General features: G+C 70.6%; 50 protein-coding genes, 1 tRNA gene, 1 other RNA gene, 3 pseudogenes and 1 CRISPR repeat array (1 of these 56 cut by a window edge). Of the genes and pseudogenes, 27 read left to right on the plus strand and 28 right to left on the minus strand.

Annotation, left to right across the window (positions count from 1 at the left end; genetic code table 11):
- Positions 1–263 (minus strand): annotated as a pseudogene (locus ASG59_RS06150) (sugar transporter); the annotation flags it as partial.
- Positions 264–772: 509 nt separating this feature from the next.
- Here ASG59_RS06150 and ASG59_RS06155 point away from each other — a divergent pair.
- Entirely contained in the window at positions 773–2,155 is a 1,383-nt protein-coding gene (locus ASG59_RS06155; RefSeq protein WP_082528651.1) for a capsular biosynthesis protein, read from the plus strand.
- A 58-nt stretch (positions 2,156–2,213) separates the two neighbouring features.
- Here ASG59_RS06155 and ASG59_RS06160 read toward each other — a convergent pair whose 3' ends face one another.
- Positions 2,214–4,211: a capsular polysaccharide biosynthesis protein gene (locus tag ASG59_RS06160; RefSeq protein WP_056407545.1), complete on the minus strand. Its 1,998-nt coding sequence runs from the start codon at positions 4,209–4,211 to the stop codon at positions 2,214–2,216.
- 249 nt (positions 4,212–4,460) lie between these two features.
- Between ASG59_RS06160 and ASG59_RS06165 the strand changes: the two genes are divergently transcribed.
- The gene (locus ASG59_RS06165) at positions 4,461–5,255 is read left to right on the plus strand and encodes an SDR family NAD(P)-dependent oxidoreductase (protein WP_055881345.1); all 795 of its coding nucleotides are present in this window, start codon (positions 4,461–4,463) and stop codon (positions 5,253–5,255) included.
- A complete protein-coding gene (locus tag ASG59_RS06170; protein ID WP_055881349.1) occupies positions 5,252–6,109 on the plus strand; it encodes a formyltransferase family protein in 858 nt (285 codons plus the stop codon). The genes ASG59_RS06165 and ASG59_RS06170 overlap by 4 nt, the downstream gene beginning before the upstream one ends.
- A 21-nt stretch (positions 6,110–6,130) precedes the next feature.
- On the opposite strand, the gene ASG59_RS06175 is transcribed toward ASG59_RS06170, so the two are convergent.
- Positions 6,131–6,676 (minus strand): adenine phosphoribosyltransferase, encoded by a 546-nt coding sequence (locus ASG59_RS06175; protein ID WP_055881352.1) that lies wholly within the window; start codon positions 6,674–6,676, stop codon positions 6,131–6,133.
- A gap of 179 nt (positions 6,677–6,855) precedes the next feature.
- Between ASG59_RS06175 and ASG59_RS06180 the strand changes: the two genes are divergently transcribed.
- Positions 6,856–7,104, plus strand: coding sequence for a hypothetical protein (locus tag ASG59_RS06180; RefSeq protein WP_056282609.1), 249 nt, complete (start codon positions 6,856–6,858; stop codon positions 7,102–7,104).
- Complete coding sequence (locus tag ASG59_RS06185; RefSeq protein WP_056407547.1) at positions 7,101–7,688, plus strand: hypothetical protein; 588 nt, start codon at positions 7,101–7,103, stop codon at positions 7,686–7,688. The genes ASG59_RS06180 and ASG59_RS06185 overlap by 4 nt, the downstream gene beginning before the upstream one ends.
- An 11-nt stretch (positions 7,689–7,699) precedes the next feature.
- Here ASG59_RS06185 and ASG59_RS06190 read toward each other — a convergent pair whose 3' ends face one another.
- From ASG59_RS06190 to gap, 7 genes are all read right to left on the minus strand, one after another.
- The gene (locus ASG59_RS06190; protein ID WP_056282618.1) at positions 7,700–8,500 is read right to left on the minus strand and encodes an inositol monophosphatase family protein; all 801 of its coding nucleotides are present in this window, start codon (positions 8,498–8,500) and stop codon (positions 7,700–7,702) included.
- Positions 8,501–8,717: 217 nt separating this feature from the next.
- Complete coding sequence (locus tag ASG59_RS06195) at positions 8,718–9,761, minus strand: tetratricopeptide repeat protein (RefSeq protein ID WP_347379671.1); 1,044 nt, start codon at positions 9,759–9,761, stop codon at positions 8,718–8,720.
- Positions 9,758–10,429 (minus strand): thiamine phosphate synthase, encoded by a 672-nt coding sequence (locus ASG59_RS06200; RefSeq protein ID WP_056407549.1) that lies wholly within the window; start codon positions 10,427–10,429, stop codon positions 9,758–9,760. Before ASG59_RS06200 ends, ASG59_RS06195 begins: the two co-directional genes overlap by 4 nt.
- Before the next feature lie 33 nt (positions 10,430–10,462).
- Positions 10,463–11,527, minus strand: coding sequence for a class II fructose-bisphosphate aldolase (fba, locus tag ASG59_RS06205; protein ID WP_055881364.1), 1,065 nt, complete (start codon positions 11,525–11,527; stop codon positions 10,463–10,465).
- Positions 11,528–11,714: 187 nt separating this feature from the next.
- Positions 11,715–12,917 carry a phosphoglycerate kinase gene (locus ASG59_RS06210; RefSeq protein WP_056407551.1) on the minus strand — a complete coding sequence of 401 codons (1,203 nt, stop codon included), beginning with the start codon at positions 12,915–12,917 and terminating at the stop codon, positions 11,715–11,717.
- A 43-nt stretch (positions 12,918–12,960) separates the two neighbouring features.
- Positions 12,961–13,488: a hypothetical protein gene (locus ASG59_RS06215; protein ID WP_056407553.1), complete on the minus strand. Its 528-nt coding sequence runs from the start codon at positions 13,486–13,488 to the stop codon at positions 12,961–12,963.
- Positions 13,489–13,609: 121 nt separating this feature from the next.
- Positions 13,610–14,617: a type I glyceraldehyde-3-phosphate dehydrogenase gene (gap, locus tag ASG59_RS06220; protein WP_055881373.1), complete on the minus strand. Its 1,008-nt coding sequence runs from the start codon at positions 14,615–14,617 to the stop codon at positions 13,610–13,612.
- A 430-nt stretch (positions 14,618–15,047) separates the two neighbouring features.
- Between gap and ASG59_RS06225 the strand changes: the two genes are divergently transcribed.
- The 9 genes and pseudogenes from ASG59_RS06225 to ASG59_RS06260 all read left to right on the plus strand — a co-directional run bounded on the left by ASG59_RS06225 (position 15,048) and on the right by ASG59_RS06260 (position 21,035).
- The gene (locus tag ASG59_RS06225) at positions 15,048–15,335 is read left to right on the plus strand and encodes a DUF4164 domain-containing protein (RefSeq protein ID WP_244475647.1); all 288 of its coding nucleotides are present in this window, start codon (positions 15,048–15,050) and stop codon (positions 15,333–15,335) included.
- Positions 15,336–15,350: 15 nt separating this feature from the next.
- On the plus strand, positions 15,351–15,710 hold the full coding sequence (locus ASG59_RS06230; RefSeq protein WP_055881380.1) for a cell division protein ZapA: 360 nt from the start codon (positions 15,351–15,353) through the stop codon (positions 15,708–15,710).
- A gap of 44 nt (positions 15,711–15,754) precedes the next feature.
- Positions 15,755–15,911: non-coding RNA, 6S RNA (gene ssrS, locus ASG59_RS19780), on the plus strand.
- Positions 15,901–16,494: a 5-formyltetrahydrofolate cyclo-ligase gene (locus tag ASG59_RS06235; protein ID WP_056407554.1), complete on the plus strand. Its 594-nt coding sequence runs from the start codon at positions 15,901–15,903 to the stop codon at positions 16,492–16,494. The genes ssrS and ASG59_RS06235 overlap by 11 nt, the downstream gene beginning before the upstream one ends.
- Before the next feature lie 13 nt (positions 16,495–16,507).
- Positions 16,508–17,329: a TIGR00282 family metallophosphoesterase gene (locus ASG59_RS06240; RefSeq protein WP_055881390.1), complete on the plus strand. Its 822-nt coding sequence runs from the start codon at positions 16,508–16,510 to the stop codon at positions 17,327–17,329.
- A 227-nt stretch (positions 17,330–17,556) separates the two neighbouring features.
- Positions 17,557–18,480, plus strand: a pseudogene (locus ASG59_RS21200) (C1 family peptidase).
- Between the two features lie 47 nt (positions 18,481–18,527).
- Positions 18,528–18,830, plus strand: a complete 303-nt coding sequence (locus ASG59_RS19790) for a protease inhibitor I42 family protein (protein ID WP_082528653.1) — start codon at positions 18,528–18,530, stop codon at positions 18,828–18,830.
- 226 nt (positions 18,831–19,056) lie between these two features.
- Positions 19,057–20,022 (plus strand): MotA/TolQ/ExbB proton channel family protein, encoded by a 966-nt coding sequence (locus tag ASG59_RS06255; RefSeq protein ID WP_056407560.1) that lies wholly within the window; start codon positions 19,057–19,059, stop codon positions 20,020–20,022.
- The gene (locus ASG59_RS06260; protein WP_055881399.1) at positions 20,022–21,035 is read left to right on the plus strand and encodes a peptidoglycan -binding protein; all 1,014 of its coding nucleotides are present in this window, start codon (positions 20,022–20,024) and stop codon (positions 21,033–21,035) included. Before ASG59_RS06255 ends, ASG59_RS06260 begins: the two co-directional genes overlap by 1 nt.
- Here ASG59_RS06260 and ASG59_RS06265 read toward each other — a convergent pair.
- The 5 genes from ASG59_RS06265 to ASG59_RS06285 all read right to left on the minus strand — a co-directional run bounded on the left by ASG59_RS06265 (position 21,016) and on the right by ASG59_RS06285 (position 25,854).
- Positions 21,016–21,720, minus strand: coding sequence for a gamma-glutamylcyclotransferase (locus tag ASG59_RS06265; protein ID WP_056407561.1), 705 nt, complete (start codon positions 21,718–21,720; stop codon positions 21,016–21,018). The two genes, ASG59_RS06260 and ASG59_RS06265, sit on opposite strands and share 20 nt — an antisense overlap.
- Positions 21,721–21,827: 107 nt before the next feature.
- A complete protein-coding gene (locus tag ASG59_RS06270; RefSeq protein ID WP_055881406.1) occupies positions 21,828–22,259 on the minus strand; it encodes an FKBP-type peptidyl-prolyl cis-trans isomerase in 432 nt (143 codons plus the stop codon).
- Between the two features lie 74 nt (positions 22,260–22,333).
- Positions 22,334–23,722: a lipopolysaccharide biosynthesis protein gene (locus tag ASG59_RS06275; protein WP_156399136.1), complete on the minus strand. Its 1,389-nt coding sequence runs from the start codon at positions 23,720–23,722 to the stop codon at positions 22,334–22,336.
- A 99-nt stretch (positions 23,723–23,821) separates the two neighbouring features.
- The gene (locus ASG59_RS06280; protein WP_244475648.1) at positions 23,822–24,667 is read right to left on the minus strand and encodes a GDSL-type esterase/lipase family protein; all 846 of its coding nucleotides are present in this window, start codon (positions 24,665–24,667) and stop codon (positions 23,822–23,824) included.
- An 83-nt stretch (positions 24,668–24,750) separates the two neighbouring features.
- The gene (locus ASG59_RS06285) at positions 24,751–25,854 is read right to left on the minus strand and encodes an OpgC domain-containing protein (RefSeq protein ID WP_056407564.1); all 1,104 of its coding nucleotides are present in this window, start codon (positions 25,852–25,854) and stop codon (positions 24,751–24,753) included.
- 162 nt (positions 25,855–26,016) lie between these two features.
- Between ASG59_RS06285 and ASG59_RS06290 the strand changes: the two genes are divergently transcribed.
- The 4 genes from ASG59_RS06290 to ASG59_RS06305 all read left to right on the plus strand — a co-directional run bounded on the left by ASG59_RS06290 (position 26,017) and on the right by ASG59_RS06305 (position 30,768).
- Positions 26,017–27,072: an SDR family oxidoreductase gene (locus ASG59_RS06290; protein WP_244475649.1), complete on the plus strand. Its 1,056-nt coding sequence runs from the start codon at positions 26,017–26,019 to the stop codon at positions 27,070–27,072.
- Positions 27,073–27,123: 51 nt separating this feature from the next.
- The gene (locus ASG59_RS06295) at positions 27,124–28,041 is read left to right on the plus strand and encodes an alpha/beta hydrolase (protein ID WP_055881411.1); all 918 of its coding nucleotides are present in this window, start codon (positions 27,124–27,126) and stop codon (positions 28,039–28,041) included.
- A gap of 191 nt (positions 28,042–28,232) precedes the next feature.
- Entirely contained in the window at positions 28,233–29,741 is a 1,509-nt protein-coding gene (locus ASG59_RS06300; protein ID WP_055881414.1) for an ATPase domain-containing protein, read from the plus strand.
- Positions 29,728–30,768 carry a sensor histidine kinase gene (locus ASG59_RS06305; RefSeq protein WP_055881419.1) on the plus strand — a complete coding sequence of 347 codons (1,041 nt, stop codon included), beginning with the start codon at positions 29,728–29,730 and terminating at the stop codon, positions 30,766–30,768. Before ASG59_RS06300 ends, ASG59_RS06305 begins: the two co-directional genes overlap by 14 nt.
- Before the next feature lie 127 nt (positions 30,769–30,895).
- Here ASG59_RS06305 and ASG59_RS06310 read toward each other — a convergent pair whose 3' ends face one another.
- The 3 genes from ASG59_RS06310 to thiE form a co-directional block, all read right to left on the minus strand.
- Positions 30,896–31,522, minus strand: a complete 627-nt coding sequence (locus ASG59_RS06310) for an XRE family transcriptional regulator (protein WP_055881422.1) — start codon at positions 31,520–31,522, stop codon at positions 30,896–30,898.
- 117 nt (positions 31,523–31,639) lie between these two features.
- Complete coding sequence (thiD, locus tag ASG59_RS06315) at positions 31,640–32,446, minus strand: bifunctional hydroxymethylpyrimidine kinase/phosphomethylpyrimidine kinase (protein ID WP_056407566.1); 807 nt, start codon at positions 32,444–32,446, stop codon at positions 31,640–31,642.
- 40 nt (positions 32,447–32,486) lie between these two features.
- Positions 32,487–33,197 (minus strand): thiamine phosphate synthase, encoded by a 711-nt coding sequence (gene thiE / locus ASG59_RS06320; protein WP_055881781.1) that lies wholly within the window; start codon positions 33,195–33,197, stop codon positions 32,487–32,489.
- Between the two features lie 143 nt (positions 33,198–33,340).
- Between thiE and ASG59_RS06325 the strand changes: the two genes are divergently transcribed.
- From ASG59_RS06325 to ASG59_RS06350, 6 genes are all read left to right on the plus strand, one after another.
- The gene (locus ASG59_RS06325; RefSeq protein ID WP_056407605.1) at positions 33,341–33,904 is read left to right on the plus strand and encodes a sugar O-acetyltransferase; all 564 of its coding nucleotides are present in this window, start codon (positions 33,341–33,343) and stop codon (positions 33,902–33,904) included.
- 51 nt (positions 33,905–33,955) lie between these two features.
- Entirely contained in the window at positions 33,956–34,978 is a 1,023-nt protein-coding gene (locus ASG59_RS06330; protein ID WP_082494440.1) for a hypothetical protein, read from the plus strand.
- Positions 34,979–35,120: 142 nt separating this feature from the next.
- Positions 35,121–36,137, plus strand: a complete 1,017-nt coding sequence (gene nadA / locus ASG59_RS06335) for a quinolinate synthase NadA (RefSeq protein ID WP_056282665.1) — start codon at positions 35,121–35,123, stop codon at positions 36,135–36,137.
- Entirely contained in the window at positions 36,134–37,663 is a 1,530-nt protein-coding gene (locus tag ASG59_RS06340) for an L-aspartate oxidase (protein WP_056407567.1), read from the plus strand. Before nadA ends, ASG59_RS06340 begins: the two co-directional genes overlap by 4 nt.
- Before the next feature lie 101 nt (positions 37,664–37,764).
- On the plus strand, positions 37,765–38,622 hold the full coding sequence (gene nadC / locus ASG59_RS06345; protein WP_056407570.1) for a carboxylating nicotinate-nucleotide diphosphorylase: 858 nt from the start codon (positions 37,765–37,767) through the stop codon (positions 38,620–38,622).
- 194 nt (positions 38,623–38,816) lie between these two features.
- The gene (locus ASG59_RS06350) at positions 38,817–39,482 is read left to right on the plus strand and encodes a L,D-transpeptidase (RefSeq protein ID WP_055881437.1); all 666 of its coding nucleotides are present in this window, start codon (positions 38,817–38,819) and stop codon (positions 39,480–39,482) included.
- A gap of 125 nt (positions 39,483–39,607) precedes the next feature.
- On the opposite strand, the gene ASG59_RS06355 is transcribed toward ASG59_RS06350, so the two are convergent.
- Entirely contained in the window at positions 39,608–40,093 is a 486-nt protein-coding gene (locus ASG59_RS06355) for an SRPBCC family protein (protein WP_056407572.1), read from the minus strand.
- 527 nt (positions 40,094–40,620) lie between these two features.
- Here ASG59_RS06355 and ASG59_RS06360 point away from each other — a divergent pair.
- Together ASG59_RS06360 and ASG59_RS06365 are read left to right on the plus strand one after the other, a co-directional pair.
- On the plus strand, positions 40,621–42,180 hold the full coding sequence (locus ASG59_RS06360) for a 2-isopropylmalate synthase (protein WP_056407574.1): 1,560 nt from the start codon (positions 40,621–40,623) through the stop codon (positions 42,178–42,180).
- A 114-nt stretch (positions 42,181–42,294) separates the two neighbouring features.
- A tRNA-Lys gene (locus ASG59_RS06365) sits at positions 42,295–42,370 on the plus strand.
- Between the two features lie 194 nt (positions 42,371–42,564).
- A CRISPR array of direct repeats spans positions 42,565–43,705; the repeat unit is 31 nt; unit sequence GTTTCGATCCACGTCCCCGTGAGGGAGCGAC.
- 192 nt (positions 43,706–43,897) lie between these two features.
- Here the strand turns inward: ASG59_RS06365 and cas2 are convergent.
- The 9 genes and pseudogenes from cas2 to ASG59_RS21205 all read right to left on the minus strand — a co-directional run.
- Positions 43,898–44,188, minus strand: a complete 291-nt coding sequence (gene cas2 / locus ASG59_RS06370; protein ID WP_056407577.1) for a CRISPR-associated endonuclease Cas2 — start codon at positions 44,186–44,188, stop codon at positions 43,898–43,900.
- Between the two features lie 7 nt (positions 44,189–44,195).
- Entirely contained in the window at positions 44,196–45,227 is a 1,032-nt protein-coding gene (gene cas1c, locus ASG59_RS06375; RefSeq protein ID WP_347379672.1) for a type I-C CRISPR-associated endonuclease Cas1c, read from the minus strand.
- Positions 45,228–45,245: 18 nt separating this feature from the next.
- Complete coding sequence (cas4, locus tag ASG59_RS06380) at positions 45,246–45,986, minus strand: CRISPR-associated protein Cas4 (protein ID WP_244475650.1); 741 nt, start codon at positions 45,984–45,986, stop codon at positions 45,246–45,248.
- Positions 45,987–46,318: 332 nt separating this feature from the next.
- Complete coding sequence (cas7c, locus tag ASG59_RS06385) at positions 46,319–47,200, minus strand: type I-C CRISPR-associated protein Cas7/Csd2 (protein WP_056407582.1); 882 nt, start codon at positions 47,198–47,200, stop codon at positions 46,319–46,321.
- A gap of 5 nt (positions 47,201–47,205) precedes the next feature.
- Positions 47,206–49,077: a type I-C CRISPR-associated protein Cas8c/Csd1 gene (gene cas8c / locus ASG59_RS06390; protein WP_056407584.1), complete on the minus strand. Its 1,872-nt coding sequence runs from the start codon at positions 49,075–49,077 to the stop codon at positions 47,206–47,208.
- Positions 49,074–49,745 carry a type I-C CRISPR-associated protein Cas5c gene (gene cas5c / locus ASG59_RS06395; protein WP_056407586.1) on the minus strand — a complete coding sequence of 224 codons (672 nt, stop codon included), beginning with the start codon at positions 49,743–49,745 and terminating at the stop codon, positions 49,074–49,076. The genes cas8c and cas5c overlap by 4 nt, the downstream gene beginning before the upstream one ends.
- A gap of 170 nt (positions 49,746–49,915) precedes the next feature.
- Positions 49,916–52,198 carry a CRISPR-associated endonuclease Cas3'' gene (locus ASG59_RS06400; RefSeq protein WP_056407588.1) on the minus strand — a complete coding sequence of 761 codons (2,283 nt, stop codon included), beginning with the start codon at positions 52,196–52,198 and terminating at the stop codon, positions 49,916–49,918.
- Between the two features lie 258 nt (positions 52,199–52,456).
- Positions 52,457–54,628 (minus strand): M10 family metallopeptidase C-terminal domain-containing protein, encoded by a 2,172-nt coding sequence (locus ASG59_RS06405; RefSeq protein ID WP_056407590.1) that lies wholly within the window; start codon positions 54,626–54,628, stop codon positions 52,457–52,459.
- Positions 54,629–55,022: 394 nt separating this feature from the next.
- A pseudogene (locus ASG59_RS21205) lies at positions 55,023–55,154 on the minus strand (IS5/IS1182 family transposase); the annotation flags it as partial.
- Between the two features lie 252 nt (positions 55,155–55,406).
- Here ASG59_RS21205 and ASG59_RS06410 point away from each other — a divergent pair.
- Positions 55,407–55,768: the 5' portion of a TadE/TadG family type IV pilus assembly protein gene (locus tag ASG59_RS06410; RefSeq protein WP_056281919.1), read on the plus strand. It continues 238 nt past the right edge of the window; the window shows 362 of its 600 coding nt (coding positions 1–362); it begins with the start codon at positions 55,407–55,409; its stop codon lies beyond the right edge, outside the window.

Consider the following 55,768-nt stretch of genomic DNA (forward strand, 5'->3'; position numbering starts at 1 on the left):
TCGCCGACCCCGATCACCGGTTCGAGCGCGGGCCGCCGGTCCCCGAACGAGGCCAGCAGGCTGTCGAGCGCCCGGCCCCGCATCGCCTCGATCACGGCTGCGTCGAGGTCGACGATCTCGTAGCGCGCGAACGTCCCCTGCGCCGTCGTCACGTCCGCCCCCTCCAGAACGGCGCTCGTCGTCGGACCCGCCGCAGGCAGGATCGACGAGCAGCCCGAGAGCAGGATCGTCGCCAGGGTCGCCGCCGCGGCGCTGGCTCTCAGCAAGACCGGAACGGAGGGAACGCGCAGCATATGTGTCCTTGCCGTCCCGGCGCGGGCCTGTCGCCCGGCCCGCAGGATCGATCGGTGATGGAGCGCAGCCAAACCCTGCGATCGGCTTAAGGGCCGCCGCATCGGGCCTGACGCCTCAGGTCCGGGTGCTCGTCGAACTTTGCGGTCGCACTGTGGCACGGCCAAGTTTCGGGCACGGCCAAGTTTCGGGCACACCCGAGTTTCGGGCCACGCCAGGCTTTGCCGCCGTGGATGGGGCGGCGGCGTCCTTGATGCTGCCAAGATCTCGGTTCTAAACCGGGCCGTCGCGGCGCCGGGCAATGATTCCAGCGGCCGACGCCGCGAAGAGACTGCGATCCGGACCTCGTCCGCGGTCGAAGATCGTCGGGAAATCAGGTGAGTTTTCCCGGCTGTTGCATCGAAGACATAGCCGCGCCCGATCGCGCGGCTCATCTTCCGGACCGAATGGACGAGCCGTTCCGCTTCGCCGGAGTGGCGTCATGTGGGGTGAGCACGTGGGATCGAGCCTGACTTCGAGCATCGACCAGTCTCCCCGGGCTTCCGGCCCCCGCCCGTCGCCGGCCCGGCAGGTCTTCCTGTTCCTACAGGGGCCGATCACGCCCTTCTTCGCCGAGATCGCCACCGCCCTCGAAGGGCGCGGCCACCGTTGCCTGCGGGTCAACCTGTGCTTCGGCGACCGCCTGTTCTGGCGCCGCCCCGGCGCGGTGAACTTCACCGGCAAGCGCGACGCCTGGCCCGCCTTCATCGCCGACCTGATCGACCGCGAGGGCGTCACCGACATCGTCCTGCTCGGCGAGCAGCGGTTCTACCACAAGGTGGCGATCACGGCCGCCAAGGCCCGCGGCGTGAAGATCACGGTGACCGATTTCGGATACCTGCGCCCGGACTGGATCACCCTCGAGCGCAACGGCATGTCCGGCGAGAGCTGCTTCCCGCGCGATCCCGACGCCATCATGGAATTGGCCCGCCAGGCCCCCGAGCTCGACCTGAAGCCCCGCTTCAAGGACGACTTCAAGACCCAGGTCATGTGGGACATGGCCTACCATTTCTTCAGCAACTGGCTGTGGTTCCTGCACCCGGGCTACCGCTCGCACCAGGTCCACCATCCGGCGATGGTCTACATCGGCACCGGACTGCACATCCTGCTGGCGCGGCGCGACGGCATCAAGGCGAACGCGCGCATCGCCGAGGTCCAGGCCTCCGGCGTGCCCTATTACGTGCTGCCCCTGCAGATGGAGAACGACTTCCAGCTGCGGGCCTATTCCCCGTATTTCGACCTGAAGACCCCGATCCACGAGGTCATCAATTCCTTCGCCCAGAACGCCCCGGCCGATGCCCGGCTGATGGTCAAGGTCCACCCCCTCGATCCGGGCGTGCGCAACTGGCGCCGCATCGTCGCGCGCTCGGCCCAGAAATGGGGCGTCGCCGACCGGGTCGACTACCTCGACGGCGGCGACCTGCCGAAGCTCCTCGAGAAGTCGAAGGGCGTCGTCACTGTCAACAGCACGGTCGGCCTGTGGGCGATGCGGGCCCAGACTCCGGTCATGACCCTCGGGCAGGCGGTCTACGACATCGACGGCCTGACCTTCCAGGGCAAGCTCGACGACTTCTGGACCGGCGGGACCACGCCGCGCCAGGACCTGTGGAACGCCTTCCTCAAGGCGATCGTCGCCCACATCCAGATCCGCGGCGTCTACTACAAGCGCGAAGGGCTGGATGCCGCCGTGCAGGCGGCGGCCGCCAAGCTCGATCTCGCCGACGGTGCCTGGCTCGAAGCGCGGGCGCGGGCCGCCCGCGGCGCGCGCGACACCCGCTGGACCGGCGAGCAGGCCTTCGGCATCGAGCGACTGCAGAACGCCTGAAGATCTTCGATCGCGGTCGGCGCGGCCTGCGGGGCGAGAAGCCCCGCAGCGGTGCGCTTCAGCCGTTCCGGTGCAGCAGGCGCCGGAAGGCCAGCGACCAGACGTGCTTGAGCGCCGCCTCCAGGGTCGGCGCGCGGCGCGCCAGTCCCGGGTCGCCGTCGGCCAGGCGCCGCACCACCACCTCCGGCGGGCAGGCGAGTCCCGTGCGCGGATCGAGATAGCGCGTGTAGCGGATCAGCGCCCCGGCCACGAGTTCGTCGAGGGTGAGCCTGCGCGTGCGGCGCGGGCACTCCGGGCTCCGGGTCAGGCCCCAGCCCGCGTAGAACGGCAGACCGTGGGTGGTCACCGGCTTGCCGCGCAACAGCGCCTCGAACCCGATCAGCGAGGTGATGACCTCGACCGAATCGGCCGCCTCGATGGCATCGGGGGCCGAGACGTCGCGCAGGACCACGTCGGCGAGGCGCTCCAACTCCGCCGGCGCGATGCGTCCGGGCCGCAGGCCCGCCTCCACGTCGGGATGCGGCTTGAAGGCGATGACCGCGCCGGGGTTGCGCTCGCGGGCGATGCGCAGGAGTGCAGCATTGGTGCGGATCTCGGTCGCCCCGAGCCGGATCGAGGCGTCGTCCTCCACCTGGCCCGCCACGAGGACCACGGGCCGGCCCTTCGGCAGCGCCGGCATCGCCCCGCTGCCGACGTTGTACTTGCTGATGCGCGCCTCGACGATGGCGGCCCGCAGGCGGACCGCCCGCTCGAGCACGGCCGCGTCGAAGTCCTCCGCCTCGAGGAGCCGTTCGAGGTCGCTCGGCGCCGTGGCGTCGTAGTAGATCCCGGTGCCGTCGAGGACGTAGGAGGCCCCCGGCCTCAGGGCGACCCCGAGGCCGATGGAGCGCAGGAAGCCGTCCTCCATCCGCACCAGCGGCACGCCGGCCGCGCCGCAGGCGGCCTGCGTCTCGGCGGGGGCCCGGCTCGACCAGGCGACGACGCGGCCGTAGCCGGAGAGGTCGCCCGCCGCCACCGCCGCTCCCTTGCGGGCGATGACCGGGGCGTTGCCGACCGAGGACAGGGTCTTGCGCAGCCACGGATGCTTCCAGGCCGGAAACCCGAGGCAGAGGGTACGCACGGCGTTCTCGCGGTCCCGCACCACCGAGAGGCCGAGGATGGCGACCGCTTCCTCGAAGCTGCAGGGCTCGCCGCCGTAGGGCTCGAAGTAGCGCGACGACACCAGGTAGCTCGCCGCGAACACCTCCTCGGCCGTGCGTTCGCGGGTGCGCCGGGCGAGGTCGAGGCGGTCGTCGGTGAAACCCCAGCCGGCATAGAAGGGCATCCCGAAGCAGGCCACCGCCCGCCCCGCCGTGGCCGCCTCGAAGCCGACGTGGCTGGTGACGACGTAGACGACCGCCCCCGCCTCCACCACCGACCAGGCCGCCACGGGATCGCGCATCAGCCGCGCTCCCTTCTCCGAGGCGATCCCGTCGAGGTGCCCCGGGCCCGACTGGTAGGGAGCGGCGGGGTCCATCACCACCACCACCTGCGCGCCCGGGTTCTCGGCGATGGCGGCGTCGAGCATGGCGGTGAAGCGCCCCTCCCCGGCCAGACCGAACCCGATCGAGGGATCGCCGCGGGGCTGATCGACCACCACGACGACGGGCTTGCCGGAGGCGTCGCCCTGGCGGGCGAGGGCGGCGCCGAGGTCGAGCCGGCGCGGGTCGTTGTCGACGGAGATCGCCAGCCGGCGCAGTTCGGCCAGGCCGGCCCCGGCGCGCGCGAGCAGGGCCGGGTCCTCCCAGCCGCCCATTTCGAGCATGACCTCGAGCTCGCTCGGCGCGGTGGCGTCGTAATAGACCCCGAGGCCGTCGACGATGTAGCTGAGCGAGCGGTCCCTGGGTCTTGCGGGCAGGCGCAGGAACCCCTCCTGCCAGCGGTCGGTGAGACGCACGCGGCGGGAGACCGGCTCGCTGGCGAGGCGCGGCACGCCGCGCTGCCCGCGCTGGCCGGGCGGCGCCGCCTCGGCCGAGAGCGTCCGCGGCCACAGGCGCTTGACCTTGCCCTGATCCATTCGGGTTCCCGTCTCCAGGGTCGATCGCGACGGCCGGTCCGGCGATACCGGAGGTCGCCCCTCGCTCCCCGCGCGCGGGCCGCCCGTTCGCCGACGGGCCGGGAGCGGGCCCGGTCCGTGCCGGGATCGACGACATGAGTGGCCCTTGCCGTACCGACACACCGCGCCGGACGTCAAGGCGGAGCCGGTTTGCCGCTGCCCGCGGGACTGGGCTATGCCTCGCAAGCCCCAATCCCCAACGGTCGGTCCATGCCCGTCATCCTGATCACCGGCGCGTCGAGCGGCATCGGCGCGGCCCTCGCCCTCCACTATGCGGCGGCCGGCACCACCCTCGTCCTCAACGCCAGGGGCCTCGCCAGGCTGGAGGGCGTCGCCGAGGCCTGCCGGGCCAAGGGCGCCACGGTGCTCACCGAATCCCTCGACGTGCGCGACCGGGCGGCGGTCGGCGCCTGGCTGGCGCGGATCGACGCCGCGCACGGGCTCGACCTCGTCATCGCCAACGCGGGCATCAACGGCGGCGACCCGTCCGGCGGCGTCGAGACCGAGGCCGCCGCCTTCGAGACCGTGGACGTGAACCTCAACGGCGCCCTCAACGTCGCCCTGCCCGGCGTCACCCTGATGCTGGCGCGCGGGCGCGGCCAGATCGCGTTGATCTCCTCCCTCGCGGCCTTCGCGCCGCTGCCGGACGCGCCCGCCTACAGCGGGACCAAGGCGGCCCTCCTCGCCCATGGCCTCGCCCTGCGGGCCAAGCTGAAACCCCAAGGCGTGCGCATCAACGTGGTGACGCCGGGCTACGTGAAGACCGCCATGGGTGGCGACTACGAGGGCTGGCGCCCGATGGAGATGAGCGCAGAGGAGGCCGCCCGGCGGATCGCCAGGGGCCTGGCGCGGGACGACGAGATCGTCGCCTTCCCGCAGCCGCTGGCGGCGCTCGCCCGGCTGTCCGCCCTGCTGCCGGAGCGCCTGCGCCGCCTCGGCATGCGCGATTTTGCGTTCAAGGTCGGCAAGGCGAGCCGCACGCCGCAGGACGGGCCGAGCCGATGAGCCGCCCGCGCATCGCGCTGTTCGTGCTGGAGGCCCTGCCCAACGCCCGGGCCGTGCGCCGCTTCGTCGCCGAGCATGCCGCCGACATCGCCTTCGTCGGGCTCTCCAACGCGGAGCGCCCGAGTACGGGCGGCCTCGTCGGCCAGGTCCGGCGCCATCTCGCCCGCTCGGGGCCGGGATTCCTGCCCTACCTCGCCGTGAACTTCGGCCTGCCCGACCTGCTGGCGCCGGCCGCCGGCCTGATCCAGCGCCTCGCCGGCACCACCGGCCGGGCGGGGGCGACCCCGCTCAGGGCCCTGTGCCGGGACCTCGACATCCCGACCCTGCGGGTGGACGACGTCAACGGCACCGAGGTCGCCGCGACGATCGGCCGGCACCAGCCGGACCTGATCGTCGCCTTCCACTTCGACCAGATCTTCTCGGGGCCGACCCTGGCGCGGGTGCGGCTGGGCGGGCTCAACGTCCACCCCGGCCTGCTGCCGCGCCATCGCGGGCCGGTGCCGACCATCCACGCCCTCGCCGAAGAGCCGCCGGCCTTCGGCGTCACCGTCCACCACCTCGCGGTGACCATCGACGCCGGCGCGATCCTCGCCCAGGAGGCGGTGGCCCTGCCGCCGGGCACCACGGCCACCCGCGCCTCCGTCCTCCTGCACGAGCACGGACGCATCCTGCTCGACCGGGTCCTGGCGCGGATCGACCTGTCGGGCGCCATCCCGGAGGGAGAGACGGCGGCGGTGCTGCCCTATTGCCCGTTTCCCGACCGCAGTCTTTTGGCCGACCTGAAGCGCCGTGGCCGCAAGCTGACCGACCGGGCCGACCTGGCCGACGCGCTGGCGCTCCATACCCGCGGCTGAGGGGCGGGGGGAGCCCGTCGCTCAGTGCCCGTCGAACTCCATCAGGGTCCGCACCGGAACGTCGAGGTCGCGCAGCTTCTGGGCGCCGCCGATCTCCGGCAGGTCGATGACGAAACAGGCCGCCACCACCTCGGCCCCGATCTGGCGCAACAGGTTCACCGCCGCGCAGGCGGTGCCGCCGGTGGCGATGAGGTCGTCGACCAGGAGCACCTTGTCGCCCGGCTTGATGGCGTCGACGTGGATCTCCATCTCGTCGGTGCCGTATTCCAGCGCGTAGGCGATCGAGACGGTGGCGTGGGGCAGCTTGCCCTTCTTGCGGATCGGCACGAAGCCCGACGAGAGCTGGTGGGCCACGGCCCCGCCGAGGATGAAGCCGCGTGCTTCGATCCCCGCCACCTGGTCGATCCGGCCGCCGGCATAGGGATGCACCAGCGAATCCACCGCGCGTCGGAACGCCCGCGGGTCGCTGAGCAGGGTGGTGATGTCACGGAAAATGATCCCCGGCTTCGGGTAATCGGGAATCGAGCGGATCGACTCCTTGAGGGCGTTGTGGCGGCGGGCTTCCATGCGGGCGGCTTTCTGTCTCGATCTGAGCGGGCGGGTTAGAGCAGATGCCGGATGGCGGGGCCAGAGGGCGGACGGATCGCGCTGGAAAGATCGCGACAGGGGGCCAATGTCCGGCTCGTGCTATAAGGAGCGACACCGCATTCCGGGCCGGCTCTCGCCCGGGGCGTGAGGAGCCGACCATGGACGACGCCACGCGCCAGCAAAAGGCCTTCACAACCGGCCGGGAGACACTAATCCGGGACTATGCCGCCGGGGACGTGAGCTGGAAGGCGCTGCGCGAAGCTGGCTTCGAGGACTACGTGACGGTGCTGGCCCACCTCGGCGAACTCGGGTTGCGACCACCGGTGGCCCCCATGGACGGCCCGAACGTCGAGAGTCGCGGTCGCGGTCGTGCCATCCTGCGCGAGGCCCTGCGGGCCCGGACATGACTGCGCCCCTCCGCCTCATCGTCACCGACACCTCGCCGCTACTGACGTTGGTGCTTGCCGACTCGCTCGACGTGCTGCTGCGGCCCGGGCTGCCGATCCGTATTCCGGATGCCGTCTATATCGAAGCGACGCGGGTTCGTGGCGCGCCCGGTGCCGAGCAAATCGTGGAATGGATCAACGCTAACCTGGACGCAGTCCAGATCGTACCCACCGATATCGGCATCGATCAGCAACGGCGTCTGGCGGAAGGACGGTCTATTCGGGGACTCGGCGAGCAGGCCGCCCTCGAAACGCTCGATCGCCTCCTGAAAAGCGATCCCACGGCCCAGGCGCTGCTGCTGTTCGAGGACAGTGACGTGCGCAAGCGCCGTGCCGTGGTCGAGGAGCGGGTCAGCCTCATCAGTACGGGGGACTTCCTGCGCGAACTCGAGGCCGCCCGGTTGATCCAGTCCGTCGACTTCATCTTGGACCAGGCGGCGGCCCGTGGCCGCAACGTCGAAAGGCAGCGGCGTGGCGCCGCCGACGGCGATGCACGTGAAGGACTCCGTGAGCAGATTGCTCGACGCACGGGCTCGTCCTTCTGAAAGAGCGGACGTCACGCCGCGGCGTGCGCCTTGCGCAGCAGCTTCACGAGCTCCCCGTGGAGCACCTCGTTGCCGCTGGCCACCGACTTGGCCAGGAGCGGTTCTGCGCCGCCGTCGGCGCTGGTGACGAAGCCACCGGCCTCGCGCACCAGGATGATGCCGGCCGCGATGTCCCAGGTCTGCAGGTCGCGCTCCCAGTACAGGTCGGAGCGGCCGCAGGCGACGTAGGCGAGGTCCAGCGCCGCCGAGCCGAAGCGGCGGGCGCCGCCGGTCACGGCCATCACCGCCGCGACCTCGCGCAGGAGCTTGGGGTGGTCGCCGCGCCCGAGGTAGGGCGAGCCGTAGGCCACCAGCGCATCGGGCATCTCGTTGCGGCCCGATACGCGCAGGCGGCGGTTGTTGAGGTAGGCGCCCTTGCCGCGCTCGGCCACGAACAGCTCGTCCTTGATCGGATCGTAGATCACGCCGGCCACGATCTGGCCCTCGCGCTCGAGACCCACCGAGATCGCGAAATGCGGGATGCCGTGCAGGAAGTTGGTGGTGCCGTCCAGGGGGTCGACGTGCCAGGTGTGGCTCTTGTCCTGGCCCTCGACGTTGCCGGATTCCTCCAGGATCAGCCCGTAGCCGGGCCGCGCCTTCATGAGGGCGTCGCGAAGCACCTCCTCGGCCTTGCGGTCGGCGGCGGAGACGAAGTTGCCGGGCCCCTTGCGCGAGACCTGAAGGTTCTCGATCTCGCCGAAATCGCGCTTGAGGCCACGGGCGGCCTTGCGCACGGCATCGACCATCACGGTCATGAGGGGTGAGCTGATCATCGTCGCTTCGAGTCCGGGTCGTTGACGGGCAGGAGGGCTGACCGGCCCGGCACGGGCCACGGCCTGGCCCACCCTTCGTCGGGAGGCCGGTCCGCCCGATCCGGGTTTTCCTGGCTGGGGGTTCCCTAGCAGATCGCGTCGCGACAGGACACGCCCGAGCGTCCCCGTGGACGCGGGCCTGAGGCGCACGGCCCAGGGGGCTTTCGTGAGACGGGCGTCAGTTGCCGCCGGCGCGATCGGCCGCGAGCTTTTCGGCCCTGGAGCGCTCCTCGGCGCTCAGGCCGGTCAGGGTCTGGTCGAGCCAGGCGTCGGTGAGGCCCTGGGCCGAGGCCGCGAGGTTCCAGGCCGCCGCCTCCACGAGGTTCTTCTGCACGCCGCGCCCCACCGCGAACAGCCGCGACAGGCGGTTCTGCGCGATGGCATTTCCGCGGGAGGCGGCGTGCGTGAAGTAGCGTGCGGCGCGGACCTCGTCCTTGGGCAGGCCGGTGCCGTTGAACAGGAGGATGGCGAACTCGACCTCGCCGGCGAGATCGCCGTTGTCGGCCGCCCGCCGGAACCAGTCGGCGGCCTTGGACGCGTCCTTGGGGACGCCGCGGCCCTGGAGATAGAGCACGCCGATGTTGTGCTGGGCGGCGCCGATCTCGCCCTGTGCCGCCTTCTCGAACAGGCTGGCGGCCCGCGCCAGGTCGGCCGGGGCGCCGGTGCCCAGGAGCAGCAGGCCGAGGTTGTAGGAGGCGGTGACGTCGCCCTTGGCGGCGGCCTGTTCGAGCCAGGCGCGTCCGGCCTTGGGGTCCTTGGGGCCGCCGCGGCCGTCGATCGCCATGAGGCCGAGGGCCGCCATGGCGTGCGCGTCGCCCTGGGCGGCGGCCAGCCGGTACCATTCGGCCGCCTTGACCGGGTCCTGCCGCACCCCGAGGCCCTGGTTGTAGAGTTCGCCCACCAGCGTCATGCCGGCGGCGTCCTTGGGGTCCGCCTCAATGCGCTTCGTCGCCTCGCGGAAGGCGGTGGCGTATTGCCCGCGCTGGTAGGCGCCGAAGGCCACGTCCGGCGTCTTGCTCGACGGGCCCGGCACCGCCCCGATCGCGCCCGGCGTATAGGGGGTCGGCAGGTCCTTGAGCGGGGCGACCTTGATCGTGCGCGGGGTGGCGGGCACCACGTCCTTGGGCACCCCGTCTCCGGGCGTCTCGGCCGACGCCGTGGACATCGCCCCGAGCAGCGCCAGCAGGGCTAGGGCCAGGGCCAGGGACGGACGCGTTCTCACGAGGCGGCGTCCCGCAGGGCCGCCTGCTCGGCCAGCACCGCCATGATCGCGCCGAGATCGGCGGAGGCGTCGAGCCACAGCCCGCCCTCGATGCCGACGAACTCGGTTCCGGTGGCGGCCAGCGCCGCGACCTGCCCGATCTCCTGCGCCACGGCGATGCAGGGCGTCTCGAAGATCTCGGTCCACCACTGCGTGCGCGCCAGCACGAGCTCCGCGTCGGGTGCGACGCCGTCGGGGTAGAGCCCGCCGAACATCACGTAGTCGACCCCCGCCTCCCCCGCCTCCATGGCGGCGTGCTTCGACTCGCCGCCCCCCGCGCCGAGGATGCGGCCGTCGGCGAGGCGCCCGCGCAGGTCGCGCAGGTCGCCCTCGCCGGGCTTGTCGAGATGGACGCCGTCGGCGCCGCCCCGCGCCGCCACGCTCACGAGGTCGCCGTCATAGCCCGCACAGGCGACGAGGACGGCCGCCCCGGTCTCCTGCACGCCCGGCGCCACCCGCTTGACGAGGTTGACGAGGCTGCGCTCGTCGGCCGGCGCCAGCCGCAGCACCACCGCCGCCACGTCGGCGGCCGCGGTGGCCCTGCGGATCGCCGCGACGAGGCCATCGACGTGGGAGGCCTCGACCCGGTGCGGGGTGAGCAGGGCGAGGCGGGTGCGCGGCGCGGTCATGGGGTCCTGGCGTTGACGTCGTGTCCGGTCCGTCTACCCGATCCGGGGGTCGAGCGAACCGTCGGCATAGCGTTTGGCCATGGCCGAGACCGAGACCGGACGGATCTTCGAACCCTGGCCGGCGGTGCCGAACTCCTCGAACCGCTGCTTGCACAGCTTCTGCATCGCGTCCATGGCCGGCTTCAAGTACTTGCGCGGGTCGAACTCGGCCTTGTTCTCGGCCAGCACCTTCCGGATCTGGCCGGTCATCGCCATGCGGTTGTCGGTGTCGATGTTGATCTTGCGCACGCCGTGCTTGATGCCGCGCTGGATCTCCTCCACCGGCACGCCCCAGGTCGGCTTCATCTCACCGCCGTACTGGTTGATGATGTCCTGCAGGTCCTGCGGCACCGAGGACGAGCCGTGCATGACGAGGTGGGTCGTCGGCAGGCGGCGGTGGATCTCCTCGATGACGTTCATGGCGAGCACGTCGCCATCGGGCTGGCGGGTGAACTTGTAGGCGCCGTGGCTGGTGCCCATCGCCACCGCCAGGGCATCCACCTTGGTGGCCTGCACGAACTTCACCGCCTCGTCCGGGTCGGTGAGGAGCTGGTCGTGGCTGAGCACGCCTTCCGCGCCGTGGCCGTCCTCGGCCTCGCCCTCGCCGCTCTCCAGCGAGCCGAGCACGCCGAGTTCGCCCTCCACCGAGACGCCGGCCCAATGCGCCATCTCGGTGACCTTGCGGGTGATCTCGACGTTGTAGGCGTAGTCTGCCGGGGTCTTGCCGTCGGCTTTCAGCGAGCCGTCCATCATCACGGAGGTGAAGCCGTACTGGATCGCGGTGGCGCAGGTGGCTTCGTTGTTGCCGTGGTCGAGGTGCATGCAGACCGGGATGTGGGGGTAGATCTCCACGAGACCGTCGATCAGCTTGGCCAGCACCACGTCGTTGGCATAGGCGCGCGCGCCCTTGCTCGCCTGGAGGATCACCGGCGAATCGGTGGCGTCGGCCGCCGCCATGATGGCGAGCCCCTGCTCCATGTTGTTCATGTTGAAGGCGGGCACGCCGTAGCCGAACTCGGCGGCGTGGTCGAGGAGTTGCCTGAGGGTGATGCGTGCCATGATCCGGTTTCCCAATCATCTGCGGTCGGCACAGCAAGGCCGATCCTAATCCATCACCTCGTCCTGAGGTGCCGTAGCGAAGCGGAGGCCTCGAAGGAGCCCTCCCGTTCTCGATGTGATCCCCGGACCCTCCCTCGAGGCCCGCTGCCGCGTGCCCCTCCGAATGAGGTCGAGGGAGGGACGACGCTTATTCCTTCACCCGCAACGCCTCGACGCCCGGGAGCACCTTGCCCTCCAGCCATTCGAGAAAGGCGCCGCCGGCGGTGGAGACGTAGGAGAAATCCTGCGCCACGCCGGCATGGTTGAGGGCGGCCACCGTGTCGCCGCCGCCGGCCACGGAGACCAGCTTGCCGGCGCGGGTGCGCTCGGCCGCATGCCGGGCCGCGGCCACCGTCGCGGCGTCGAAGGGCGTCAGCTCGAAGGCGCCCAGCGGTCCGTTCCAGACCAGGGTCGCCGCCTCGTCGATGGCGCCCTCGATCTCGGCGACGGAGGCCGGGCCGGCATCGAGGATCATGCCGGTCTCGGAGACCGCGGCGACCGGGACGGTCTCGTGGGGGGCGTTTGCCTTGAACTCGGTCGCCACCACTGCGTCCACCGGCAGGATGATCCGGCACCCGGCCGCCTTTGCCGCGGCGAGGATGCGCAGGGCGGTCTCGGCGAGATCCTTCTCGCACAGGGACTTGCCGACGCCCGAGCCTTGCGCGTGCAGGAAGGTGTTGGCCATGCCGCCGCCGATCACCAAGCTGTCGACCTTGGTGACCAGGTTTTCCAGGAGGTCGATCTTGGAGGAGACCTTGGCGCCGCCCACCAGCGCGATCACCGGCCGGGTCGGCGCCTCGAGTCCCTTGGTGAGGGCGTCGAGCTCGGCCTGCATCAGGCGGCCGGCGAAGGCCGGCAGGAGGTGGGCGAGGCCTTCCGTCGAGGCGTGGGCCCGGTGGGCGGCCGAGAAGGCCTCGTTGACGTAGACGTCGCCGTTGGCGGCCAGCGCGGCCGTAAAGGCGGGGTCGTTCGTTTCCTCGCCGGCATGGAAACGGGTGTTTTCCAGGAGCAGCACCTCGCCGTCGCCCAGGGCGGAGACGGCGGCGGCGGCGGCCTCGCCGATGCAATCGTCGGCGAAGGCGACCGGGCGTCCGAGCATCTCCGACAGGGTCGCGACCACGGGCCGGAGCGAGTCGCGCGGCTCGGGCTTGCCCTTCGGGCGCCCGAAGTGGGCGAGCAGCACCACGCGTCCACCCTGGTCGGCGATCTCTTCGATGGTCGGTACGATCCGCTCGATCCGGGTCGCGTCGGTGACGCGCCCGGCCTCCATCGGCACGTTGAGATCGACGCGCAGCAACACCCGCTTGCCCGAGAGCGAGCCGGCGTCGTCGAGGGTACGGAACGCGGTCATGCTGGCCTTTTCACGCTGGAATCCTGTCGGCGGCTCGCCCGGCTCAGACCGGGATGAGCGCCTGGAGGTTGAGCCGCTGGACGGCGATGGTCAGGACGACGGTGAGCACCGCGGTGATGACGGCGGTGAGCACGAGGGCCCCGGCACCCGGCAGGCGCTTGGTGCGGTCCGCGATCGCCCGCACTTCGCTGCGCAGGGCGGTGAGGTCGGACTGGCGCGCCGCCTCGTTCATGCGCTGGGCCGCGCCCTCGACCTTGTCCTCGACCTTGGACAGCAGCGCCTCGGAGCGGGCGTACTTGTCCTCGATCCGGGCGCATTTGTCCTCGATCCGGGCGAGCTGGTCGCCCGTGGCGGAGGCCGATGTCGTCCTGACCGCGGTCACCGGCTCCGGTGCGGCTGCGGCCACCGGCGTCGCCGCCGCGACGACGGCCGCGGTCGGCTGTGGCGAGGAGGAAATCGGGGACGAGGGGGTCGGCGATGAGCCGCCGGGAATGAAGTCGCTGCCGGCCGTGGTCGTCGTCGAGGCCTTCGTCGTCGGGGAGGCCGTGGTCGTCGGCGAAGTCTCGGTCATCTCGGGCACACCTGGTCGCGGGCGGGGAGGATGCGGGGCGCGTCGGTCGTCGATCCGACCGCTCCGGGCGGCCTGGCGTCAAAGACGCCGTCCGCCCGGAGCGGCTGGTCCGATCCCGAGCCTAGAGCAGCTTGCCCATGGCCACGGCGGTGTCCGCCATGCGGTTCGAGAAGCCCCACTCGTTGTCGTACCAGGCGAGGATGCGCACGAAGGTGCCGTCCATCACCTTGGTCTGGTCCATGTGGAACGTCGAGGAATGGGGGTCGTGGTTGAAGTCGATCGAGACGTTGGGCGCGTCGGTATAGGCGAGCACGCCCTTCAGCGGGCCGTCGGCCGCCGCGCGGATCGCGGCGTTGATCTCCTCGACGGAGGTCGCGCGCTTGGCCGTGAAGACGAGGTCCACCGCCGAAACGTTGGGGGTCGGCACGCGGATCGAGGTGCCGTCGAGCTTGCCCTTCAGTTCCGGCAGGACGAGCCCAACGGCCTTGGCCGCGCCGGTGGAGGTTGGGATCATCGACAGGGCGGCGGCACGGGCCCGGTAGAGGTCCTTGTGCATCTGGTCGAGCGAGGGCTGGTCGTTGGTGTAGGAGTGGATCGTGGTCATGAAGCCGCGCTCGATCCCCACGAGGTCGTGGAGCACCTTGGCCACCGGCACCAGGCAGTTGGTGGTGCAGGAGGCGTTCGAGATCACCACGTGGTCGGCGGTGAGGGCGTCGTGGTTGATGCCGTAGACCACGGTGAGGTCGGCGCCGTCGGCGGGGGCGGACACGATCACGCGCTTGGCGCCGGCGTCGAGATGGGCCTTGGCCTTGTCGCGGCTCGTGAAGATGCCGGTGCATTCCAGCGCGATGTCCACCCCGAGCTCGCGGTGCGGCAGCTCGGCCGGGTTGCGCACGGCGGTGACCTTGATGCGCCGGCCGTCGACGACGATGAACTCGCCGTCGACCTCGACCTTCGCGTTAAAGCGGCCGTGGATCGAATCGAACCGCAGGAGATGGGCGTTCGTCTCGACGGGGCCGAGATCGTTGATCGCCACGACCTCGATGTCCGTGCGTCCGGCTTCGTGGATGGCGCGCAGCACGTTGCGGCCGATGCGTCCGAACCCGTTGATGGCAACCTTGACCGTCACGGCCTGATATCCTTCTTCTGTCGAGGGGCCGGGCGTCCGGCGCCCCCGTGAGGCCCACATCGGCACGCCGGGGCCGCCGGGCAAGAACACTCTCGCGCGAGATCGCTCCCGCGAACGACACCGCGTGGCCCGGATGCCGGCGTTTCGCGCCGCGCCCGTTCCTGAGCGGTGCCACGTTTGAACCTGAGATGAACCGGCCGGCCCCCGCGCTGGCGCGGGGTCGGACCGTTCGCGGCCCCGCGGGGCCTGTCGTCAGGCGGACGAGGGCTGACTATCATGGCCGTTCGGGCTGGCAAAGGTTGCCGGGTGACGATCGGACGCGAAAGTCAGGTTGATTTCCCGACCCGGCCGGCTCGACAATGCGGGCCGTCAGAACGCGCCTTGGCGATGATGTCCCGATCGTAAGGCCCCGCACCGTGAGATCCCGATCGTGAGCCACGCCGCCGGCCCCGGCATCCTGCGCCTCGAAGCCGCCCTGACCCGGCTCGAGGAGGCCGTCGCCCAGCGCTTCGAGGCGGTGCGCGCACCGGGCGAGACCGAGATCGAGCTCGCGATCATGGGCGAGGACAGGGCGCGGCTCGCCGCCGAGCTCGATGCGGCCAGCGCCCGGCTCGCCGCGGTGGAGGCCACCACCGACGACGTCGGGCATCGCCTCGGGCGCGCCATCGCCACCGTCGAGGGCGTCCTGCTGCGGCCCCGCCGCCATCCCGACCTCTGAGCGGACGGCGCGCCCATGCCCCAGATCAACGTCACCATCGACGGCAAGAGCTACCGGATGGCCTGCGCCGAGGGCGAGGAGCCGCACTTGGCCGCCCTCGCCGCGAGCTTCGGCGCCAAGGTCGCCGAGATGCGCCAGGCCTTCGGCGAGATCGGCGACATGCGCCTCCAGGTGATGGCGGCGCTGACCCAGGCCGACGAACTGCTGGAGGTCCGGCGCCGTCTCGCCGACCTCGAGGCCGAGACCGGGGCCATCCGCGAGCGCCTCGCCTCCCTCGACGCCGAGCGGGCGGTGGACGAGGCGCAGCTGGAGGACGGGCTCAACCGGGCGGCCGAACGGATCGAGCGACTGGCCCACAGGCTGGCGACGGGGTGAGGTTCCCCCTGGCGCCGCGCCCCCGCCGACGCTACATACTGCTGGCGGGGCTGCAGAGTCCGTCAGGAGCACTTTCCCCGGGGCCTTATCGACTCCCCCGGGAGCTGTCCCTGGCCTCGTCCCTGGACTTGGTCAACACGGCGCCCACCTACACTGTAGGTTTCCCGGGATCGATCCTCCAACGGCTCACGTGGCTCCGCACTCCTCCTCCCCCACCTCCGGCCTCAAGGCCATCCTTCGCGATGCCGTCCTCGCCCGGCGCGACGGGCTCGCGCCCGAGTCCCGCCGCGACGGGTCCGTGGCCGTCGCCGATGCGGTCATGGCCATCGACGCCCTCGCCGGGGCGCAGATCGTCGGGGCGTTCTGGCCGATCCGCAGCGAGGTCGATCCGCGCCCGCTCATCGACCGGCTGTTCGCCCGCGGCCAGCGCGTCGCCCTGCCGAAGGTGACGCCCGAGGGCCTCGTGTTCCGCGAGTGGAAGGCCGGCGAGGCCCTGGTCGCGGGCCGCTTCGGCCTGAGCGAGCCGCGCGACGACCTCCCTCCCCTCGATCCCACCGCCCTGATCGTGCCGCTGGCGGCCTTCGACCGCCGCGGCCATCGCATCGGCTACGGGCGCGGCTACTACGACCGGGCGATCGCGCGCCTTAGCGGCAACGGCCCGGTCCTCACCATCGGGATCGCCTTCGCGGTCCAGGAGATCGAGGCGGTCCCGGCCGAGCCGCACGACCGGCCCCTCGACCATCTCGTGACCGAGGCCGGCCCCGTCTCCCTCCTCCGGACCTGAAGGCCCGCCGCCGATGCGCCTCCTCTTCCTCGGTGACGTCGTCGGGCGTCCCGGCCGCTCCGCCGTGACCGGCCGCCTGCCGGCCCTGCGCGAACGCTGGCGCCTCGATTGCGTGGTGATCAACGGCGAGAACGCCGCCGGCGGCTTCGGTATCACCGAGGCGATCTGCGACGAGCTCCTCCAGGCCGGGGCCGACGCGGTGACGCTGGGCAACCACTCCTTCGACCAGCGCGAGGCCCTGGTCTTCATCGCCCGCCAGACCCGCCTCGTGCGCCCGGCCAACTACCCGCCGGGCACGCCCGGGCGCGGCGCCACGGTGGTGGAGACCCGCGCCGGAGCGCGTGTCCTCGTCCTCAACGTGATGGGGCGGATCTACCTCGACGCCCTCGACGATCCCTTCGCGGCGGCCGAGCGCGAACTCACGGCCTGCCCGCTCGGCGAGGTCGCGGACGCGGTGATCGTGGACGTCCATGCCGAGGCGACCAGCGAAAAGCAGGCCTTCGGGTACTTCCTCGACGGCCGCGCCAGCCTGGTGGTGGGCACCCACACCCACACCCCCACCTCGGACCACCGCATCCTGCCCGGCGGCACCGCCTACCTCTCCGACGCCGGCATGTGCGGCGACTACGATTCGATTCTCGGCATGCAGAAGGACGAGCCCCTGCGCCGCTTCCTGCAGAAGACCCCCGGCGCCCGCCTCGAGGCGGCGCAGGGGACCGGCACCCTGTGCGGCATCGCGGTGGAGACGGACGACGCCACCGGCCTCGCCACGCGGGTGGCGCCGGTGCGCCTCGGGCCGCACCTGGAGGAGACCTGGCCGCGGGAGTGGGATTGAGGCGGTCCCAAGGGATAGCGGTGCCGCGACGCACGAGGCCGGTCGGTCTGCAGACTCCGATTGAACGATAGGACGGGCCCTTTGACGACTGCATCCATGGGCGCCTGTCAGCATTTTGACTTGAGGAACATTGCTTTCGCCGCAAGCGCCGGTTGACGGACGTGCGATTTCCGAACACAACTTGAGGGTGTCTTATGCGGCACTGAAGTTGTGGGAAGGACGTCCTCGTGGGTCAGCCGGATTTCGAGCGGATCAATGCCGCGATTCATCGAGCGGGCGCGCGATGGGACGCCGGTCCGACGTCCATCAGCGAATTCTACGATGTCGAAGCATCGCCGACTGGGCGGTTCGGCCTTTCCATTGACCCGGAGCGGGCCAAGAAGGAGGTCGTCAAGGCGCGAAATGCCGAATCGGCGCTATTCAAGGTTGTCGCACCGCCGCCGCCGAAACTCGACTGGCGTAATAGCGGCGGTCAGAACTTCGTGACACCAGTCAAGGATCAATCGAGCTGCGGCTCCTGCGTCGCATTTGCGACATGCGCCGCCGTGGAAAGCCGGATTCTCATCGGTACCGGCAATCCCGGCGGGTCGATCGACCTCTCGGAGGCCCATCTCTTCTACTGCGGCGCGCCGAACTCTTGCGACCAGGGGTGGTTCTACACGAAGGCGCTTGACTACGCGAAAAAGCACGGCATCGGCCAGGAGTCGGATTTCCCCTACACGCCCGGCAATCAGGCGTGCCAGCCGATTCCGCCCATCGTCAGCGTGCCTCGCTACCAGACCGCGGTATCCTAGATGGCCCGCAAGCAGGCTCTCCAGAAGGGGCCGGTGATCGGCGGATTTCGCGTGTTCCAGGATTTCTATGCTTACCGAAAAGGCATCTACACTCATGTGGCGGGTGAGTTTCTCGGATGGCATGCCGTTGCCGTGATCGGCTATGACGACGCCGAGCAATGCTGGATCGCCAAGAACAGTTGGGGATCGAGATGGGGCGAGAAGGGCCATTTTCGCATCGGATATGGTGAATGCGGAATCGATTCCGAGGTGTTGTTCTACGATCCCGAGATTGCACTGGCGAGCACGACCGTGGTCGCTCGACAGCTGTCGCCCCGCCGTACGAAAGCCGCGAAGCTCACTGAAAAGCTTGCTTGAATCGCGTTGCGGGCGCGATATGAACGGGCCTTTCGGAGGACGTCGTGATGGATCTTGAGCGGCGTGGTCCCATCGACGCCCGCCCCGGCGAGACGATCGAGATCGCGGCGCCGGGAGAAGGAATCGGAGGGTTCCTCTGGCATGCGGAAGTGCCTCACCATGCGGCGACGATCGTTGGTGAGACGCTCGGCCCATCGCCCGATGGGGTTGGGGCCGGAACGGCAAAGGTCTTTCGCGTGCGCCTCGAAGGGCCGGGTGACACGACGCTGCGCCTCGTTCAGACACGGTCCTGGGATTCGGTGCCCGGGCGTGTCATCGAGGTGCCGATCCGGTGCGTCTCAGGACGTTAGCCAGCCACGCGTCTCGTGTCTGTGTTCGTGATGGAGGTCGTCTTGCCATCAGTCGTCTTGCCATCAATTGCGTGCAAAGCTGGCGCGGCCGTCATTTCGAGGCCCCCGACGACTTGATCGTGGCCAGACCTGCGGCCAGTGTGCGCTCGGTCCCGCCGCGATGCGCGCGCGTCTCGACGTGTCGTGAACGCTAGCAACTCAGCGTCGAAGAGTTTCCCATCAGCCCATGGCGACCCCTCCCGCGAATCCCGACGCACCGCTGGTCAAGCCGGGCATCTACCTGATCCGGATGCTGGTCTTCCTGACCCTGGTCGGGTTCCTCGCCTTCGTCCTGTTCAAGCAGATCACGCCGGCCTTCCTCGCCAATCCCGGCCTCAACGGGCTGATCCTCGGCGTGCTGCTGCTGGCGGTCCTGCTCGCCTTCGGGCAGGTGCTGCGCCTCAACCGCGAGACCGCCTACGTCAATGCGGTGGCGATGGGGCAGGAGCCGGCCAAGGGGCCCGCGCTCCTGGCGCCGCTGGCACCGGCGATCGCGGCGCGGCGCGAGGGGCGCAGCCTGCCGGCCACCCGCGCCTTCCTCGACAGCACCGCCGCCCGCCTCGACGAGGGTCGCGAGATCCTGCGCTACGTCGCCGGCCTCCTCATCCTGCTCGGCCTGCTCGGCACCTTCTGGGGCCTCATCGACACCCTGAGCGCGGTCGGCTCGGTGATCCGCACCATGCGCGGCGGCGGCGAGGCCGGCGCGATGTTCGACGAACTGAAGAACGGCCTGGCCGTTCCCTTGAGCGGCATCGGCCTGGCCTTCTCGGCATCGCTGTTCGGTCTGGCCAGCTCCCTCGTCATCGGCTTCCTCGACCTGCAGGCCGGCCAGGCCCACGCCCGCTTCCACAACGACCTCGAGGACTGGCTGACCTCGGGCGAGACGCAGGAGGCCGCGACGGCGCTCCCCGCCGTGCCGGCCTCGGCCAAGGAGCTGACGGAGGCGGTGGAGCGCCTGACCACCGTGGTCGCCGAGGGCGCCAACGGCCGGGTCGCGACCCAGGCGATGACCAACCTCGCCGAGGGCATCCAGGGCCTCGTCCAGCACATGCGCGCCGAGCAGCAGATGATCCGCGACTGGGTCGAGGCCCAGGCCAGCCGCGAGCGCGAGCTGAAGCAGGCGCTGGACCGCCTCGGCCGCGAGCGGGCCTGATGGCCTCGCTGCGCACGCGGCGCGACCGGAGCCTCAACGTCTGGCCGGGCTATGTCGACGCCCTGGCCACGCTGCTGCTGGCGGTGGTCTTCCTGCTGACGATCTTCGTGGTGGGGCAGTTCTTCCTGTCCCAGGAGATCACCGGCCGCGACACGGTCCTCAACCGCCTCACCCGCCAGATCGCCGACCTCACGGACCTGCTGGCCCTCGAACGCTCCAACAAGCGGGCGCAGGAGGAGAGCGCCGCCAACCTGCGCAGCACGCTCACGGCGACCGAGGCCGACCGCGACCGGCTCCAGGTCCTGGCCGAGGGGGCGCAGGGCAGCGGTTCGCGCGTCGAAGAGCGCGACAAGCAGATCGCGGTGGAGCGGGCCAACACCAACCGCGCCCTGTCGCAGGTCGACCTCCTCAACGAGCAGATCGCCGCCATGCGCCGCCAGCTCGCCGCCCTCGAGGACGCGCTCTCGGCCTCCGAGAACCGCGACAAGGAGAGCCAGGCCCGCATCGCCGACCTCGGCAGCCGCCTCAATGTCGCCCTGGCGCAGCGGGTGCAGGAGCTGGCGCGCTATCGCTCCGACTTCTTCGGGCGCCTGCGCCAGATCCTCGGCAACCGCCCCGACATCCGCATCGTCGGCGACCGCTTCGTGCTGCAATCGGAGGTGCTGTTCCCCGTCGGTTCGGCGAGCCTGAAGGCGGAGGCCGGCCCCGAACTCGACCGCATCGCCACGGCGATCATCGACCTCGCCCGGCAGATCCCCGCCGACATTCCCTGGGTGCTGCGCATCGACGGCCACACCGACGCGCGCCCGATCGCCAGTTCGCAGTTTCCCTCGAACTGGGCGCTCTCGGCCGCCCGCGCCATCGCGGTGGTGCAATACATGGCGGGCAAGGGCATCCCGCCCCAGCGCCTCCTGGCGGCGGCCTTCGGCGAGTTCCAGCCCCTGGAGGCCGGCACCACCGAGGAGGCCTACGGCCGCAACCGCCGGATCGAGCTCAAGCTGACCGAGCGATGAGGGGAGTGGCCTGCAGCCGCTCGGCGACCAGGGCCTGGAGCGACCACAGGTGGCGGTCGCGGATGCCGAGTTCGGCACAGGCCAGCGCGGTGCGGCGCAGGTATTCGGCGCTGGGGCCGAGGCCGCCGTCGGCCCGGGCGATGAGGTCGGCGATATCGGCCTCGCCGAGGCGGCCGGTGTAGCGGTCGCAGGCCGGGTTCGCCACGAAGGTCAGGGCCTCGACCACGCCCTCGCGCGTGGCCACGGGCACCCAGCGGGCGCGGTAGCCGTTGCCGCGCATCTCGCGGCGCCACACAGGCATCAGCACCTCGCGCCAGTCTCCCTCGGGCAGGCGGAAGGCGACACCGTCGCAGACGCCGCCGGCCACCAGCGCCAGGACGAGGCCGGGGTAGTCGGTCGAGCCGCGAAACCGCCGCTGCAGCAGGCAGAAGCGCCGGTGCCAGCCGCGCACGCGGCCCAGGCGCTGCTCCGCGATCGCGAATTCCGGCTGCCAGATCAGCGAGCCGTAGCCGAACACCCACGGCCCCCCGCCGGCCGGGGCCGGGCGTGCGTCGAGTTCGCTGTGGAGGGCGGCCTCGACGTCCGCGTCGGTCATGAGCGGCATCGCGGCGGTATCGTCGGCCGGCCGCCGGGGATGGGCGGCGGCGATCAGTTCGGCGGTGAGGGTCAGGTCGCGCTGCGGCATCGCGGGTTCCACGGGCACGAGGGCTCGGTCTCGCGCGTCTGCGGCACAGGCAATATTCGGGCAGATCGGATGCGGGCGACCGGTTCCCCGGCCGCCCGACGGGAGCGTCAGCGGACGCCGAGCAGTTCCACGTCGAAGATCAGGGTGGCGCCGGGCGGGATGACGCCACCGGCGCCACGCGAGCCGTAGCCCTGGTCCGGCGGGATCACGAGGCGGCGCTTGCCGCCGACCTTCATGGTGGCGACGCCCGTATCCCAGCCGGCGATGACCTGGCCGGCGCCCAGCGTGAAGCTGAAGGGCTGGCCGCGATCGACGGAGGAATCGAATTTCTTGCCCGGCTTGCCGCCTTCGTCGAGCCAGCCGGTGTAGTGGACGTTGACCTTCTGGCCGGCCTTGGGCTCGGGGCCGGTGCCCACCACCTCGTCCTGGTATTTCAGGCCCGACGGGGTCGTCACGTACTCGGCTGAGGCGGATGCGGTCATGGCGATCAACGAGGCTCCGGCGATGAGGGAGAGGAAGCGGGGAAGGAGTCTGGGCATGCGGCGGGGATGTCCTGTCTGACGTGCCGAGGCGGTGGGTTAGCACAGGCGAGGGGCCGCTGCCGAGGGGGCGATCAGCGGCGCGACGAGCCCGGCAGGGCAAGCACGGGCGTGGCGATGCCGTGCAGGGCATTCGCGGCGATCGCCATGGCCAGCGCCCGCGCGTTCACGGCGAGCGCCATGGCCGTGGCGGCACCGGTCACGCCGATCCAGGCGAACAGGAGCCCGGTCAGGAGCGCGGCCAGGACCAGCGCCGACAGGGTGATGCCGGCCGCCAGACGCTCGCCCCCGAGCATCGCCAGGATGTGTTCGCCCGGCCCGAACAGGCTGGCACCGAGGCTGCCCCCCACAAGGATCGCCAGGATGGGAAGACCGTCGCGAAACCCGGGCCCGAACAGGTCGAGGAGCCAGGGCGCCACGGCGAGGAGCCCGCTGCCGACGAGGGCGGTGCCCAGGGCGGTGAGCCGGGCCTGATGCCGCACGAGGTCCTGGAGGGCCCCGCGCTCGCCGGTGGCGGCCAGGGCGGCGAAGCGATGCGCGGTGGCGGCGGTGGCGGCATAGGCCACGAAGGCGACGAACTGCTGGATGCGGGTGGCGGCGAAATACAGGCCCACCGTCTGGGGCGATGCCACGAGGCTCAGGACGACGACGTCGGCGACGCCGAGGCCGGCGCCGGCGAGGTCTCCGGCCGCGATCGGAACGCAGGCGCCGAGCCACGTCCGCCACGCGTACCGGCGGGGCCCGTTCGGGATCGACCGGCCGAGGAGCCGGCGCAGGGCCAGGGCCTGGACCGACAGGGCGACGGCGGTGGCGACGAGCAGGCAGGCGAGCGCGGTCGCGGCTTCCGGCGGCAGGCCGAGGCCGATCGCGGCCAGGAGCGCTGCCATCATGACGCCCTGGCGCAGGAGGTAGGGCGGGGCGATGGCGAGCACCGCCCGGTTCTGGCTGCGCGCGAGGCCCTCGCAGTAATCCTGCAGGGCGAACAGGGGCAGGATCAGGGCCGCGACCAGGATCGGCCCCGCGAAGGGCCCGCCCGGCAGGGAACCCTCGATCCAGACGAGGCCGAGGCCGAACCCGGCGAGCGCGATGCCGCCGGTCAGCGAAAGGCATGTACCGGCGCGCAGGAACCCGCGCACCGCGTCGAGGTCGCCGTTCGCCCGATGGACCGGGAGGAAGCGGCAGGCGCCCTGCGAAAAACCCAGGCTCGCGGCATGGCCCAGGATGGCGATCCAGACCGAGACCGCCGCGACGATGCCGAATTCGGCAGCACCGAGCAGGCGCGCCATCAGGACCTGGGCGCCATAGGCGAAGCCGGCGGCCGCGATCCGGATGCCGAACACGGTCGCCGCCGCGCGGGAGGCGGTGCGCACCGACCGGCCGGCCGGCACGGACGCCGGGCCGGAGCGCCGGATGCCGACGAAGGCATCGGCCGGGATGGATCGCGTCGCCGCCGGAACCGTCACGGAGCCTCCGGCCGCCTGCCCTCGGACGCCGATGCTCCCCTCGAGACCGGCCTCCCGGGCGGGAAGCCTAAGGCTCCCGCGTTTCGGTCCGGTAAACCGTTACTGGCCGCTGCCGCCGGCCGGGCCGGGGGCCGCCGCCCTCGGGCCGTCCTTGGGCGGCGTCACGGCGGTGCCGGTGACGGTGGCGAGATCGGGCTGGAGCAGCGACAGCGAGATCGCGCGGGTCACGTGCTCGGCCATGCAGCGCAGGCCGAGGTCGTTGAGGCGGAACTGCTTGCCGAGGAAATGGCCCTCGCCCTTGTCGCCGTTGCCGGCGAGGTAGCGCATCGCCTCGTAGCGCTGCACCAACGGCACGCCCTCGCTCGCGGCCACGTCCTTCACCGCCTTGACGATGCTCGTGTAATAAGCGTCCTCGGCCAGGCTCGCCGTATAGAGCGGGTCGACCAGCACGATGTCGATCTCGTGGGATTTGACCCATTGCACCGCCTCGCGCAGGGCGTTGGCGAAATCGCCGACATCGACGCGGGCGAGCGCGTCGTGGGTGCCCACCTGCCAGATCACCAAGTCGGGCTCCGATTCCGCGACCATGGTCCGCAGCCGCTCGGCGGCGCCGGAGGCGACCTCGCCGGACAGGCCGCGGCTCTCGATCTCGACGTCGACGTTGGGGATCGACCGCTCCAGGGCCGATTCGAGCTTGACGGGATAGGAGGTGGAGGCGCCCGCGCTGGCGGCCGGTGCGCCGATGGCCAGGACGCGCACCGGGCGCTTTTCCTTCAGCGCCGCCTTGACCGCGGCGAGCCGATTGAGGGTGTAGAGCCGCGAGCCGGGCACCCTGCACTCGGGCGACAGGGTGGCGTCGAGGGCCTCGCCGCCCTCCGCGGTCGCGGTCGAGCGCGGCGGGGACACGACCATCGCCGGCGGCGCCTGCATGGCCGGCGCTTGCATGACAGGCGCCGCTGGCATGGCCGGTGCTTGGGTAGCCGGCGATTGCGGGGTCGCCTGGGCGCGCGCCGAGGGGGCGACGAGCCCTAGCGTGAGGCCGAGGACGAGGGCCGTGGCCTTCGGGAGCGCCATTCGACGAACCATGCTGTGACACCCAGAGCGATCAATCCCGATCCTACGACGACACAGTCGACGAATACACCGCCGCCGGTCTGGAATCTGACGAATTGGGCCCCGAGGCTGAGGAGGGAGCCGATGGAGAAGACCGCCAGCGAATTCCGGCCCAATCCTGCGAGATAGCGCGCCACCGGGCCGATCCGCGGAGCGACGAGGCGGTAGACGGCCTGGAAGGCCAGCAGCACGCCCACGAAGTGGACGAGGCGGGCCGGCGACAGGTAGGTCTTGTCGAAGGTGAACAGCAGGCGCGGGTCCGGCACCAGCAGAGGATCGGGCCGGATCTCCCAGACCGAGAGCACGATGCCGGCCGCGACGATGACGACGCCGAGCGGCACCAGGCGCGCCGTCCACAGCCGCAGCCAGGCGTGCTCCCGGTGCCAGCCCTGCATGACGATGCCGAGCACCAGGAGCAGCTGCCAGCACAGGGGGTTGAAGAACCAGTCCCCCTCCCCCGGCCACGCGGGCAGGTTCCATTCGAACACGAGGCTGGCGCCGTAGATGGCCACCGAGAGGGCGAGCGCCAGGGCGCGGCTCCGGCGCGCCAGGAGGACGAAGGCCGGGGCGATCCCGATCAGCACCACGTAGAGCGGCAGGATGTTGAAGAACCCGAGCTGATGGGTGAGCAGCACGAACCCGACCATGGTCTGGATCGGGTCGGCGAAGAAGCCGCCCGCATTGTGCCACTCGAGGATGAGGGGGTTGTCGAGGGCCAGCGCCGTGCCGGCGATCATCGCCAGCGCCAATGCCATCGTGGTGATCTGGGCCCGGTACACCTCCACCGTGCGCGACAGCAGCCGCAGCACGCTGGTGAGGGCCGGTTCGGGCGTGCCGTCCTTGCCGTGGGTGGCGATCCCGATCGACCAGCCGGCCAGGAACACGAACAGCTCGGCCGCGTCCGAGATGCCGTACTGCGAGTAGGTGTACCGCTCGAAGGTGTTGCCGGGGATGTGGTTGATGAAGATCGTCACCAGGGCCAGGCCGCGCCAGAAATCGATCGCGTTCGGGTCGCGCATCCGCAGGGTGGCTCCGGTGTCGGCTCGGCGAGGGGCCGGTCCTGATAAGGCCGTGACCTCCCAACTGCAAAGGCCGATCCACCTGTCGTTGCGCATCTCTGACGCCCGCGGCCCGCCCGGCGGTCGTGGTGCACCGAACAAGCGGTACGATCGCGAGTTGGCATGGAGTATGGTCCCGACCTCAACACCGAGCGCCCCACCATGAATGCTCTCAAGCCATTGTGCGATCAGGTGATCGTCATCACCGGCGCCTCGAGCGGCATCGGCCTCGTCACCGCACGGCTGGCGGCCGCGCGCGGCGCGCGGGTGGTGCTGGTCGCCCGCAACGCCGAGGCCCTCGACATCCTGCGCAACGAGATCCTCGACGCCGGCGGCCAGGCGATCGCGGTGCCGGCCGACGTCGGGGTCCGCGAGGAGGTCGAGGTGGTCGCCGAATGCGCCATCGAGGCTTACGGCCGGATCGACACCTGGGTGAACAACGCCGGCCTGACGATCTACGGCCGGCTCTGGCAGGTGAGCGACGCCGACCACGAGCGCCTGCTCCGGACCAACCTGTGGGGAACGGTGCTGGGCTCCCTGATCGCGGTGGAGCACCTGAGGAGGGCCGGCGGCGCCCTCATCAACGTCGGGAGCCTCGGCTCGGACCTCGCCTTCCCGCTGCAGGGGATGTACGGCGCCAGCAAGCACGCCGTGAAGGGCTTCACCGACAGCCTGCGGATGGAGCTCATCGAGGACGGCGCCCCGATCTCCGTCACCCTGATCAAGCCGGCCTCGATCGATACCCCCCTGCCCCAGCACGCCCGCAACTACATGGACCGCGAGCCGAAGCTCCCGCCGCCGGTCTATCCCCCCGAGGAGGTGGCCGAGGCGATCCTGCATGCCGCGGTCCATCCGCGGCGGGACGTCTTCGTCGGCGGTGCGGCCAAGGCGTTGGCGAGCTTCAAGACCTTCGCGCCGGGCGCCTACGACGCGCTGTCGCCGGCCGTGAGCGCCCTGCAGCGGCGCAAGGAGGCGCCGCGCGATCCGGCGGGATCCCTCCATGCCGCGGGCACCGACGGCCGGGCGCGGGGCGACCACCCCGGTTACGTCATGCGCACGAGCGCCTATACCCGCGTCGAGCGGAACCTGGTGCCGGCGCTCGGCCTCGCTGGGGTGCTGGCGGTGGTGGCGCTGCTCGCCACGCGGTCGGGGCGGCCCGCGACGGGGCGGCGGTCCTGAGCGGGAGGGGCGGGGGATTGCGATCCGGTTCGAGCGGGACGAAGGGCTGACATGGAGCAGGCTGTGGACAGGACATCGGGGCGCGACGACACCGTCGTGGCCCTTTCCGAACGCCGGGGCCGCACCGTCTCCCTCGATCGCCGCATCCTGCGGTCCTCCGGCGGACGCGGGATCGCCTACGTCGAGGCGGGCTCGGGTCCCGACCTCGTCCTGATCCACGGCGCTCTCACCACCCTGGACGACATGTGGCTCGGCCCGATGACGGCCCTGAGCCGGCACTTCCGCGTCATCGCCGTCGACCGGCCCGGCCACGGCGCCAGCGACCGCATCCGCTTCCGCGACGGCTCGCCCTGGGCCCAGGCCGCGATCGTCCGCGAGGCGCTGCGGGCGCTGGGTCTTCACCGGCCGGTGATCGTCGGCCATTCCTTCGGCGGGGCGGTGGCGCTGTCCTACGCCATGAGCTTTCCCGACGAGATCGCCGGCGTCGTGGCGCTGGCGCCCATCTGCTTTCCCGAGCTGCGCCTCGAGCAGCTTCTGTTCGGCCCGCGCGCGGTCCCGGTCCTCGGCGACGCCCTCGCCTTCACGGGCGGGGCCGCCTTCGACACGGCGATGCTGCCGATGCTGTGGCGGACGATGTTCCTGCCCCAGGCGATGCCGCCGCGGTTTGCCGCCGAGTTCCCCTTCGCCTGGGCACGCCGCCCCGCGCCGATGATCGCCAACGGCGAGGACGCCGCCGCCCTATGGCCGGCGCTCACCCGCCTCGCCATGGCCTACGGCCGGTGCCGCGTGCCCGTGCACATCCTGGGCGGCGACGCCGACCTCGTCGTCGGCAACCTGATCCACGGCTGGAACGCATCGCGTCTCATCCCGGGCGCGCGCTTCGACCTCATCGCCGGGGCCGGGCACATGCTGCACCACTTCCACGCCGATGCGATCACGGCGGCGGCGATGGAAATGGGCCGGGCCTGAGGGCTTTCGCACGAAGGCGGACACGCTTGCATGCCGGGTGATGGATCGGGCGGCCCCGTCGAGGGTTGTATGCCGACAACACCCGCGGACGAACCCCTCCGGGTGGCGGCTTTTCCGGCCGTTCCACTTGTGCTTGCGGGTCGACCCGTCCCTACAGCTGTCCGAGCCTTCGCGATGTGCCGAGTTCACCGATGACGTCACCCTCCTTCGACGCCGCACCCGTTCCCAGCGGCGTCCCCGGGCTCGATCAGGTCCTGTCCGGCGGCTACGCCGGACAACGCGCCCATCTCATCGAAGGCCGGCCGGGCTGCGGCAAGACCACCCTCGGAATGCAGTTCCTGATGGACGGCGTCGCACGCGGCGAGCGCGGCCTCTACATCACCCTGTCGGAAAGCCGGCGCGAGCTGATGTCGGTGGCCGAGCGCCACGGCTGGTCGCTGGACGGCATCGACATCTACGAGCTGGTGCCGCCGGAGCTGAGCCTCGATTCGGAGAAGCAGCAGAGCCTCGTCCATTCCTCGGACCTGGAGCTCGGCGAGACCGTGCAGATGGCGCTCGCCGAGATCGAACGCGTCAAGCCGGTTCGCGTGGTGTTCGACAGCCTGTCGGAGATCCGGCTGCTGTCACAGGGGTCGCTGCGCTACCGGCGCCAGGTGCTGGCGCTCAAGAGCTATTTCCTCCTGAACAACGCCACCGTCCTGATGCTCGACGACCTCAGCTCGGACGACGACGACCTCAACCTGCATTCGATCAGTCACGCGGTCATCCGCCTGGAGCAGATTACGCCGGCCTACGGCACCTCGCGGCGGCGCCTCAACGTCATCAAGATGCGGGGCGCCCGCTATCAGGCCGGGTACCACGACTTCCTGATCCAGGAGGGCGGCGTGCGGGTCTTCCCCCGCCTGATCCCGGCCGACCACCACCGCGCCTTCGTCCCCGGCTCGGCCGAGAGCGGCATCCCGGAGCTCGACGGCATCCTCGGGGGCGGGGTGGATCGCGGCACCAGCACCCTCATCATCGGGCCGTCGGGCGCCGGCAAGTCGACCCTGGCCCTGTGCTACCTCCTGGCGGCGTTGAAGCGCGGCGAGCGCGCCTTCGTCGTCAGCTTCGACGAGACCGCCGGCATCCTGCTGCAGCGAGCGGCGGGCATCGGCATGGACCTGGCGCCCTACCTGCGCTCGGGCCTCCTGCGCATCGAACAGGTCGATCCCGCCGACGTCACGCCGGGCGAGCTCGCCGGCCGGATGCGCGACGCCGTCGAGAAGGACGGCGTGGGGGTCGTCCTGATCGACAGCCTCACCGGCTACATGAGCGCGATGCCGGACCAGCCCTACCTCGTGCTGCAGATGCACGAGATGCTGACCTTCCTCAACCAGCTCGGCGTCGTGACCATCCTGATCCTGGCCCAGCACGGCATGATCGGCCGCGCGGATTCGCCCGTGGACCTCACCTACGTCAGCGACACCGTGGTGATGCTGCGCTTCTTCGAGGCGGCCGGACGGGTGCGGCGGGCGATCTCGGTGCTCAAGAAGCGCACCGGCCCGCACGAGGACGCCATCCGCGAGTTCAAGATCGACACCGGCGGCATCAGGGTCGGCCTGCCCCTCACGGACTTCCGTGGCGTCCTGACCGGCGTGCCCATCTTCGAGGGCGAACGCGGCACCCTGCTGCGGGACCGGGACACCGATGCCCCAGCGTGATCGCCTCGCCTTCGTCCTCGCCCCCGCCGGCCGCGATGCGCAGGTCGCCGCCGCCATCCTCGACGAAGTCGGCATCGCCTCCGAGGTGAAGGCGAACCTCGACGACCTCGTCGCCGAGATCGATCGGGCCGCCTGCGCGGTGGTGACCGAAGAGGCGCTGCTGCGGTGGGACCGCCGCGCCATCGCCGAATGGGTGGACCGGCAGCCGCCCTGGTCGGACTTCCCCTTCGTTCTCCTCAGCCTGCGCGGCTCGACGCCGGATCGTCGCCTCACCGACCTTCTCGGCAACGTCACCGTGCTCGAGCGGCCGTTCCATCCGGCGGTGCTCGCCAATGCCGTGCGCTCGGCGCTACGGGCGCGGCGGCGCCAGCGCGAGGTCGAGGCCGCCCTCCAGGAGCGCGAGCGCACGCACGAGCGCCAGGCGTTGCTGATCCGCGAACTGCACCATCGCGTGAAGAACACGCTGGCCACCGTGCAGGGGCTGCTCGGTGCGACCGCGCGCTCGACGCGCGACGTCGAGACCTTCTATCACTCGTTCTCGGACCGGATCGTCTCGCTGGGCAAGACCCACAACCTCCTCACCGAGGACTACTGGCAGACCGCGCCCCTCGAGAACCTGCTGCGCAACGAGCTCGATCCCTACAATTCCACCGGCGGGGCCCGCATCCGGCTCGACGGCCCGGCCGTGGAACTGGCCGCCGATCTGGCGGTGCCCACCGGCATGGCGATCCACGAGCTGACCACCAACGCCGCCAAGCACGGCGCCCTGGCGAGGCCCGACGGGCGCATCGACATCACCTGGACGCTTCACCAGGACGATGCCAAGCGGACCCTCGACCTGTCCTGGGTCGAATCCGGCGGACCGGCGGTGACTCCGCCCACGCGAAAGGGCTTCGGCTCGATCCTGCTGCAGCGGGTGCTGGCCCAGCAATGCAACGCCGAGGTCAGCATCGACTACGCCGCGACCGGACTCGTCTTCCGCATGCGTGTGCCGCTCACCGAGGAGCGGCTGGTGCCGACCTACTGACGAGTGGCGCGACGGAGCCGGATCATCTCATTTCCGGTTGATCACTTTGTGATGCGGACATGGGCTTCGCTCGGGCGCCGCGCGGGCTCGGCGATACGGTTCCCGCTCGATTCAAGCGGACACCGTGTCACTCCATCACCGCCGCCTTCATGATCACCACCATGATCGCCCGCGACGGTCCCTCGCCGATGCAGCGCAGGGTATGGGGCCGGTCGCAGCGATAGCGCAGGGTCTCGCCGGCGCGGGCGCGGTGATGGGTGCCGGCGACGTCGACCTCGAACACGCCCTCCGTCACCGTCAGCGATTCGACCGATCCGCGCTGGTGCGGGTCGGAATCGAGGATGCCGCCGGGCTCGGCGGTCACCTCGTACCACTGCAGCCACTCCACCGTCTTGATCCAGCCGATGATCGACAGGCGGACCCGCCCGTCCTCGGAGACCAGGTTCGGGGTGTCGGCCCGGGAGATCTTCTCGATGAAGGGTTCTTCGTCGTTGGTGGCGAGAACCCGCTCGATCGACACGTCGAGGGCCTGGCTGAGGCGCCAGATCGTGGCCAGCGTCGGGTTGGTCTCGTTGCGCTCGATCTGGCTGATGATCGATTTCGCCACACCCGACTGCTCGGCGAGTTCCGACAGCGACAGGTTGTAGGCCTTGCGAAGGCGCTGGATCGTCTTGCCGAGCTGGCCCGACAGAACCTGCGCCCCGGTCAGCACCTCGCGCGGACGCCCCCGCTCCGTCGTCACCTCGTCCTGCATCTCGCCAAACCCGTGCCTCGTTCCGTTAACCGGACGATCGTGCGCTACTACAAACGGATTCTCGCGTCCGGCGCAAGGTGGAGGAGGGCTTCGGGACCGCCGGCCTGGACCCATCCGTCATCGCCAGAGGGCGTGGAAGTGGTGGATCGGCCCGTGCCCCTTGCCCACCGGCAGGCTATCGGAGGCGGCGATGGCGGCGGTGACGTAGCGCTTGGCCTGGGCCACCGCCTCCGCCAGGGGGACGCCGCGCGCGAGGCCGGCCGCCACGGCCGAGGACAGGGTGCAGCCGGTGCCGTGGCTGTTGCGCGTGGCGATGCGGGGTGCCGAGAAGCGCCGCATGGTGCCGTCGGCCCCCATCAGGTGGTCGATGCTCTCGGTCCCCTCGGCGTGGCCGCCCTTGACCAGCGCGGCGCGGGCGCCGAGGGAGAGGAGCTTGCGCCCCTGCGCCACGGCGGCGTTCTCGGTGGCGGCGGCCGGCTCGCCGATGAGGCACCCGAGCTCGGGCAGGTTCGGGGTCACGATCTCGGCCATCGGCAGCAGGTGCCGGCGCAGGGCCTCCACCGCCTCGTCGGTGATGAGCCGGTCGCCGCTGGTGGCCACCATGACGGGGTCGAGGACGATGGGGATGCGACCGGCGTACCGTCCCAGCCCCTCGGCCACCGCGACGATGGTCTCCACCTGCGACAGCATCCCGATCTTCACCGCCGTCACCGCGAGATCGGAGAACACGCTCTCGATCTGGGCGAGCACGAAGGCGGCCGGCACGTCGTGGATGCCCTGGACGCCGAGGGTGTTCTGGGCGGTGAGCGCCGTGATCACGCTGGCGCCGTAGACGCGCAGGGCCGCGAAGGTCTTGAGATCCGCCTGGATCCCGGCGCCGCCGCTGGAATCGGACCCGGCAATGGTGACGGCGATCGGTGTCATGGCTTTCCCGTCGGATGGTGATGTTCCGTTGCCGGCGAGCTTACGTGCGCGCGCCCCGTGCCGCGAGGGCCGAATCGACCCTGTGGCGCAGATCGGCGGCGCGGCCCTCGACGGAATCGCCGGTGAACAGCGCCGAGATGACCGCGACGCCGTCCGCGCCCGCCGCGATCACCGCGGCGCAGTTGCTGGCGTCGATGCCGGCGATGGCGCCGAGGGGAAAGTTGGTGCCGCGGGCCAGCCGCGCCCGGAACGCCACCCGGCCGAAGCCGTCGAGGCCCACCGGCGGATCGGGGTTGTCCTTGCTCGCGGTGGCGAAGACCCCGCCGATGCAGCCGTAGTCCACCGGCAGGCGGTAGAGTTCGTCCGCCTGCCCCCCGGTCTTGAGGGTGAGCCCGATGATCGCGTGGCGCCCCAGCAGGCGGCGGGCGTCGGACGGATGCAGGTCGCCCTGTCCCAGATGCACGCCCTCGGCGCCGGCCGCCAGCGCGAGGTCGACCCGGTCGTTGACGAGGAGGGGCACCTGCCGGCTGGCCAGCGCCGCATGGATCGCCCGGATGCGCGCCAGCGCGGCCCTGGCGTCTGCGATGTCCTTTTCGCGGTACTGGATCAGCGTCGCGCCGCCGGCCGCGGCCTGTGCCGCCATGGCCGCGAGCCTGGCGCCGTCGCCGCCGCAGACGCCGACGTCGAGGATGCCGTAGAGGCGCAGATCCACCGGCACGGCCGGCCCCGCCGCCTGTCCCTGTCCGATCACCGTGACGGTCTCCCCGCGGTCCGTTTCGTCCTCCATAAGGCCAAGGCCGGCCCGCAGGAACCCGTCGCCGCCGCCCTTCCGGTGGCGAGGCGCGCGCGAAGCCCCCATGTCGACGGTCGGCCCGGACCCTGGAGGAGATGCCCGTGGACAAGACCCAGAAGCAGCGGATGCTGGCCGGCGAACTCTACTACCCCGGCGACGACGAGATCAGGGCCGATTCCCGGCGCTGCATGGAGTGGCTCGCCCGCTACAACGCCACCCTGGCGATGCCTGCGCGCGACCGCATCGCGCTCCTGCGCGAGATCTTCGCTGGCGCCGGCGACGGCGCGGTGGTGCGCCCGCCGTTCCATTGCGACTGCGGCTACAACATCACGCTGGGCACCGACACCTTCCTGAACTTCGGCTGCTTCATCCTCGATATCGTGCCCGTCACCATCGGCGACCGCACCCAGATCGGCCCCGGCGTGCAACTCCTCACCGCCGATCATCCGCGCGAGGCCGCCGCGCGCGAGTCCGGCCTGGAGTTCGCGCGGCCGATCACCATCGGCACCAACGTCTGGATCGGCGGCGGCGCCCTGGTCCTGCCGGGCGTCAGCATCGGCGACCACGCCATCGTCGGTGCCGGCGCCGTGGTGACGCGGGACGTGGCGGCGGGAGCGACCGTCGCCGGCAACCCCGCGCGACCGCTCGCGACATCGCCGCGTTGACCCCGGACCGCAATATGCCAAGACCACCGGTGCGGTAGCGATGCGGGAATCATGTCGAGCCTGACGACGGCCAAGGACCCGCCCGACCACGCGCTCGGGACCGGGACGAGCGATGCCCTGTCCCATCCCTCCGCCGTGGGGCTGGTGGCGGTGATCGTCGCCGCCACCGACGGGGAGCCGCGCGCGCTCACCGTGCAGGTGCCCGGGCAGGCGCCCGGCCGCCAGGACGGCCTGCCGTTCGGGCCGCTCGTGCCCGAGCATCCGACCCTGGAACGGGGCCTGCGCGCCTGGGTCGAGCGCCAGACCCACCAGCGCCTCGGCTACGTCGAGCAGCTCTACACCTTCGGCGACCGAGACCGGCAGGGCGACGAGGCGGCGGGGCTGCATTCGCTCTCCGTGGCCTATCTCGCCCTGGTGCGCGAGATGCGCCCGGCCGGCCTCGCCGAGGCCTCCTGGCGCAACTGGTATCGCTACCTGCCCTGGGAGGACTGGCGGGCGGGGCGCCCGGAGTCGCTGGGCGCGATCGAGCCACGCCTCATGGCCTGGGCCGGCGAGGTCGCCGACCCGAAGCTGCGGCGCCGGCGCGAGGACCGGCTCGGCCTCACCTTCGGCCTCTGCGGCGGTGCCTGGAACGAGGAGCGGGTGCTGGAGCGCTACGAGCTCCTGTTCGAGGCGGGCCTGATCCCCGAGGCGCAGGGGCAGGCGGGGAAAGGCGCCTGCGCCGAGGCCGCCGTCACCGGCCACCCCATGGCCTTCGACCATCGCCGTGTGCTCGCCACGGCGATCGGGCGGCTGCGCGGCAAGATCAAGTATCGCCCGGTGGTGTTCGAACTGATGCCCCCGACCTTCACCCTGTTCCAGCTGCAGCGGACGGTGGAAGCCCTGTCGGGCGCCGAACTCCACAAGCAGAACTTCCGCAGGCTGGTGGCGCAGCAGGGGCTCGTGGAGGAGACCGACGACCTCACCAGCGGCACCGCTGGCCGCCCGGCCCGCCTCGTGCGCTTCCGCCGCGAGGTGCTGCTGGAGCGCCCGGCGCCGGGGTTTCGCCTGACCCCCGCCCGCCGTCCGGGCTGATCGCACCGCACGCGGTCCGACGCGACGGTTCATTGCACCGCGAAATTGTTATGCTCAACTCCAGCATATCTGGACAACCGCGATTCCGGGCCCTACGTTAGTCGGCGCAATGCTCAATTTGAGCATAAGTGAGGAGGCGTCCATGGCGGCCACCACGCACCCGGCGAGCCAGTCCCCGACGGCGGCTTTCCCGCTGCCGCAGATCTACGAGCGCGTCAGTCGGCACGTCCCGGCCATCGAATGGCCGGCGCTCGCCGACGACGTCGCCGCGATCCTGGAGCTGAAGAAGACCCGCAACGCGGTCATCCTCGCGCACAACTACCAGGCGCCGGAGATCTTCCACACGGTGGCCGACATCGTCGGCGACAGCCTGGCGCTGGCCCGCGAGGCGGTGACGGTGGATGCCGACGTGATCGTGCTGGCCGGCGTCCACTTCATGGCCGAGACGGCCAAGCTCCTGAATCCCGGCAAGACGGTGCTGATCCCGGACCTGCGCGCCGGCTGCTCGCTGGCCGATTCGATCACCGCCGCCGACGTCAGGGGCTTGCGCGCAAAGCACCCCGGCGTGCCGATCGTGACCTACGTCAACACGTCGGCCGCCGTGAAGGCGGAGTCGGACGTGTGCTGCACCTCCGGGAACGCGGTGGAGGTGGTGCGTTCGCTCAACGCGCGCCAGGTGCTGATGATTCCCGACGAGTTCCTGGCCCAGAACGTCCAGGCCCTGGTGCCCGAGGTCGAGATCCTGACCTGGGCCGGCCATTGCGAGGTCCACGAGCGCTTCACGCCCGCCGACATCCGCGAGGTTCGCGAGAGCTATCCCGGCGTCACGGTGATCGCGCACCCCGAATGCCCGCCCGACGTGGTGGCCGAGGCCGATTTCTCGGGCTCCACCGCGATGATGATGAACTTCGTGACGCAGAAGCGCCCGGCGCAGGTGGTGCTCGTCACCGAATGCTCGATGGGCGACAACATCGCCGCGGCCAACCCCGACATCGAGTTCATCAAGCCCTGCAACCTGTGCCCGCACATGAAGCGGATCACGCTCGGCACCATCCGCCGTGCCCTCGAGACGATGACCCACGAGGTCACGGTGGAGCCCGAACTCGCCGAGCGGGCGCGGGCGGCGGTGGAGCGCATGCTCGCGGTGCGGGCCCGATGAACGCGCCCGCCCGCTTCCCCTTCCGGCCGCTCGCGGCCGACCGCGTCGTGGTGGTGGGGGCCGGCGTGGCCGGCCTCGCCACGGCGCTGCGCCTGGCGCCGCTGCCGGTGACCGTGGTGACGGCCGCGCCCCTGGGCTTCGGCACCGCCACCGGCTGGGCCCAGGGCGGCATCGCCGCCGCCATGGGCGAGGACGACGAACCCGCGCTTCACGCCCTGGACACGCAGGCCGCCGGCGCGGGGTTGACCGATCCGGCGGTGGCCGAGGCGGTCGCGAAGGCCGGCCCCGGCCTGATCGACTGGCTGGTCGGCCTGGGTGCGCCTTTCGACCGAGACGAGGCCGGCGCCCTGGCGCTCGGTCTCGAGGCCGCCCATTGCCGCCGCCGTATCGTGCGGGCCGGCGGCGATTCCACCGGCCGCGCCGTCCTCGAGACCCTGGTGCGGGCGGCCGCCGCCTGCCCGTCCATCGAGGTGCTCGTCGCCCGCGCCCGCGACCTCATCCGCGACGACGCGGGCGGCGTCGCCGGCCTGGTGTGCGAGCGCGACGGGGTCTCGTTCCCGCTGCCGGCCCGGGCCGTGGTGCTCGCCACCGGCGGTCTGGGTGCGCTCTACGCCTCCACCACCAACCCCACCGGCGCCACCGGCCGTGGCCTCGCCATGGCCGCGCGGGCGGGGGCCGTGTTGCGCGACATGGAGTTCGTGCAGTTCCACCCCACCGCCATCGCCACCGGCGCCGACCCGATGCCTTTGGCCACCGAGGCCCTGCGCGGCGAGGGCGCGCGCCTGATCGACCGGGACGGCGCGCCGGTCATGGCCGGCATCGCCGGGGGCGACCTCGCCCCGCGCGACGTCGTCGCCCGGGCGATCTTCCAGGCGCGCGGCCGTGGCACCGAGGTGTTCCTCGATTGCCGCGGTGCGCTCGGCCTGCGCATGGCGAGCCGCTTTCCCACCGTGGCGGGTCTTTGCGCCGCGGCCGGGATCGATCCGCAGCGCCAGCCGATCCCGGTGCGCCCGGCCGCCCATTACCACATGGGCGGGATCGCGGTGGATCAGGACGGTGCCGCCTCGGTCGCCGGCCTCTACGCCTGCGGCGAGGTCGCCTCCTCCGGCCTGCACGGGGCCAACCGCCTCGCCAGCAACTCGCTGCTGGAGGCGCTGGCCTTCGCCCCGCGCATCGCTGCCGCGATCGCCGCCGCGGCGCCGGCCGGGGCCTGTGCCGCGCCCTGGGAGACCCGGCCGGAGGCGGGCGACCTCGCCGACCTGCGCGCCACCATGGAGCGCCGTGTCGGGGTCGTGCGCGAGGAGGCGGGCCTGCGTGCGGCCGTGGCGCGCCTGACGCCCGCCGCCCGGCATTGCGATGCGGCCCTGACCGGCCTGATCGTGGCTGTCTCGGCCCTGTCCCGCACCGAGAGCCGCGGCGCGCACTGGCGCTCCGACCACCCCGAGCAGCTGCCCGCCCGCCAGACCGAGGTGACGCTGGCGCAGGTCTGGCGGATGGCGGACGCCGCGGTGCCGGTGGGCGCCTGAGCCCCCGGGAGGCTCGCTCGATCTCTCTCCCTCCGGGAAGGGCCGGTCCCGTCCCGGAGGGGCGCGGCCACCCTCCGACAGTTCTTGCCACGAGTGACCCGATGCGCGACGATCTCCTCCCCCTCCCCCGCCTCCTCGTCGAGCCCATCGTCCGGGCGGCGTTGCTCGAAGACCTCGGGCGGGCGGGCGACATCACCACCGACGCCATCGTACCCGCGAGCGCCCGCCTCGAAGGCGTCATCGCCGCCCGCCAGCACGGGGTCGTCTCCGGTGTCGATGCGGCGGTGATCGCCTTCGCCCTGATCGATCCCGCCGTCGCGGTGGCGGTGGAGCGGGGCGACGGCGTCCTCGTCGCCCCCGGCGACGTGGTGCTGCGCCTGTCCGGCCCGGCCCGCGCCATCCTCACCGCCGAGCGCGTCGCCCTCAACCTGCTGTGCCGGATGTCGGGGGTGGCCACCGCCACGCACGGCCTCGTCGAGGCGGCGCGCCCGCACGGCAAGGCCAGCATCGTCTGCACTCGCAAGACCACGCCGGGCCTGCGCGCGCTGGAAAAGCACGCCGTGCGGGCCGGGGGCGGCTCGAACCACCGCTTCGGCCTCGACGACGCCGTGCTAATCAAGGACAACCACGTCGCCGTGGCCGGCGGCATCGTGCCCGCCATCACCCGTGCCCGCGCCCGCGCCGGGCACCTCGTGAAGATCGAGGTCGAGGTCGATACCCTCGACCAGCTCGAAGAAGCCCTCTCGGTGGGGGCCGATGCGGTCCTCCTCGACAACATGAGCCCGGAGCAGCTCGCCCGCGCCGTGGCGATGATCGCCGGGCGGGCCCTGGCCGAGGCCTCCGGCCGGATCACCCGCGAGACCGTCGGTGCGGTCGCCGCCTCGGGCGTCGATCTCATCTCCTGCGGCTGGATCACCCACAGCGCGCCGATCGTCGACCTGGGGCTCGACGCCGCCTGAATCGCAGCCCGTTACGGCCAAGCCGCCACACTGTTGCCACGGAGTCACGACGCCGGGGCAAGTTTTGCCGCAGTGCGATTTGACCTTGGCTTTGGGCGGGGCGCGTTTACGTCTTGGCGATGCTCGTCGCGTTACGGTGCGCCGCTGTAGCCCCCGCGTTCTCCCAAGATTTTGCCTGTATTCGAGAGGCCTTGATGCGTCGTTTCGCTCCCGCCCTGACCGGGCTCGCCTGCATGACGGGGGCTTGGGCGACGCCCGCCGCCGCCTACGAGATCGATCCCCTCACCCGCCAGCCGCTCGACAACGCCCTCATGGTCCGGGTGCGGCCGCAGAGCGAGCCGATCGCCACGCCGATCCCCACCGCCAACGCCTCCCTCAACCCGTCCGACCCGCTGGCGGCGGCCGTGCCGCAGATGTCGGCGATCCAGCGCGAGACGGTGGCCTACAACGGCCCCTACGGCGCCGGTACCATCGTCGTCTCCACCACCGAGCGCCGGCTGTACTACGTGATGGGCAACGGCCAGGCCCTTCGCTACGGCGTCGGCGTCGGCCGTCCCGGCTTCACCTGGGGCGGCGTGCAGAGCATCACCATGAAGCGCGAGTGGCCCGATTGGCGTCCCCCGGCGCAGATGCTGCGTCGCCGGCCCGACCTGCCTCGCTTCATGAAGGGCGGCCTCGAGAACCCGCTGGGCGCCCGCGCGATGTACCTCGGCAATTCGATCTACCGCATCCACGGCTCCAACGAGCCGGAGACGATCGGCGGCGCCGTCTCGTCGGGCTGCATCCGCATGACCAACGACGACGTCGCGGACCTCTACACCCGCACCAAGGTCGGCACGAAGGTCGTCGTCCTGCGCTGAGCCGGGCGCGTGCGATGAAGAGAGGGGCCGGCGGTGACGCCGGCCCTTTTTTCTGACGCCGACGGAGCGCCGGCGTGCCGAAGACCCGACTGGCCTCGTCGGAACCTACTTGGCTATGTCGGAACCTATTTGGCCTTGTCGGCGATGGCGGCCAGGCCCGAGGTGTAGATCCCCTCGATAGCGTCCTTGGCCACCGTGTCCGGCGCGCCCTTGGCCTTGAAGCTTCCGGTCCAGGTCACCTTCGAGCCGGAGCCCGAGGGGGCCACCGCGATGGTCGAGGAGTAGTCGGACACCGGCAGCGGGCTCTCGACGATGGCGTAGGTGTAGGTCATGGCCTTGTCGTCGCGGGAGGTCTGCGACTCGACGATGGTGCCGCCGCCCTTCAGGCTCAGGGTCCGCAGGCTGGTGCCGCCCTTGGTCGAGAGCTCGCACTTGGCGATCGCCGGGTGCCAGGACCCGATCCCGCAGAAGTCGCCGATGGTCGACCAGACCTTGGCCGGCGGAGCGGACACATCCACGGACTTCATGACGTCGAGGGCGAGGCCCGGCGCCGTTCCGGCGATCAGGGCGAGGGCCGGCAAGGCGCAGAAGCGCAGGGCGTTACGCAGCATCGTGGGTGTTTCCTTCGATTTTTTTGATCGTGCACGGGATGATTCCCGGTCCGGGCCCGTGGGCCTGCGGTAGAGCTAGACAGGATCGGATCCACGGCAAGTGCCGCCGGAGGACAAGGCCCGCCCTGGGAGATGCGAGGCTTGTCAACGTCCGGTCCGCCGGCTAGGGTTTTCGCTCGCATCACGCTCGAGCCAACGATGGGCATCGCGTGATCATCGGGAGAGACGAGCCTTGGCCAGCGCCGGCTCCACGCATGGGATCGCAGGAGCCGCTGTCGCGGCGCCGCACTCCTGTGCGCTTTCCGGCTTTCCCAAGTCTTCGGGCTTTCCCAAGTCTTCGGGTCTTCTCGAGCTCCTGCTTACACGCCCCTGAGGGCCGTCCGGGCGCTTGGCGCCTGGGCTCTCAGGGGAGCGTCGTCCGGCACCGCACCGCTCGCCGTGAGCGCCCGTGCCGACCTTCGATCGCCGTCTTCGAAACCTTCAGGCGCGACCGCGAGCCCGGCGCGCCGCCACGGGACCTCCCAGCCATGACCACCCTGACCCCGGCGCGCGACCGCGTCCTCATCTTCGACACCACCCTGCGCGACGGCGAGCAATGCCCCGGCGCCACCATGACGCTGGACGAGAAGCTCGCGGTGGCCGAACTCCTCGACGCCATGGGCGTCGACATCATCGAGGCGGGCTTCCCCATCGCCTCCAACGGCGATTTCGAGGCGGTGGCGGCCATCGCGCGCCGGGCCAAGCGCGCCACCGTCGCGGGGCTCGCCCGCGCCATCCCCGCCGACATCGCGCGGGCCGGCGAGGCGGTGCGCCAGGCCCGGCGCGGGCGCATCCACACCTTCGTCTCGACCTCGCCGATCCACCTCGCCCACCAGATGCGCAAGTCGCAGGACGAGGTCGTCGAGATCATCCTCAAGACCGTGGCCCAGGCCCGCGACCTCGTCGAGGACGTGGAATGGTCGGCCATGGACGCCACCCGCACGCCCATCGACTACCTCTGCCGCTGCGTCGAGGCGGCGATCGGGGCGGGGGCCACCACCATCAACCTGCCCGACACCGTCGGCTACGCCACGCCGTCCGAGTACCGCGCCATGTTCGAGGCGGTGCGGGCGCGGGTGCCCAATTCCGACAGGGCGGTGTTCTCGGTGCATTGCCACGACGACCTCGGCCTCGCCATCGCCAATTCCCTGGCCGGCATCGAGGGCGGGGCGCGCCAGGTGGAATGCACGATCAACGGCATCGGCGAGCGCGCCGGCAACGCCGCCCTGGAGGAGATCGTCATGGCGATCCGCACCCGGGCCGACGTGATGCCATACGAGACCGGCATCGAGTCGACGATGCTCACCCGCGCTTCCAAGCTCGTGAGCCACGCGACCAACTTCCCCGTCCAGTACAACAAGGCCATCGTCGGCCGGAACGCCTTCGCCCACGAGAGCGGTATCCACCAGGACGGGATGCTCAAGCACACCGAGACCTACGAGATCATGACCCCGGCTTCCGTGGGCGTGGCCAAGACCGCCCTGGTGATGGGCAAGCACTCGGGCCGGGCCGCCTTCCGCGCCAAGCTCGAGGAACTCGGGCTCAGCCTCTCCGACAACCAGCTGCAGGACGCCTTCGAGCGGTTCAAGGCGCTGGCCGACCGCAAGAAGCACGTCTACGACGAGGACATCGAGGCCCTGGTCGACGAGAACCTCGCCACCGCCCACGACCGCATTCGGCTGGTCTCCCTCTCGGTGATCGCCGGCACCCGCGGGCCGCAGCGCGCCACCCTCGAACTCGCCATGGACGGCCGGGTCGTCAGCGAGGAGGCCGAGGGCAACGGGCCGGTGGACGCGGTCTTCAACGCGATCAAGGCGCTGGTGCCGCACGAGGCTGAACTCGAACTCTACCAGGTCCATGCGGTCACCGAGGGCACCGACGCCCAGGCCGAGGTCTCGGTGCGCCTGAAGACGCCCGAGCGCAGCGTCACCGCCCGCGGCGCCGACCCCGACACCCTGGTCGCCTCCGCCCGCGCCTATCTCTCCGCGCTCAACAAGCTCTCGGCCACCGCCGTGCGCCTGCACGCCCAGCACGCCGCGGCGCAGTGATCGCCCACGCGTCAAGAAAATCGCCGTCCGGGGGTGGACACCCCCGGACGGCCTTGCTATCAGCCGCCTCCTGACGGGGCGGCTTGGTGGTCCCCCCGGTTGCCGCAAGGCAATGGGTGCATAGCTCAGTTGGTAGAGCAGCTGACTCTTAATCAGCGGGTCCAAGGTTCGAACCCTTGTGCACCCACCAAACAACTTCAATGCATGGGCAGTTTGCCTGCGAGCCGATCAGGCTCCTGGCCTTCGTGGATCGCGTTTGTCGGCCCAGCAGATTCGGTCCCTTGGAGCCGATCCCTCCGGCCCGTGCGTCGCTGGACCCAGTCTTCATTCGTCATGACCCCGCGATGTCGTCTCGCGTCGTTCGGTGCTGACCTCTGCCACGTGTCTTGCTTCACGCTCCCTGCGAGGGAGCGGCATCCACGCGGTGCAGCCGGCCCCGGCGACCCGGTCGTTTCGATCCACGCCCCCGCGAGGGAGCGACGTTTCGACTTGCCGTTGACCCCGAGCCCATAGTGGTTTCGATCCACGCCCCCGTGAGGGAGCGACGCCGCAAACGGAACCTGCCGGTCATCCTCGAACTGTTTCGATCCACGCCCCCGTGAGGGAGCGACCCGCAAGCGCCTGTTCCTCGTCGCCCGGCGCGACGGGTTTCGATCCACGCCCCCGTGAGGGAGCGACCGATCGTGCTGATGCCGATGAGGGTCTGACGATGTTTCGATCCACGCCCCCGTGAGGGAGCGACCATCGGGCTCAACCCGTCGACAGCCGATCACAGGTTTCGATCCACGCCCCCGTGAGGGAGCGACCGGCCGGCTTCGAGGCCGGGGCCTTTGACGACGCTGTTTCGATCCACGCCCCCGTGAGGGAGCGACACCGCAACCGGCGATGGAAATCTTGACGGGGTGAAGTTTCGATCCACGCCCCCGTGAGGGAGCGACGTAGACCGAGTCCTCGTCGTGCGGCGTCCCGAGGTTTCGATCCACGTCCCCGTGAGGGAGCGACCCGAGCCCGGTGACGAAGCTGGCCAGGCGGTCGAGGTTTCGATCCACGTCCCCGTGAGGGAGCGACCTCGGCGCCGATGGTGCGCGCCCTGCTCGACGGCCGGTTTCGATCCACGTCCCCGTGAGGGAGCGACTTGCCGCCAGTCTGTCGGCGACGTCCAAGTGCGGGGTTTCGATCCACGTCCCCGTGAGGGAGCGACGACGGGCGTCTGCGGCGCGTTGCGCGCTCGGGAGTTTCGATCCACGTCCCCGTGAGGGAGCGACGGTTCCGTGCGCCTTGGTGGCGGCTTCGGTCTGGGTTTCGATCCACGTCCCCGTGAGGGAGCGACCGGTGGTCGCCCAGAGGCCCTTGGTGATCAGCAGGGTTTCGATCCACGTCCCCGTGAGGGAGCGACAAGCCAGCGATGCCTTCACCGAGTACGCGACCCTGTTTCGATCCACGTCCCCGTGAGGGAGCGACGTCGTCGGAGAGCATCCGCCAGCCGAAGCGGTTGTTTCGATCCACGTCCCCGTGAGGGAGCGACGGCGCCATTGTAACATCCTGGCAGGATGTCGGAAATCGGGAGGGGTGCGCGAACCGGCGGGCCGGGGCTCGACAGGTCGGGTGCGGCGATGCGCCGGGCGGCGCTAGTGCGTTGGCGGCAAGGGCTTTGTGGCTGGCGCGAACCGTCGGGCGGGCGGATGGGGGCTTGCGGTTCGCGCGGGCCACCGTGCGCTCAGAACAGCAGCGGGCCGTCGAGGTCGAGGGTGGGCTTGGCGCCGACATGCTCGATCCGGCGGCGGCCCTCGGCGCCGAGGCGGTAGAAGCGCAGGGAGTCGCGCTGGGGATCGATCTCGCCGATGAGCCGGGCGCGCAAGGCGGTCCATTGCGCCGGCTCGACCTCGCACTCGAACACCGAATTCTGCACTCGCTGACCGAAATCGAGACAGGCGCGGGCGACCCGGCGCAGGCGGCGGCGCCCGGCCGGGGTCTCGGTGTTCACGTCGTAGGCCGCCAGCATCAACACGGCGCGTTCACTTCCAGACGAAGGCGGGATAGCCGTCGAGGTCTCCGCGCAGATGCCGGGCCAGCATCTGGGCCTGGGCGTGGGCGACGAGGCCGAAGGGGATGGTTTCGTCGAGGAAGGGGTGGCGGATCTCCTCGCGCTTGCGCTCCTGCCAGGCCACCAGCACGCGCTTGCGCGCGTCGTCGGTGAGGCGCACGCCGCCGGCCTCCTCCATCACGAAGTCGTCGGCGGCCAGCTGGCGGCGGTTGACCAGGCTCAGCGCCAGGCGGTCGGCGAGGACGGGGCGCAGCTCCTCCATGAGGTCGAGGGCCAGGCTGGCGCGACCCGGCCGGTCGGCGTGCAGGAAGCCGACCTGCGGATCGAGGCCATGCGCTTCGAGGGCGGACCGGCAATCGTGCCCGAGCATGGCATAGAGGAAGGACAGCAGCGCGTTCATCCGGTCCAGCGGCGGCCGGCGCGAGCGGACGGCGAACCGGAAGGCGGGGTCCTCGACCCGGATCAGCATCGTGAACACGGCGAAGTAGACCGCGGCGGCCTCGCCCTCGACGCCGCGCAGCCCGTCCACGGTTTCGGTCGCGAGGGTGCGGCGGGCGATGTCGGTGAGTCGCCGCTCCGCCGCCGCGAGGCTCGCCACGCGCTCGGTGCCCAGGGTGGCGCCGTGGTCGCGCAACGCCCGGCGGATCACCGTGCGCTGGTTGGCCGCCTTGGCCGCCACGATGCCGCGGACGATGGGCACGGTCCGCGGCCCGTCGTCGGCCACCCGGTACTGGACCCGGCGGAGCAGGACGTTGCCGCTGCGCTGGCCCTCGACGCGGGCGAGGAAGCGACCGTTCGGATCGAGGTGGGAGACGGTGATGCCGGCCTCCGCGCAGGCGGCGAGCAGGGCCGGCGAGGCGCCGGCGCGTCCGAAGCTGACGAGGCCTTCCAGCATGTGCAGCGGCGCCCGGCCGCGCTCGGCCCCGGCGACCTCGACGACGAGATTCGCGCCGTCCTTGCGCAGCCACGCATCCTCGCTGGTGACATAGATGGTGTTGCGCATCCGTCGCATGGCGGCTCCTCACGGGTCGATCGGGCGATCCTCGATCTGGTGCGCGAGCCAGCGGGCGATGCGGGGAGGTTTCTCCAGGCGGTCGGGCCGGCACAGGTCCTGGAGCGAGCAGCGGCGGCAGGCGGGCGTCTTCACCGGCAGCGGCGTGCGGCCGGACGCGATCATGGCGCGGGCCTCCGCCGCGACGCGGGCGGTCAGCGCCCGCAGCGTCGCGTCGAAGACCACCGCCTGCCGGCGGCGGGTGACGCCGTAGAACAGCGCCCCCTCGGGGATCGTGGTGCCGAACGCCTCTTCCAGGCAGATGCCTTGCGCGCAGAGCTGCACCTCGTCGGCCCGGTGCGATTTGGGCTTGCCGCGCTTGTACTCGACGGGGAACGGCTGCGGCGGCCGCCCGCGGAACTCGACGGCATCCGCCTTGCCGGCGACGCCGAGTGCCAGCGAGCGCAGGGCGATGCCGCGGGCGACGCGCACGCCCGGCCGGCTTTCGCCCCCGCCGCCATCCACCCGCTCGTGCAGGATCTTTCCCTCGGCCGTGGCCGCATCCTCCGCCCACAGCCCCTCGATGTGGATCAGCGCGTTCTGGCGCGGGCAGAAGAGATGATGCTGGAGCGCCGAGAGCGGGATGAGGGCGTCTTCGGCACGGGACGTGTCGGAGCCGAGAGCCTGGTGATCGACTACGCTGCCTGAAGAGTGGGACGTAATGCTACTTCGGGTCTCAGCCGCAGCGGCTTCGTCATCAGGATAAGCCACATCCAGCCCCGCAACATCGTAAATGGCGACATCTCAAATCCTCCGCATCGTTCGACGCAGAAGCTCCCACGATTCTAAGAGACCGTCAACGCCCGAGTGGCATTCAGTCTTTTGAACGAAGATATGCTATCTGAACACTCGAAGCTGTCGCGATACGAGAAGGACTCGCGTATGCCTGCGAGGAGCCCGCTCCTGTCGCCCCCTCATGGGGGCGTGGATCGAAACAAAAGACTGGATGCCACAGAAACTGAGAGAGGGAGCGGGCTCACCCTTCAGTTTTGTGGAAACGATATCCGACGCTCGATGTCGGTAAACGCTAGCTGCCGCCGACATCAGATCAACCGATGCACGGTGATCCCCGCCGGTAGCTCCGCCTCGTCCACGCTCACGGCATAATCCGAAAACGCCCGCGGCGGCCCTTCGCCGCCGGACGCGCGGGCGACGCGCACCCGGTCGAGCAGCTTGTGGGCGGGTGCGTTGCCGAGGTCGCTCTCGTGCTCGAACACGACGAGGCCGCGGGCCGACATCTCGCCGCGGGCCGCCGCCCGGTCGTGGTCGAACATGTTGGTCAGCGCCTCCCACAGCAGGGAAAGGTCCTCCTCCGAGAAGCCGGTGCCCTTCTTCGGATCGTTGGCGAGGCGGCCGGAGACGAAGCCGTGGGCGCGGTAGAGGCCGTAGGGCACGATGTGCTTGCGGCCCATGGTCCGGTCGTTCACCAGTGCGTCCTTCTCGTTGGTGACGGAGGAGCGGGTGATCGTCACCTCCAGCGGCACGATCGGCGCCTCGGACAGCGCGAAGGTGAATTGCACGGGCCCCCGCACCTGGCCGGCGTTGACCTCGGTGGACATCACCGCGCCGAAGGTGCGGATGTCGAAGAAGTTGTCGCACATCCACTTCGTGAGGCCGCGGGCCTTCTCCTCCTCCTTGGGCAACTTCTTCGACTCAGATTTGAGGTCGAGGGCCGTGTAGGCGCGCATGTGCGCCCGGTTCAGGACCGCGCGTTCCTGCATGTAGATGTCGAAGCCCGGCGTCTCGCCCTTGGCCATGGCGACGTAGTTGCGGATCTTGCGCTTCAGGGCGACGTCGGTGACGAGGCCGCGCCCGGTCTCGGGGTCGAGCCGCGGCAGGTTGCCGGCGTCCGGGTCGCCGTTCGGATTGCCGTTCTTCACGTCGAACAGATAGACGAAGTCGTAGCGGTGCTGGATCGGGGCCATCGGGATCAATCCTGTTCGTCCGTGTCGGAGGCGGTCTCGGCGGTCTCGATGATCTCGTCCTTGACGCGGGGAATGCGCAGGTCCGCGTCCTGGTGGTAGTAGCCGACCACGAAGGCGCCCTGGTCCTCGGGCCTCAGCGTGGCGGAGAAGATGCCGGGGCTGGGAAAGCCCGCGAGGATCTCGCGCATCTCCGCCTCCAGCCGGTTGGCGCGCCCCTGGCGGTTGCGCTTGCGCGCGGCCGAGAGGTGGTCCTGCACGCCGCGCAGGAGCGAGGGAAAGACGTGGCGCGGCGTCGCCGAGGCCGAGCCGAAGAACTTGTCCTTCACGCCGGCATTCACCCGCCGGCCGAGGCCGGTGTATTGCGCGGCCTCGAGCACGGCGAAGAGCCGGCCGAGCCGATAGCCTTCGTTCGGTTCGTCACGGTTGAGCGACATCCAGCGGTCCTTCCAATCCGGGAGCGTGGGATCGGCGCGGTGCGCCGCCTCCCACGCCTTACGTTCGCGGCGGTTCAGCACCGCCTTGATCAGGGCGACGCGCAGGCCCGAGGCGTCATGCTCCGCCCGCATCCGCATCAGCGCCTGGGCCAGCAGCGCACCGGGATAGGGCGAGCCGGTGACGATCGCGCGCATCATCTCGCCGGCGAGGTGCACCAGGCCCTTGTCGATCTTGCGCAAGGGGGCGAGCTCGTAGAGCAGCGCCCAGACCGGAACCAGGCGCTCACGCGGCGCCGGCTCGATCCGCATGTCGGCCCAGTGCTCCTGGAACCGCTGCGCGAGGTCGCCCAGCGTGCCCTCGCGCCAGAACCGCACGGACAGGCGCGCCGCGTTCGGGCTCAGGCCCAGGAGGTAGACCTTGGTCTCCGGCTCGACGAGAAACGTCGCGTCGCCGATCCGTTCGCCGCGCTCGATCCGCCGCAGCACGTCGCGGATGGCCTGGGTCTCGGTCGCGTCGTCGACCGGTGGGTCCAGCAGGCCCCGCACGATCGCTTCGGCCTCCGCCGTGTCGGCCCAGAACACCACCGTGTCCTCGCCGAGCCTGATCCGGTTCGCCCAGACCGGATTGCCCTTTTTGTCCTTGCCGATCTGCTCGGAGACGAGGGCGTTGAGGGCGGACCCATAGGCCTCCGCCGCAGCCTCGGAGACGGGCGCGTTGAAGCCCTGGCTCCTGCCGAAGGAATTGAAGGCGTCGAGGTTGAAGGAGACCAGCGCGGCGCCAGAGGATTGTGCGCCCGGCACGCCCTTGATCGAGGGATGCAGCCGGGCGATCGGCGCCACCGCGCCCGTGACGAGGCAGAGCCCGGCCGCGCCGCCGGCCCGGGCCGCGGCCTCCCCGGCGAGGGCGGCGCGAACGGCCGGACGGTCGTGCAGGAACCGGGTCTCGCCCTCCAGCCGGAACGCGACGTTCTGGTCGAGCATCTCGGGCGCGTGGTCGAGGGCGTCGTAATCCGCCGGATCCCAGCGGCCGAGGAAGGCGAGCAGGGCCCGGCAACCGGCATCGTCGAGATCGGGATCGGCCAGAAGCGCCTCGTGCCGCAGCTTGAAGGCGGCGTGTTCCTGGGCACAGCGGGCGGCGTTCCGCGCCTGACGCTCTGGCGCTTCCCCGGGATCGACGGCCGTGCAGCCCAGGGCGTAGGAGGTCTTGTCCCAGAACGTCCCGCTGGCGACGCCGGCCGTGCGCTTGGGCGCCTGGGGCGCCATGACCTCCCTGACGATCCGCCCCTTGGCGTCGCGCGGCTCGGCCTGGACGGCCCTGACCTCCCCGGCGTCCGACAGCACAACCGTGTAGTGGATCTTGGCCGGCGCGAAGCCGGGGATCGGGGCGTGGCCCTCCGCCGCCATCCGGTCGTAGCGGGCGGCGAGCGCTGCGAGCAGCGTCATCGCGCGACCTCGGCCCCGTCGAGGGCGGGGACGTCGATGACGCCGTCCCGCATCCGCGCGCGGAAGAAGCGCGCCTCCAGGCCGGGATAATGATGGTCGAGAACCATCCAACCCAGGTCTCGCTCGCCCAGCAGGCTCGGGTCGGGCTCCGGCGTGTCGCCCTCCAGAAGTTCGAAGTCCGCGGCGAACTCCCGGGTTCCGAGGCAGGGCCGGGAGAAACACTGGCCCTTGCGCGCCCGGCGCCGGAACATGTCGAGGTGCTTGCCGACCGTCTCCTCCGGGGTGGCATGGCCCTTGGGCGAGAGGTCGAGCCGCGCCTCGATCACGTAGGCGACGTCGCGCAGCAGGGTGGCGGCGCGCTGCTGGCGCTCCTCCTCGACGTAGAGCGCGAGCCCTTCCGTCGATCCCGCCCGCATGGCGGAGGCGGCCTTGCCGGCAGAAGCGACGGCCCCGACCTCGTTGCGGCGCAGGGATTCGAAGCGGATCGGCTTGAGCACACGCAACCGCACGATGCGCCAGACGATGGCCGGCTTCCAATGGATCGCCTCGACGATGCCGCGCGCCGCGGATGGGGTGATCACGTCGTAGGAGACACGCTCGACCTTCATTTCCGGACGCGAGAACAGGGCGCGCGGACCCCAGACATGCAGGCGAATGCCTTGCGACATCGAACCCGTTTCCCCCTACAGCCCGACGATTCTCGGTCGTCGTCGCCGGCCCCGTCGCATCGGCCGACTCGACTTCAGGTTGCGTCGGCCAAGCTCGGCTGTCAACGCCCGTCTCGCCCGAGGCTGTCTCGGGGCGCCGCCGCATCCAAAAGGCGCGGCGCACGCGGCGGTCAGGCGATGATCGTGTCCGCCGCCGCCATGAAGAGCGGGTTCGACCAGTCGAGGCCCGTCTCCGGCTTGTACAGACCGCCGGTGACCAGTTCCATGAACTGGTCGCCGAAGTCCTTCTCCCGCACCGGGGCGACGTGCCCCTCGCGCAGCAGGTCCGCCCGGACACGCGCCGGCACGCCGACGGTGTAGCGCTGGAGCTTGCGCGCGATGAGCCCTAGCCGCTCCCGGCCGTAGGGGTTCTTCAGTTCGCCGAGCCAGTGACGGCTCGCCTCGTCGTCCGCCACGATGATGGGACGCATCACGCTGTCGATGAAGCGCATCCTCTCGGCGATGGTCGCGAAGGGAAAGTCGAAGCCCTTGGCGGAGGCGGCGCAGGTCTTGAGGATGTCGAACCGGTCGAGATCGTCGGGACCACCCTGGCGGTCGCCGCCGCGCTTCCAGTAGAGGGCCGCGAAATACGCCTCGATCGCCGCCGGCTCGAGGCATCGCGCGCCCTGCAGCCGCATGATTTCCTCGGCCGTCTCGATGTTGGTCAGGAGGTCCTTCGGGGACGTTCTCCCCGCGGCCTCGAACAGGAGCAGCGGGCTGTCGGCGGCGTCCCGGCGGCCCTCCCGGTTGAGCCGCCCCGCACTCTGCGCGATCTGGTCGAGTCCCGCCGGCGCCCGCATGACCAGCGGGAAGTCGACATCGACGCCGGCCTCGATCAGCGAGGTCGAGACCACCCGACACGGACGGCCGGCGCCGAGATCGGCCTTGATCCCGGCCAGCACCCGGCTGCGGTGTTCGGCATGCATCAGCGTCGAGAGGTGGCGCTTCCCCGCCAGGCCGTCGATCGCCGCGTAGAGGTCGCGGGCATGTTGGCGGGTGTTGACGATGCACAGGCCCTGCGGCGCCTGCGCGAAGCGGTCGGCCAGGGCCGCGTCGTCCTGCTCGCCGATCCTGTGCACGGTGACCCGGCGGAACGCCGCGAAGAGGTCGGGCACGTCCGGCGCCAGTTCCACGGTGTCGCGAAACCCGCCCTGGAAGGAGCGCTCTCCGTCCCGCTCCAGCACCGCCGGCTGGGTCGCCGTGCACAGCACCACCGAGGCGCCATAGTTGAGCGCCAGTTCCTTGAGCGCGGCGACGCAGGGCCGCAGCAGGTGCAGCGGCATGGTCTGGGCCTCGTCGAGGACGACCACGCTGCCCGCGATGGCGTGCAGCTTGCGGCACTGCGACGGCCTGTTCGAGAACAGGCTCTCGAAGAACTGCACCGCCGTCGTCACGACGATGCGGGCATCCCAGTTCTCCATGTCGAGGCGCAGCTTCTCCAGTCCCTGGCGCGCCTCGCCCCGCAGCTTGTCCTCGTCGAAGGCGCTGTGGTGCTCCAGAACCTCGCCGGCATGGTCTCGGAGCGCGCCGCGATAGACCTCGGCGGTCTGCTCGATGACCGAGGTGAAGGGGATGACAACGATCACCCGGTCGAGCCCGTGCGCCGCCGCATGGGCCAGCGCGAAGGCGAGCGAGGTCAGCGTCTTGCCGCCGCCGGTGGGGACGGTGAGCGTGAACACGCCCTTCGGCCCCGCGGCGCGGGACGTGGCATGGGCCAGGATCTCGGCACGGCGCCGGTTGACCGGCCGCTCGGCCGCGCCGGTCTCCTCCCGGGCACGGGCCGCCGCCCGGAGGGTCCGATCCAGGGCTGACCGAAGATCGGCGATGGAGGCGCCCGGCCCGCGCGCGACGACGCCCTGGTAGAAGCGCTCCGTGCAGAGGCGATCCGCATCGACCAGACAGGAGAACAGCATCCGCGTCAGGAAGGCCCATTGAAACCCGCTGAGCGGACCCGCGCCGCGTCCGTCCTCCGGCCGCAGGCCGGTGGGCGGCTCGGGCGTGCCGGGCAGCACGAACCCGTCCCGGACGGCCGCGTGACCCGCCAGGGCCAGCGCAAGGTCCGCCTCGCTGGCATCGAGCCGGCCGTCGCGGGCGAGGAGCCCGTCCTGGAGGCCGGCGTGGTGCCCCGCGATGACGTGCGCGAGAAGCAGCCCGAGGCGCCCGAGCCGGTGTTTGGCATACAGCGCGCCGGCGCTCGAATGCCCCTTGTCGGTCACTTTCGGGTCGTGGAGATAGGCCTGGAAGGCGGGTTTGTACTTCCCGAAATCATGCAGCAGGCCGGCGACGAGGCCGAGCGCAGCGGCCTGGAATTTCGAGGCCTTTCCGGCGGCGGCTTCACCGACTTCCCGCGCGTGGACCGGGAGAGGTTCCCACGCGGTGGTCGGGGCGCCTTCGAGGGAATGGGCATAAGACACAGCCAATGTCTCCGATCTCCCCGGTTTCCTTCTTCAGAACCAGCGATCGAGCGATAGCGTAACGTCGTCGCCGGATGATACGTGCGGTCAAGGATGGTGATCGCCCGCGTCCATGATGGCGGGGTTCGGGCGCCGGCGGTTTCGAAGGTCGTGCCAAAGCGGCCGTATCACCGAGCCTGCGCGGCGCCTGCGCGAAGCCGACATTAGCATCACGACGCGGTCGACCGGATTTTGTATGACTCCCGGTGAGGTCCTGTCTCAAAGCAGGACGTCGCTGGCAGTGAGGTTCTGGAGGCCGACCAGGTTGATGGCGAAGTCAGCCCGGGCATCGCCATCCCGATCGCCCTCGATCAGCGCCGCGCGATCGGATTGCGTGACCCGGATTTCACCCGCACTGCCGCTGAACGCCGCGGTGCCGACGAAGTGCAGGACGTTCGAATCTCCGGAGCCGAAATCGCGCAGGTCGATCACGTCGCCGTTCTGGAAATCCAGGATCGTATCCGCCTGGCTCCTGATCGATCCCGTGTCGCCCTTCAAGAAGACGAAGGTGTCGTTGCCGCTGCCGCCGGTGAGTTGGTCGCGGCCGCCGAGTCCAGCCAGCCAGTCGTTACCGGCGCCGCCGTTCAGCACGTTCGCCGCATCGTTGCCGACGAGGGTGTTGTCGAGCCCGTTGCCGGTTCCGGTCAGGGCGGCGGAGCCCTTCAGGGTGAGATCCTGGACCCACGCGCCCAGCGCGTAGCTGACCGAGGATTCGACGGAATCGTGCCCGCCGTTGCCGGCTTCCACCACCACGTCGCCGGTGTTGTCGACGACGTAGGTGTCGTCGCCCTTGCCGCCGATCATCCTGTCCGCGCCGACCCCGCCGTCGAGGTGATCGTTACCGGCGCCGCCGTTCAGCACATTCGCGGCGATGTTGCCGACGAGGGTGTTGTCGAGCCCGTTGCCGGTCCCGGTCAGGGCGGCGGAGCCCGTCAGGGTGAGATCCTGGACCCACGCGCCCAGCGCGTAGCTGATCGAGGATTCGACGGAATCGTGCCCGCCGTTGCCGGCTTCCACCACCACGTCGCCGATGTTGTCGACGACGTAGGTGTCGTCGCCCTTGCCGCCGATCATCCTGTCCGCGCCGGCCCCGCCGTCGAGGCGATCGGTGCCGGTGCTGCCGATGAGGATGTCGGCGCCCCCGCGACCGTCGAGGGTCCAGGCCGCACCGCTGGTGGCGGTCAGCCTGTCGGCCCCGGCGGTCCCCGTCAGGGTGGTGACCGGCGCCGGCGCCACGGTCGGTGCGAAGGCGTGCCGGCCGAAATCGTAGACCCCGTCGGCGAAGATCGCCTGCTCGACGTTCTGGAGCGTGTCGACGCCTTCCCCCGTGACGACGGCGACATCGCCTTCGAAGCGGACCGCGTAGGTCTCGAAGGCGCCGTGGTAGACGGCGCTGTCCCTGCCCGCTCCCCCGTCGAGCGTATCGTCGCCCGCTCCGCCATCGAGCCGGTCGTCGCCGGCGTTGCCTCGGAGCACGTCCATGCCGCCAAGACCCGTGAGCGTGTTGGCGGCGGCGTTGCCGATCAGGATGTCGTCGGCCCTGTTGCCCGTGGCGTTCTCGATCGTGACGCCATGCGCGATCGCATAGCCGCCCCGCAACGGCTCGGAGGTGGAGATCCAGCCGCCGCCGCCGATCTCGTTCTCGAGGGTGGCGGCGCGCAGGTCGATCTTGGCCCGGCTGGTGCCGGCGTACTCGATCGTGTCGGAGCCGCCGGTGTCCCAGATCGTCGTGTAGCCGCGGTTGACGTCGACATCGTCGCTGAAGCGATAGGTGTCGTTGCCGGCGTTGCGCGCGCGCGCTCCATAGAGGTGCTGGAGGGCGGCGATGTCGATGGCGCTGAAGGAGCCGGGCTGCGCGTTGACCGACGTGCCGGGATCGAAGGCGGCGGTGAACGGGTTGTCCTCCGCCAGGAACGACCACGTATAGCTCATCACCGTATTCAGTTGGGAGTTCAGGAAGGTCGTGCCCTGGTCGCCGGGTTCCTGGATGCCGGGCAGTTTCCCAAAGGTGCCGCCGTCCTCGTCATGGGAATGCTTCAGGCCGAGGGCGTGGCCGAACTCATGGAACCAGGTCAGGGAAAATGTTCCGAGCCGAACGGCTTGCGCTGACCCGGCCACGTCCACCTTGATCCCCACGGCGGTTCCGACGGAGGTCGTGCCCGCGGATGGCGTGCCGGACTCGCCGCCGCCGCCCAGGTCCAGCCTGAACATGATGTTGGCCGGCTCGTCCGTCTCGCGGAACGTGAGGGCGGTGAAGGTTTCGACGTTGGCCACCACCTCACGGTGGAAGGGTTTCCAGTCACCCTCGTCGAAATCGTCGATCCCGTTCGCGTTGATGTCGCCGAACTTGAAACCGATCGTGACCTCGGACCCAGACCAGGCTTGCCCCATCAGCAAGCCGTTGACGACAGCATTTCCGGACGGCGGAGCCGCGATACCCACTGAAGACATAGGAAAACCTTGGAATGATTTGTATTATTTGCGGTTTTGTAGTTCTATCATAGATTCGCTACGGTGATATAGCCTCAATCAGATAATACAATTTCCGTCTTAGTCAGACTTAAATAGGGACCTAATAAATCATCGAAGATAATATGTCCCCCTATTTTGGGTTTACGGATGCACAATCGACCTTGATGGAGAATTTTATCTATTTGGGCTCGGGATCCGCGACCGGCCACCGACTGTCGCGGATCCCGCGTCCGCCCTGTCCAAGCAAAAAGCTCCAAGCAAAAAGCTGCATCCCTGTTTGCCCGCCGCCGGGCATGCGTGGTGTGTCACGCCGGGCATCGGCCCAACGCCCGCCCGACGTCGAGACGCGGACGATCCCACCGAACCCGCGCCGATCGTCGACGCGCTCCTTGCCCCGCGGCTCCTTCGGCAGGCGCGAAGCGATCCCTTCGGACCGCTTCTCCATCACCCGGGAAGAGTCGCGAACGTGCCCGCCAAACCAACCCGATGCCTCCCGAGCCCCGCCGGGGGGCCCACGGTACGAACCCTTGCGCACCCACCCAACACGTCTCCGACGACGAAGCCGGGGCGCCGCTGTGGAGATTCCGGCCATCGGCCGGCGTCGTTTCGGCCACGTCCGGCCTCTTCGTAAGACAATGCGAAGATTCCCTGTCGTAGCCTATCGCCAAGGCGGTGTTGCCGGGAGGAATCGACGGAGGTGAGCGAGGTCGTAACGCTCACGGCGACCACGCCGCTCGAGGGGCCGTCGTGGGGCGAGCACGGCCGGGTCGTGTCGCGGTTCGCCGGCGACGCGGGCGGCGCCACCGCTATCGAATTCGCCTTCGTCGTCTTCCCGCTGCTGACGCTCCTGCTCCTCGTCCTCGAAGTCGGCCTCGTCTATTGGACCGGGGCGGTGCTCGACAACGGCGTCCAGGCGACGGCCAGGACGTTCTACACCGACACCGGCGCCAGTGCCGCCTCGATGGTGGACACGGTTCGCACCGGCATCTGCGAGCGCGCGAGCGGGCTCATCAACTGCGACCGCCTCAAGGTCGATCTCAGCTATTACGCGGACTTCTC

The sequence above is a fragment of the Methylobacterium sp. Leaf466 genome (assembly GCF_001425565.1).
GTDB lineage: Bacteria > Pseudomonadota > Alphaproteobacteria > Rhizobiales > Beijerinckiaceae > Methylobacterium.

What these genes read in the sequence shown, in the direction of transcription:
- ASG59_RS06350 (WP_055881437.1), top strand. Translation starts at nt 38,817, where the DNA reads ATGCGTCGTTTCGCTCCCGCCCTGACCGGGCTCGCCTGCATGACGGGG.
- ASG59_RS06175 (WP_055881352.1), bottom strand. Translation starts at nt 6,676, where the DNA reads ATGGAAGCCCGCCGCCACAACGCCCTCAAGGAGTCGATCCGCTCGATT.
- ASG59_RS06340 (WP_056407567.1), top strand. Translation starts at nt 36,134, where the DNA reads ATGAACGCGCCCGCCCGCTTCCCCTTCCGGCCGCTCGCGGCCGACCGC.
- ASG59_RS06330 (WP_082494440.1), top strand. Translation starts at nt 33,956, where the DNA reads ATGTCGAGCCTGACGACGGCCAAGGACCCGCCCGACCACGCGCTCGGG.
- ASG59_RS06170 (WP_055881349.1), top strand. Translation starts at nt 5,252, where the DNA reads ATGAGCCGCCCGCGCATCGCGCTGTTCGTGCTGGAGGCCCTGCCCAAC.
- ASG59_RS06305 (WP_055881419.1), top strand. Translation starts at nt 29,728, where the DNA reads ATGCCCCAGCGTGATCGCCTCGCCTTCGTCCTCGCCCCCGCCGGCCGC.
- ASG59_RS06360 (WP_056407574.1), top strand. Translation starts at nt 40,621, where the DNA reads ATGACCACCCTGACCCCGGCGCGCGACCGCGTCCTCATCTTCGACACC.
- ASG59_RS06180 (WP_056282609.1), top strand. Translation starts at nt 6,856, where the DNA reads ATGGACGACGCCACGCGCCAGCAAAAGGCCTTCACAACCGGCCGGGAG.
- ASG59_RS06165 (WP_055881345.1), top strand. Translation starts at nt 4,461, where the DNA reads ATGCCCGTCATCCTGATCACCGGCGCGTCGAGCGGCATCGGCGCGGCC.
- ASG59_RS06405 (WP_056407590.1), bottom strand. Translation starts at nt 54,628, where the DNA reads ATGGGGCAAGCCTGGTCTGGGTCCGAGGTCACGATCGGTTTCAAGTTC.
- cas8c (WP_056407584.1), bottom strand. Translation starts at nt 49,077, where the DNA reads ATGACGCTGCTCGCAGCGCTCGCCGCCCGCTACGACCGGATGGCGGCG.
- ASG59_RS06270 (WP_055881406.1), bottom strand. Translation starts at nt 22,259, where the DNA reads ATGCCCAGACTCCTTCCCCGCTTCCTCTCCCTCATCGCCGGAGCCTCG.
- ASG59_RS06290 (WP_244475649.1), top strand. Translation starts at nt 26,017, where the DNA reads ATGGAGTATGGTCCCGACCTCAACACCGAGCGCCCCACCATGAATGCT.
- ASG59_RS06310 (WP_055881422.1), bottom strand. Translation starts at nt 31,522, where the DNA reads ATGCAGGACGAGGTGACGACGGAGCGGGGGCGTCCGCGCGAGGTGCTG.
- fba (WP_055881364.1), bottom strand. Translation starts at nt 11,527, where the DNA reads ATGGCACGCATCACCCTCAGGCAACTCCTCGACCACGCCGCCGAGTTC.
- ASG59_RS06255 (WP_056407560.1), top strand. Translation starts at nt 19,057, where the DNA reads ATGGCGACCCCTCCCGCGAATCCCGACGCACCGCTGGTCAAGCCGGGC.
- ASG59_RS06295 (WP_055881411.1), top strand. Translation starts at nt 27,124, where the DNA reads ATGGAGCAGGCTGTGGACAGGACATCGGGGCGCGACGACACCGTCGTG.
- ASG59_RS06185 (WP_056407547.1), top strand. Translation starts at nt 7,101, where the DNA reads ATGACTGCGCCCCTCCGCCTCATCGTCACCGACACCTCGCCGCTACTG.
- ASG59_RS06190 (WP_056282618.1), bottom strand. Translation starts at nt 8,500, where the DNA reads ATGATCAGCTCACCCCTCATGACCGTGATGGTCGATGCCGTGCGCAAG.
- nadA (WP_056282665.1), top strand. Translation starts at nt 35,121, where the DNA reads ATGGCGGCCACCACGCACCCGGCGAGCCAGTCCCCGACGGCGGCTTTC.
- ASG59_RS06265 (WP_056407561.1), bottom strand. Translation starts at nt 21,720, where the DNA reads ATGCCGCAGCGCGACCTGACCCTCACCGCCGAACTGATCGCCGCCGCC.
- ASG59_RS06155 (WP_082528651.1), top strand. Translation starts at nt 773, where the DNA reads ATGTGGGGTGAGCACGTGGGATCGAGCCTGACTTCGAGCATCGACCAG.
- ASG59_RS19790 (WP_082528653.1), top strand. Translation starts at nt 18,528, where the DNA reads ATGGATCTTGAGCGGCGTGGTCCCATCGACGCCCGCCCCGGCGAGACG.
- nadC (WP_056407570.1), top strand. Translation starts at nt 37,765, where the DNA reads ATGCGCGACGATCTCCTCCCCCTCCCCCGCCTCCTCGTCGAGCCCATC.
- ASG59_RS06285 (WP_056407564.1), bottom strand. Translation starts at nt 25,854, where the DNA reads ATGCGCGACCCGAACGCGATCGATTTCTGGCGCGGCCTGGCCCTGGTG.
- ASG59_RS06200 (WP_056407549.1), bottom strand. Translation starts at nt 10,429, where the DNA reads ATGACCGCGCCGCGCACCCGCCTCGCCCTGCTCACCCCGCACCGGGTC.
- cas7c (WP_056407582.1), bottom strand. Translation starts at nt 47,200, where the DNA reads ATGGCCCCGATCCAGCACCGCTACGACTTCGTCTATCTGTTCGACGTG.
- ASG59_RS06355 (WP_056407572.1), bottom strand. Translation starts at nt 40,093, where the DNA reads ATGCTGCGTAACGCCCTGCGCTTCTGCGCCTTGCCGGCCCTCGCCCTG.
- ASG59_RS06260 (WP_055881399.1), top strand. Translation starts at nt 20,022, where the DNA reads ATGGCCTCGCTGCGCACGCGGCGCGACCGGAGCCTCAACGTCTGGCCG.
- cas5c (WP_056407586.1), bottom strand. Translation starts at nt 49,745, where the DNA reads ATGTCGCAAGGCATTCGCCTGCATGTCTGGGGTCCGCGCGCCCTGTTC.
- ASG59_RS06210 (WP_056407551.1), bottom strand. Translation starts at nt 12,917, where the DNA reads ATGACCGCGTTCCGTACCCTCGACGACGCCGGCTCGCTCTCGGGCAAG.
- ASG59_RS06230 (WP_055881380.1), top strand. Translation starts at nt 15,351, where the DNA reads ATGCCCCAGATCAACGTCACCATCGACGGCAAGAGCTACCGGATGGCC.
- thiD (WP_056407566.1), bottom strand. Translation starts at nt 32,446, where the DNA reads ATGACACCGATCGCCGTCACCATTGCCGGGTCCGATTCCAGCGGCGGC.
- ASG59_RS06215 (WP_056407553.1), bottom strand. Translation starts at nt 13,488, where the DNA reads ATGACCGAGACTTCGCCGACGACCACGGCCTCCCCGACGACGAAGGCC.
- cas1c (WP_347379672.1), bottom strand. Translation starts at nt 45,227, where the DNA reads ATGCGCAACACCATCTATGTCACCAGCGAGGATGCGTGGCTGCGCAAG.
- ASG59_RS06240 (WP_055881390.1), top strand. Translation starts at nt 16,508, where the DNA reads ATGCGCCTCCTCTTCCTCGGTGACGTCGTCGGGCGTCCCGGCCGCTCC.
- ASG59_RS06160 (WP_056407545.1), bottom strand. Translation starts at nt 4,211, where the DNA reads ATGGATCAGGGCAAGGTCAAGCGCCTGTGGCCGCGGACGCTCTCGGCC.
- ASG59_RS06280 (WP_244475648.1), bottom strand. Translation starts at nt 24,667, where the DNA reads ATGCAAGCGCCGGCCATGCAGGCGCCGCCGGCGATGGTCGTGTCCCCG.
- ASG59_RS06300 (WP_055881414.1), top strand. Translation starts at nt 28,233, where the DNA reads ATGACGTCACCCTCCTTCGACGCCGCACCCGTTCCCAGCGGCGTCCCC.